General features: G+C 72.5%; 45 protein-coding genes, 8 tRNA genes and 1 riboswitch (1 of these 54 running past the window's edge). Of the genes, 23 read left to right on the top strand and 30 right to left on the bottom strand.

Annotation, left to right across the window (positions count from 1 at the left end):
- Positions 1-21, bottom strand: partial view of a peptidoglycan DD-metalloendopeptidase family protein gene (locus ACFVT2_RS29270; RefSeq protein ID WP_390022633.1) — the 5' portion only. Its footprint begins 1,287 nt before the window's first position; 21 of the gene's 1,308 nt are visible here — the first part of the coding sequence; it begins with the start codon at positions 19-21; its stop codon lies beyond the left edge, outside the window.
- 230 nt (positions 22-251) lie between these two features.
- A riboswitch (cyclic di-AMP (ydaO/yuaA leader) is annotated at positions 252-408 on the bottom strand.
- Positions 409-834: 426 nt separating this feature from the next.
- Here ACFVT2_RS29270 and ACFVT2_RS29265 point away from each other — a divergent pair.
- Complete coding sequence (locus ACFVT2_RS29265; protein WP_390022632.1) at positions 835-2,028, top strand: DUF2332 domain-containing protein; 1,194 nt, start codon at positions 835-837, stop codon at positions 2,026-2,028.
- Positions 2,029-2,220: 192 nt separating this feature from the next.
- Here ACFVT2_RS29265 and ACFVT2_RS29260 read toward each other — a convergent pair whose 3' ends face one another.
- From ACFVT2_RS29260 to ACFVT2_RS29250, 3 genes are all read right to left on the bottom strand, one after another.
- On the bottom strand, positions 2,221-3,360 hold the full coding sequence (locus ACFVT2_RS29260) for a PP2C family protein-serine/threonine phosphatase (RefSeq protein ID WP_390022656.1): 1,140 nt from the start codon (positions 3,358-3,360) through the stop codon (positions 2,221-2,223).
- A 301-nt stretch (positions 3,361-3,661) separates the two neighbouring features.
- Positions 3,662-4,570 (bottom strand): LysR family transcriptional regulator, encoded by a 909-nt coding sequence (locus tag ACFVT2_RS29255; protein ID WP_390022631.1) that lies wholly within the window; start codon positions 4,568-4,570, stop codon positions 3,662-3,664.
- A 106-nt stretch (positions 4,571-4,676) separates the two neighbouring features.
- On the bottom strand, positions 4,677-6,239 hold the full coding sequence (locus ACFVT2_RS29250; RefSeq protein WP_390022629.1) for a DHA2 family efflux MFS transporter permease subunit: 1,563 nt from the start codon (positions 6,237-6,239) through the stop codon (positions 4,677-4,679).
- A gap of 426 nt (positions 6,240-6,665) precedes the next feature.
- On the opposite strand from ACFVT2_RS29250, the gene ACFVT2_RS29245 reads away from it, so the two are divergent.
- Positions 6,666-6,986 carry a hypothetical protein gene (locus ACFVT2_RS29245; RefSeq protein ID WP_390022627.1) on the top strand — a complete coding sequence of 107 codons (321 nt, stop codon included), beginning with the start codon at positions 6,666-6,668 and terminating at the stop codon, positions 6,984-6,986.
- A 396-nt stretch (positions 6,987-7,382) separates the two neighbouring features.
- On the opposite strand, the gene ACFVT2_RS29240 is transcribed toward ACFVT2_RS29245, so the two are convergent.
- From ACFVT2_RS29240 to ACFVT2_RS29225, 4 genes are all read right to left on the bottom strand, one after another.
- Positions 7,383-7,455: transfer RNA gene (locus ACFVT2_RS29240), tRNA-Lys, on the bottom strand.
- A gap of 328 nt (positions 7,456-7,783) precedes the next feature.
- A complete protein-coding gene (locus tag ACFVT2_RS29235) occupies positions 7,784-10,144 on the bottom strand; it encodes a DEAD/DEAH box helicase (protein WP_390022625.1) in 2,361 nt (786 codons plus the stop codon).
- Positions 10,145-10,377: 233 nt separating this feature from the next.
- Complete coding sequence (locus tag ACFVT2_RS29230) at positions 10,378-11,115, bottom strand: hypothetical protein (protein ID WP_390022623.1); 738 nt, start codon at positions 11,113-11,115, stop codon at positions 10,378-10,380.
- 146 nt (positions 11,116-11,261) lie between these two features.
- Complete coding sequence (locus ACFVT2_RS29225) at positions 11,262-11,612, bottom strand: metallopeptidase family protein (RefSeq protein WP_390022621.1); 351 nt, start codon at positions 11,610-11,612, stop codon at positions 11,262-11,264.
- Positions 11,613-11,707: 95 nt separating this feature from the next.
- On the opposite strand from ACFVT2_RS29225, the gene ACFVT2_RS29220 reads away from it, so the two are divergent.
- The 4 genes from ACFVT2_RS29220 (at position 11,708) to ACFVT2_RS29205 (ending at position 13,687) form a co-directional block, all read left to right on the top strand.
- Positions 11,708-13,393 (top strand): metallophosphoesterase, encoded by a 1,686-nt coding sequence (locus ACFVT2_RS29220; RefSeq protein WP_390022619.1) that lies wholly within the window; start codon positions 11,708-11,710, stop codon positions 13,391-13,393.
- 21 nt (positions 13,394-13,414) lie between these two features.
- Positions 13,415-13,487: transfer RNA gene (locus ACFVT2_RS29215), tRNA-Glu, on the top strand.
- Positions 13,488-13,534: 47 nt separating this feature from the next.
- Positions 13,535-13,609: transfer RNA gene (locus ACFVT2_RS29210), tRNA-Asp, on the top strand.
- A gap of 4 nt (positions 13,610-13,613) precedes the next feature.
- A tRNA-Phe gene (locus ACFVT2_RS29205) sits at positions 13,614-13,687 on the top strand.
- A 167-nt stretch (positions 13,688-13,854) separates the two neighbouring features.
- On the opposite strand, the gene ACFVT2_RS29200 is transcribed toward ACFVT2_RS29205, so the two are convergent.
- Positions 13,855-14,928, bottom strand: coding sequence for an ABC transporter permease (locus ACFVT2_RS29200; RefSeq protein ID WP_390022617.1), 1,074 nt, complete (start codon positions 14,926-14,928; stop codon positions 13,855-13,857).
- 235 nt (positions 14,929-15,163) lie between these two features.
- Between ACFVT2_RS29200 and hrpA the strand changes: the two genes are divergently transcribed.
- The 3 genes from hrpA to ACFVT2_RS29185 all read left to right on the top strand — a co-directional run bounded on the left by hrpA (position 15,164) and on the right by ACFVT2_RS29185 (position 19,836).
- Entirely contained in the window at positions 15,164-19,174 is a 4,011-nt protein-coding gene (gene hrpA, locus ACFVT2_RS29195) for an ATP-dependent RNA helicase HrpA (protein ID WP_390022615.1), read from the top strand.
- 107 nt (positions 19,175-19,281) lie between these two features.
- Positions 19,282-19,356: transfer RNA gene (locus ACFVT2_RS29190), tRNA-Asp, on the top strand.
- Positions 19,357-19,599: 243 nt separating this feature from the next.
- Positions 19,600-19,836, top strand: a complete 237-nt coding sequence (locus tag ACFVT2_RS29185; RefSeq protein ID WP_390022614.1) for a DUF6274 family protein — start codon at positions 19,600-19,602, stop codon at positions 19,834-19,836.
- Between the two features lie 536 nt (positions 19,837-20,372).
- On the opposite strand, the gene bldC is transcribed toward ACFVT2_RS29185, so the two are convergent.
- Both bldC and ACFVT2_RS29175 read right to left on the bottom strand, forming a co-directional pair.
- Positions 20,373-20,579, bottom strand: coding sequence for a developmental transcriptional regulator BldC (bldC, locus tag ACFVT2_RS29180; protein WP_003980577.1), 207 nt, complete (start codon positions 20,577-20,579; stop codon positions 20,373-20,375).
- A gap of 502 nt (positions 20,580-21,081) precedes the next feature.
- On the bottom strand, positions 21,082-21,918 hold the full coding sequence (locus ACFVT2_RS29175) for a hypothetical protein (protein WP_390022612.1): 837 nt from the start codon (positions 21,916-21,918) through the stop codon (positions 21,082-21,084).
- Positions 21,919-22,108: 190 nt separating this feature from the next.
- Between ACFVT2_RS29175 and ACFVT2_RS29170 the strand changes: the two genes are divergently transcribed.
- Both ACFVT2_RS29170 and ACFVT2_RS29165 read left to right on the top strand, forming a co-directional pair.
- Complete coding sequence (locus tag ACFVT2_RS29170) at positions 22,109-23,227, top strand: Leu/Phe/Val dehydrogenase (protein ID WP_390022611.1); 1,119 nt, start codon at positions 22,109-22,111, stop codon at positions 23,225-23,227.
- 310 nt (positions 23,228-23,537) lie between these two features.
- The gene (locus tag ACFVT2_RS29165; protein WP_016575266.1) at positions 23,538-23,786 is read left to right on the top strand and encodes a DUF3073 domain-containing protein; all 249 of its coding nucleotides are present in this window, start codon (positions 23,538-23,540) and stop codon (positions 23,784-23,786) included.
- A 120-nt stretch (positions 23,787-23,906) separates the two neighbouring features.
- On the opposite strand, the gene purM is transcribed toward ACFVT2_RS29165, so the two are convergent.
- Both purM and purF read right to left on the bottom strand, forming a co-directional pair.
- The gene (gene purM / locus ACFVT2_RS29160) at positions 23,907-24,977 is read right to left on the bottom strand and encodes a phosphoribosylformylglycinamidine cyclo-ligase (protein WP_390022610.1); all 1,071 of its coding nucleotides are present in this window, start codon (positions 24,975-24,977) and stop codon (positions 23,907-23,909) included.
- A gap of 33 nt (positions 24,978-25,010) precedes the next feature.
- Positions 25,011-26,570, bottom strand: coding sequence for an amidophosphoribosyltransferase (purF, locus tag ACFVT2_RS29155; protein ID WP_390022608.1), 1,560 nt, complete (start codon positions 26,568-26,570; stop codon positions 25,011-25,013).
- A 43-nt stretch (positions 26,571-26,613) separates the two neighbouring features.
- Between purF and ACFVT2_RS29150 the strand changes: the two genes are divergently transcribed.
- Positions 26,614-26,823, top strand: coding sequence for a putative leader peptide (locus ACFVT2_RS29150; protein ID WP_390022607.1), 210 nt, complete (start codon positions 26,614-26,616; stop codon positions 26,821-26,823).
- 238 nt (positions 26,824-27,061) lie between these two features.
- Positions 27,062-28,561, top strand: coding sequence for a sulfatase (locus tag ACFVT2_RS29145; protein WP_390022606.1), 1,500 nt, complete (start codon positions 27,062-27,064; stop codon positions 28,559-28,561).
- A gap of 65 nt (positions 28,562-28,626) precedes the next feature.
- Here the strand turns inward: ACFVT2_RS29145 and ACFVT2_RS29140 are convergent, their stop codons facing one another.
- The 6 genes from ACFVT2_RS29140 to purS all read right to left on the bottom strand — a co-directional run bounded on the left by ACFVT2_RS29140 (position 28,627) and on the right by purS (position 33,662).
- Positions 28,627-29,424 (bottom strand): sterol carrier family protein, encoded by a 798-nt coding sequence (locus ACFVT2_RS29140; protein ID WP_390022604.1) that lies wholly within the window; start codon positions 29,422-29,424, stop codon positions 28,627-28,629.
- A 96-nt stretch (positions 29,425-29,520) separates the two neighbouring features.
- Positions 29,521-29,724 (bottom strand): hypothetical protein, encoded by a 204-nt coding sequence (locus tag ACFVT2_RS29135; protein ID WP_390022603.1) that lies wholly within the window; start codon positions 29,722-29,724, stop codon positions 29,521-29,523.
- 27 nt (positions 29,725-29,751) lie between these two features.
- Positions 29,752-30,291 (bottom strand): ArsR family transcriptional regulator, encoded by a 540-nt coding sequence (locus ACFVT2_RS29130; protein ID WP_390022602.1) that lies wholly within the window; start codon positions 30,289-30,291, stop codon positions 29,752-29,754.
- A gap of 160 nt (positions 30,292-30,451) precedes the next feature.
- Positions 30,452-32,701 carry a phosphoribosylformylglycinamidine synthase subunit PurL gene (gene purL, locus ACFVT2_RS29125; RefSeq protein WP_390022600.1) on the bottom strand — a complete coding sequence of 750 codons (2,250 nt, stop codon included), beginning with the start codon at positions 32,699-32,701 and terminating at the stop codon, positions 30,452-30,454.
- Positions 32,698-33,402 carry a phosphoribosylformylglycinamidine synthase subunit PurQ gene (gene purQ, locus ACFVT2_RS29120; RefSeq protein ID WP_390022598.1) on the bottom strand — a complete coding sequence of 235 codons (705 nt, stop codon included), beginning with the start codon at positions 33,400-33,402 and terminating at the stop codon, positions 32,698-32,700. The genes purL and purQ overlap by 4 nt, the downstream gene beginning before the upstream one ends.
- Positions 33,399-33,662 carry a phosphoribosylformylglycinamidine synthase subunit PurS gene (gene purS / locus ACFVT2_RS29115; RefSeq protein ID WP_018539413.1) on the bottom strand — a complete coding sequence of 88 codons (264 nt, stop codon included), beginning with the start codon at positions 33,660-33,662 and terminating at the stop codon, positions 33,399-33,401. Before purS ends, purQ begins: the two co-directional genes overlap by 4 nt.
- A gap of 300 nt (positions 33,663-33,962) precedes the next feature.
- Between purS and ACFVT2_RS29110 the strand changes: the two genes are divergently transcribed.
- The 4 genes from ACFVT2_RS29110 (at position 33,963) to ACFVT2_RS29095 (ending at position 35,185) form a co-directional block, all read left to right on the top strand.
- Positions 33,963-34,283, top strand: a complete 321-nt coding sequence (locus tag ACFVT2_RS29110) for an Lsr2 family protein (protein ID WP_390022596.1) — start codon at positions 33,963-33,965, stop codon at positions 34,281-34,283.
- Positions 34,284-34,402: 119 nt separating this feature from the next.
- Positions 34,403-34,474, top strand: a tRNA-Gly gene (locus tag ACFVT2_RS29105).
- A gap of 74 nt (positions 34,475-34,548) precedes the next feature.
- Positions 34,549-34,621 (top strand) — tRNA-Gly (locus ACFVT2_RS29100).
- Between the two features lie 491 nt (positions 34,622-35,112).
- A tRNA-Gly gene (locus ACFVT2_RS29095) sits at positions 35,113-35,185 on the top strand.
- Positions 35,186-35,262: 77 nt separating this feature from the next.
- Here the strand turns inward: ACFVT2_RS29095 and ACFVT2_RS29090 are convergent.
- Both ACFVT2_RS29090 and ACFVT2_RS29085 read right to left on the bottom strand, forming a co-directional pair.
- Positions 35,263-36,162: a phosphoribosylaminoimidazolesuccinocarboxamide synthase gene (locus ACFVT2_RS29090; protein ID WP_390022595.1), complete on the bottom strand. Its 900-nt coding sequence runs from the start codon at positions 36,160-36,162 to the stop codon at positions 35,263-35,265.
- A 110-nt stretch (positions 36,163-36,272) separates the two neighbouring features.
- Positions 36,273-37,541: an MFS transporter gene (locus ACFVT2_RS29085; RefSeq protein ID WP_390022594.1), complete on the bottom strand. Its 1,269-nt coding sequence runs from the start codon at positions 37,539-37,541 to the stop codon at positions 36,273-36,275.
- Positions 37,542-37,642: 101 nt separating this feature from the next.
- Between ACFVT2_RS29085 and ACFVT2_RS29080 the strand changes: the two genes are divergently transcribed.
- Positions 37,643-38,551, top strand: coding sequence for a LysR substrate-binding domain-containing protein (locus tag ACFVT2_RS29080; protein WP_390022592.1), 909 nt, complete (start codon positions 37,643-37,645; stop codon positions 38,549-38,551).
- 105 nt (positions 38,552-38,656) lie between these two features.
- Here the strand turns inward: ACFVT2_RS29080 and ACFVT2_RS29075 are convergent, their stop codons facing one another.
- The 3 genes from ACFVT2_RS29075 to purD all read right to left on the bottom strand — a co-directional run bounded on the left by ACFVT2_RS29075 (position 38,657) and on the right by purD (position 43,975).
- A complete protein-coding gene (locus tag ACFVT2_RS29075) occupies positions 38,657-40,138 on the bottom strand; it encodes a N,N-dimethylformamidase beta subunit family domain-containing protein (protein ID WP_390022591.1) in 1,482 nt (493 codons plus the stop codon).
- A gap of 179 nt (positions 40,139-40,317) precedes the next feature.
- Positions 40,318-42,273, bottom strand: coding sequence for a hypothetical protein (locus ACFVT2_RS29070; RefSeq protein WP_390022590.1), 1,956 nt, complete (start codon positions 42,271-42,273; stop codon positions 40,318-40,320).
- 445 nt (positions 42,274-42,718) lie between these two features.
- Positions 42,719-43,975, bottom strand: coding sequence for a phosphoribosylamine--glycine ligase (purD, locus tag ACFVT2_RS29065; protein ID WP_390022588.1), 1,257 nt, complete (start codon positions 43,973-43,975; stop codon positions 42,719-42,721).
- 298 nt (positions 43,976-44,273) lie between these two features.
- Here purD and ACFVT2_RS29060 point away from each other — a divergent pair, with 298 nt between their 5' ends.
- Positions 44,274-45,086: an SLATT domain-containing protein gene (locus ACFVT2_RS29060; RefSeq protein WP_390022587.1), complete on the top strand. Its 813-nt coding sequence runs from the start codon at positions 44,274-44,276 to the stop codon at positions 45,084-45,086.
- Between the two features lie 60 nt (positions 45,087-45,146).
- On the opposite strand, the gene ACFVT2_RS29055 is transcribed toward ACFVT2_RS29060, so the two are convergent.
- The 4 genes from ACFVT2_RS29055 to ACFVT2_RS29040 all read right to left on the bottom strand — a co-directional run bounded on the left by ACFVT2_RS29055 (position 45,147) and on the right by ACFVT2_RS29040 (position 49,126).
- Positions 45,147-45,797: a hypothetical protein gene (locus ACFVT2_RS29055; RefSeq protein WP_390022586.1), complete on the bottom strand. Its 651-nt coding sequence runs from the start codon at positions 45,795-45,797 to the stop codon at positions 45,147-45,149.
- Positions 45,798-45,893: 96 nt separating this feature from the next.
- Entirely contained in the window at positions 45,894-46,571 is a 678-nt protein-coding gene (locus ACFVT2_RS29050) for a GntR family transcriptional regulator (RefSeq protein WP_390022584.1), read from the bottom strand.
- A gap of 157 nt (positions 46,572-46,728) precedes the next feature.
- On the bottom strand, positions 46,729-48,087 hold the full coding sequence (locus tag ACFVT2_RS29045) for an aspartate aminotransferase family protein (protein ID WP_390022583.1): 1,359 nt from the start codon (positions 48,085-48,087) through the stop codon (positions 46,729-46,731).
- A 238-nt stretch (positions 48,088-48,325) separates the two neighbouring features.
- A complete protein-coding gene (locus tag ACFVT2_RS29040) occupies positions 48,326-49,126 on the bottom strand; it encodes a polyphosphate polymerase domain-containing protein (protein WP_390022582.1) in 801 nt (266 codons plus the stop codon).
- Positions 49,127-49,490: 364 nt separating this feature from the next.
- Between ACFVT2_RS29040 and ACFVT2_RS29035 the strand changes: the two genes are divergently transcribed.
- Positions 49,491-51,077, top strand: coding sequence for a serine/threonine-protein kinase (locus ACFVT2_RS29035; protein ID WP_390022581.1), 1,587 nt, complete (start codon positions 49,491-49,493; stop codon positions 51,075-51,077).
- A gap of 84 nt (positions 51,078-51,161) precedes the next feature.
- Here the strand turns inward: ACFVT2_RS29035 and ACFVT2_RS29030 are convergent, their stop codons facing one another.
- Positions 51,162-52,448 (bottom strand): adenylosuccinate synthase, encoded by a 1,287-nt coding sequence (locus ACFVT2_RS29030; RefSeq protein ID WP_390022580.1) that lies wholly within the window; start codon positions 52,446-52,448, stop codon positions 51,162-51,164.
- A 237-nt stretch (positions 52,449-52,685) separates the two neighbouring features.
- Between ACFVT2_RS29030 and ACFVT2_RS29025 the strand changes: the two genes are divergently transcribed.
- Positions 52,686-53,714, top strand: a complete 1,029-nt coding sequence (locus tag ACFVT2_RS29025) for a hypothetical protein (RefSeq protein WP_390022579.1) — start codon at positions 52,686-52,688, stop codon at positions 53,712-53,714.
- A gap of 58 nt (positions 53,715-53,772) precedes the next feature.
- Here the strand turns inward: ACFVT2_RS29025 and ACFVT2_RS29020 are convergent, their stop codons facing one another.
- Complete coding sequence (locus tag ACFVT2_RS29020) at positions 53,773-54,348, bottom strand: GbsR/MarR family transcriptional regulator (RefSeq protein ID WP_390022578.1); 576 nt, start codon at positions 54,346-54,348, stop codon at positions 53,773-53,775.
- Between the two features lie 92 nt (positions 54,349-54,440).
- On the opposite strand from ACFVT2_RS29020, the gene ACFVT2_RS29015 reads away from it, so the two are divergent.
- The gene (locus ACFVT2_RS29015; RefSeq protein WP_390022576.1) at positions 54,441-55,412 is read left to right on the top strand and encodes an ABC transporter ATP-binding protein; all 972 of its coding nucleotides are present in this window, start codon (positions 54,441-54,443) and stop codon (positions 55,410-55,412) included.
- Positions 55,409-57,067: an ABC transporter permease gene (locus tag ACFVT2_RS29010; protein ID WP_390022575.1), complete on the top strand. Its 1,659-nt coding sequence runs from the start codon at positions 55,409-55,411 to the stop codon at positions 57,065-57,067. The genes ACFVT2_RS29015 and ACFVT2_RS29010 overlap by 4 nt, the downstream gene beginning before the upstream one ends.
- Positions 57,068-57,171: the final 104 nt, after the last annotated feature.

Genomic DNA, 57,171 nt, shown 5'->3' with positions numbered 1-57,171 from the left:
GTGCGGACGCCGATCGGTCAACTCCCCGTAGGGCGGCTGGACATGGGCCGAGCCAACGGGAGCACCGACACCAGCGGGATGACTGGCAGCGGTGGGATCACCGGCAGCGGTGGGAACAGCGAGGCCGGTGGGACCACCGGGCCCGGCGGGGCCGCCGAAGCCGACCGAGCCGCCGAAGTCGGCGGGGCCACCAAGGCCGTACGCGGACGGAGCATGAGGGGCGGGCCTATTGGACGCCACGGGGGCGCACTCCTTTCCTTCCTTCTCGCCTACCGGGTTAGCTGACGGGTTCGGAGCAGGAAGGTCTCCTACGAGCGCCCCCTGGCGAGAGGCGCCCGATTCACCCCAAGAGGGTGGTTCCCCGGTTCCCTCGACTCAATTCCCAGCAATTCCAGGCGGATCCGACAGGCCCCTCGGAACCGGTCGATCCGGGCGACTCGACTCGGGTCGAGGACACGGATCGGGGACACCGGTCGCGCCGTGCGAACAGCCGGCTCGGGCGGGTGGCTTTAAAGGTCGTTCTGGACGTGCGGGAACAGCGCGTACGGGATTCGGCGTCGGCGCACGGTGCCGCCACTGGCGACGGCTGGGACGACCGCGCTCCGTTATCGGACAGTAATAGAGACGGTGCGGGAAATCCAAGCGTTCCCACGAATCCACGGGGGTTCCGCAAGCCCCCCGAGGAAGCTCTGGCATGGACTTTTACCCCCAGCCCGGCCGCAAACAGGGCGAGTTGGTACCGCCCCGCCAAACGATCTCGTGATGATTGTGCGTGAGTCGTTATGCGGAGGGACGCCCCGCAGTTACGGAACGTGAGGAGGATAACGTCGCCTCATGGTCGTCAACGTCGCGAACACCGGAAACGCCGGGACCGCCGGGAACACCGTCAACAACCCACGGGAAGTGGCGGATCGGTACCGGCAGTTCTCCTGGCAACAGGCGCGGGGACAGTCCGACGCGCACGAGGAACTGTCCGCCCGGATCGGCCAGGACGACGAGTTCTGCGAACTGCTGGCGGGTTCGCTGCCGGCCGGCAACAAGCAGCAGCCGAACCTGCTGCTCGCCGCGGTGCGCTACCTCGACGGTCCGCACGCGGAGCTGGGCCCGCGCGGTGAGGCGGCGTACGGGCGTTGGCGCGAGTGGACGGTCCGGCACTGGGACGAGGTCCGCGCGGTGATCATGCGACGCTCCACCCAGACCAATGAACCGGCCCGCTGCGCCACATTGCTGCCGTTGCTGGCCCGTCTGCCGCAGCCGCTGGCCCTCCTGGAGGTCGGGGCGTCGGCGGGGCTGTGCCTGCACCCGGACCGGTACCGCTACCGGTACGTCCAGGAGGGACCCCACGGGGACCACGGGGACCACGGGAGCCACGGGAGCCACGGGAGCCACGGCGACTACGGGAGCCATGGCGCGCCCGTCGAGGGCGGTGCCCCGGACACCCCGGTCACCTTCACCTGCCGCACCAGCGGGGCCGCACCCGGAGGCGACGACGGCACCACGGTGCTGCCCGGTGAGCTGCCCGAGATCGTATGGCGCGGCGGCATCGACCTGGACCCGCTCGACCCGGTCGGGGAACCGGACGACCTCCGCTGGCTGCGCGCCCTCGTATGGCCCGGTGACGAGGCCCGTACGGCGCGGCTCTCGGCGGCCGTCGAAGCGGTGCGGACGTCGCCCCGCCCCACTCTGGTGCGCGGTGACCTGATCGACGAGCTGCCGGCGCTGGCCGCCCAGGCGCCGCCCGAGGCGACGCTCGTCATCTTCCACAGCGCGGTGCTGACCTACCTTCCGCCGGCCCGGCGCGAGGAGTTCGCCCGGCTCGTCCGGTCGCTGCTGGCCGAGCGGGACGGCGGGGGGCACTGGATCTCCCAGGAGCACCACAGCGTGCTGCCGTGGATCACCGCGCCGGAGCACCGTTCCCTCGGGCCGGCGGACGCGATGCTGCTGACCCTCGCCGTGGACGAGCGTCCGGTCGCCCTGACGGGCCCGCACGGCCAGAGCGTGCACTGGCTGCGGCCGCCGCTGCCGTAGCGCGGGCCGATCGCGCCCCGACCGGCCCTGGGACCGGGCCGGGGGGCGCGTCCCCGTTGCCGCCCCGTCCGTGAGGACTGCGGACTGCGAGCTGCGGACTGCCGGGCCCTTGAAAGCCGCCTGAAAACCGCCCACAGGCACCGCCCACCCCGTCCCGTCCGTCCCGTCCCGTCCCGAAGGCCAGCCCGCCGGCTACGCCTCCAAGGGCCGCTGGACCGCCATCAACGCCATATCGTCCGCGGGTCCCCCACCGGTATGCCGGGCGACGTCCTCGACCACCACGTCCAACAGGTCGCCGGGCCCGCTGTACTGGCTGCCACGCAACCGGGCGCACGGGTCGTAGAACCGGCCGGCCCGGTCGCGGGCCTCGGTCACCCCGTCGGTGAACAGGAGCAGCAGCGCCCCGGCCGGGAAGAACGTCTCGTCGGCGCGGTCCGGCCAGCCCGCCATGTCGCTCAGACCCAGCGGCAGCGCGGCGGTGGACGGGGTCAGCTCCCGTAGGCCGCCGTCCGGGGTGAGCAGCAGAGGGGGCGGGTGGCCGCGGTTCAGGAGGCGGAGCACGGACTCGTTCCCGGCGGGGACCTCCGCCAGGACGGCCGTGGTGAAGCCCTCGTGCTGGTCGAGGCCCGCGCGGCGCCCGCCCTCCCGTTTGATCGCCCGTTCCAGCCGGCCCGCCACCGCTTCCAGGGTGGCCTCCTGTTCCGCCGCCTCCCGAAAGGCGCCGATCACGACGACCGCGGCCTCCACGGCCTCCAGCCCCTTGCCCCGTACATCGCCGACGATCATCCGCACGCCGTGCGGGGTGTCCTGGATGGCGTGCAGGTCGCCGCCGATGCGGGCGCCGGCCCGGGCGCCCACGTAGCGCGCGGCGACCGCGAGACCGGCCAAGGTGTCGGGCGGCGCCGGCAGCACGGCCCGTTGGGCGGCCTCCGAGACGTCCCGTACGGAGGCGAGCCGGGCGTCGCTGCGCCGGACGACCCGGTTGATACCGAGCGCCAGGAGGGCCACCACGATGACCGTGATCGCCTCAGTGGCGGACTGGAAGTAGTCCTCGACGCCGTGGTACGTGGCGAGCAGGATTTCGCTGAGGGTGGCGGCCACGGCGGTGGCGGCGGTGGCCCGTAGGGAGTACAGCGGGGCCGCGACCAAAGGGGCGGCGGAGAGGAACGGGGCCGCGGTGTACTGGGGCGGCGTGGCGAGGTCGAAGAGCACGCCGATGACGATCAGGACGGCGGGGAGCCAGCGCACCAGCCGGCGACCGAGCGAGGGCAACGCGTCGCGGCGCGCCCGCCGTTCCTCCTCGCCCGTGCGGTTCCCGCCGCCTCGCACCATCCGCACCGGCCTCTTCCCACTCCGCCCGCCCGGGTGACACCCGGTACGGGTCCGGCACCGCCGCGCTCCGCCCGCACTGCCCGTTCCGACCCCAGCCGCCGGACCGTCCTCGCTGGCGAACCGATCCCGTTGCGTCGGTCATGCCACATCCGACCGTCGTGCCGCATCCGGCCGTCATGCCACATCCGACCGTCGTGCCGCATCCGGCCGTCATGCCGCTTCAAGGCTTGCCGCCACGGCGCCGGCCGGCGAGTCCTCCTGCGCCGAACGGGGTAGGAGCAGGCTGGGGCCGCCCCACCCCCTACGGGTTCCCCCCACCGGGCTCCGGCGCCGTCCCCCGCCCCCCGCCCTCGCACTGATGGACCGTGGCCTGCGCGTGGGCGAGGAAGCGCCGGGTCAGCGGATGCCCGTGGTGCCGCGGAAAGACGAGCTGCAACGGCATCAGGGGCGCGTCGGGGATCGCCACGAAGGAGATGAACGGGTGCACCCGTTGCCGGCCGATGGACTCCGGTACGACCCCGACGCCCCGGTTCCCGGCCACCGCCTCCAGCCACTCGTCGAAGTTCCCGCACCGGGCGGCGATTTCCGGCTGTTCCTCCGGCGGCCAGTCCGACCCGTCCGTCGTCCCGCCGACCTCGTTCAGCACCAACGGCATACGGGCCAGCTCCCGCCAGCCGACCTCGTCCCGCGCGGCGAGCGGGGACCGCACCGATACGGCGGCGACCCGCCGCTCGTGCAGCAGCGTCACCGCCGTCAGGCCCGGCACGGTGATGTTCCCGCGCAGGATCGCGATATCGACCTCGCCGCTGTCCACCCCCGCCAGGGCCGCGTCCCGCCGGAAGACCCGCGCCCCGACCCCGGTCTCCGCCTCGAACCGCTCGATGGCGGCCTGCGGCCAGGTGGCCGGAAATCCCCAGGCGAAGCCGATGCGGAAGAGGGGCACGTCCGGCGCCGGGAGGAGGGCCGTCTCCAAACGGGGCAGCAGCCCGCGGAGTTCGTCGTACAGCCGCTCGCCGGCCGGGGTGAGCGTGACCTGCCGGGTGGTGCGCTCCAGGAGGCGGTAGCCGAGCAGTTCCTCCAGGCGGCGGATGGTGCGGCTGACCGTGGGCTGGGAGAGGCCGAGGCGGTCGGCCGCCCGGGTGAAGTGACGCTCCTCGGCGAGGGCCAGGTAGCAGCGGAGGTGGTGCAGCTCGATGCCCGGTATCGCCATGATCGACATCCTAGGCGGCCCCGCCCGGGCCCCACCGGGATCGGTGGGCACCGCCCGCCCCACCGCTCTCCCGCACCTCAGCGGGCCCTCACCGCTCTCCCGCACCTCACGCGGCCACCGCGCCCGCGCCCTCCTCCCTCCGCACCCCGCCCGACGTCCCGCGCCGCATCCGCATCCCGACCCAGATCACCAGGAACGCGGCCCCGGCCACCCCGCACAGCAGCCACATCGCCGCCTGGTTGCCCCGCAGGAACAGTTCCCCGGAGAGCGCCTCGACGCCGCGCCCGTCCAGCCCGGTGTGCGCACGCAGCAGCCCGGCCCCGGCCCCGGGATCGGCCACGGCCCGCGACACCCACTCCCCACCCGGCAGGCCGCGCGCGGCGAGCGCCGCGTCCAGCGCGCCCCGCGCCGACCAGCGGTAGACCGCCATCCCCACCGCCAACCCGATCGCCCCGCCCAGGTTGTGGAAGGTCCACGACGAGCCGACCGCCGTCCCGGCCAGCCGCTCCGGTACGGCCGACAGCGCGGCCACGGTGGCCGGTCCGAGGACGAACGCCCAGCCGATCCCCATCAGCGCGAACGCCGCCACCACGAAGGCGACCGGGCGGTCCCGGGTGAACTGCGCCTGCAACGCCGCCGACAGGGCGAACGCCACGAACCCCACACAGAGCAGCAGCCGCGGCGGGAACCGGTCCACCAGCCGCCCCACCACGGGCGACAGCACCGCCATCACCGCCGTGCACGGCAGCAGCATCAGTCCGCTCGCGGTGCCCCCGTAATGCCGTACGGACACCAGGTACAGCGGCATCAGGAAGAACGCCAGGCAGTAGAAGAACGCCAGCGAGAAATCGGCGGTGAGCGCGCCCAGGAAGGTGCGGTTCCCGAACAGCCGGAAATCGACGAGAGGCACCGCCACCTTCCGCTCCACGACACAGAAAGCCGCGACACCGACCATTCCCGCGCCCAGCAGACCCAGAATGCGACCGGACGTCCACCCCCACGAATCCCCCAACGTGAGAGCGAGAATGAGCGCGGGCAGGGAGAGGCCGATCAACGTCAACCCCAACCAGTCCGGCTTTCCGGCATCCGCGGCCCGGCCCCGCGATTCCCGTACCGCGGAAAAGCACACCGCCAACCCGATAACGGTCAGCGGCACATTCAGCCAGAACACCCAGCGCCAGTTCAGCCCGCCGACGATGAATCCACCCAGCATCGGCCCGAGCGCCAGCCCGACTCCGTTGACGCCGTAGAGGGCCCCGATGGCCTTGCCGCGGTGCGCCGGCGGGAAGGTGTCCGAGACCAGGGCGCCGGTACTGGTGTAGAGCACGGCGCAGGCGGCCCCCTGGACGAAGCGGCAGAGGACCAGCATCCGTACGTCCGGCGCGCACCCGGCCGCCAGCGAGGCGACGCCGAAGACCGCGGTCCCGATATACAGCACCCGCCGTCGGCCGTGCTGATCGGCGAGCCGCCCCATGGTCACCATGAACATCGACAGCGCAACGATGAAGACATTGACGATCAGCTGGAGTTCGGTGACCGTGGCCCCCATATCCCGCTGAATGGCCGGCGCCGCGGTATTGACGATGGTGAGGTCGATACAGCCGAGGAAACTGATGAGGCTCAGCCCGGCGAATGCCCGCCACCGGCGGCCCGCCCCGTCCCCGCGCACACTCCCTTTACCGGCGGGCCGTGCACTCCGCACTTCCCCACCACTTGCACACGCAGCAGAATTCACGCACTCGGTCGTCAAGATTCCCCTCCTCGGGCCGACGGACAACGTCCACGCCACTCCCCCGTCATTCACCCATGACGCTAGGTACGGCATCCGGCCCGAACAAATAGCCGCCCCGCCCTCCTCATACGCACCGCGCATGAATCAGCGGCCGGCCCCGCCCCGGCACCCACTCGTGCCACACCACCCACCGCGGGCGGCCCTCCCCCAAGACCTGCCTCACCCACCCGACGACTCGACGACTCGACGGTCCACCGCGGACGTTAGTGGGGCGTTAGCCGTACGACGAGAGAGCATCAGCAGTGGCCGACAGTCTTGTTCTCACCCACCCGGAACACCACTTCGAGACAACGGGGGAAGAACATGTCGCACCGCACCGCACTCCACCACGCCCGCAAGGCCGCCGCCGCCGCGGTGATCGCCGTCGCCGCGTTCGGACTCACCGCCTGCCAGGGCGGCGGCACCAACGGCTCGTCCTCCTCCCCCTCGGCGAGCGCCCAGCAGTCCACCACCTCCACCGCCAAGACCACCCACGGCTCCACCCACGGCAAGCCGTCGAACGCCCCCAAGAAGTCCGGGATGCGCTGCACGGACCAGATCAACTACGCCGGAGACCCCAGGTCCAACGCCGACATCAACACCATCGGCGACAAGACCGGCCACTGCCCCGCAGTCCAGCACTAGTGAGTTCGTGCGGTATCCGCCCGCTCCAACGGAAGGCCGGCGGCGGGGTGCCCTTCACCGCCCAGCCGATCAGGTGGCGTTCCCCGCGCCGAAGGCCGGCGCCCGGCACCTGAGGGCAAGGCGGGACACCATCAGGGTCTTCACCCAGCAGGACAGCCCACGGCTCTCCCTGTCTCTCCCCCGCCGATCACCTTCGTGATCCACACCACGTCGCCGCCCGGGGACCGCCGCGCGGCTGATTCCCCGCCCCCGCCCGGGATCTGACACGGCGCCTGCCACGCCGTCCCCTCACGCATCGCGCACGCAGACGGCCGGAAAAGCGAAGCGCCCCGGCCGGTGCATTCCGGTCGAGGCGCTGAACCGCAGGTCAGACGGCCTGTCCTGCGAGGGATTCGGTGGGCCATCAGGGGCTCGAACCCTGAACCAATGGATTAAAAGTCCACTGCTCTGCCAATTGAGCTAATGGCCCGCTCCGAGCAGCATAGCCGGAGGACGCGCCGCAGCCCGAAGGCATTAGGGATCTGGCCGATCCACGGCGTGCCGCAGCCATGCTCCGCCGGCCACGATTCCCCAGCCACGGCCGTACGCCGCGCCCCTACGAGACGCCCACGGTCACCGCGCGCCCGACCGGGCACGCGCCCCGCAACGCACCGGCACGCACGCCGACGCCCCCACCCGCGACGCGCCCGTGCCGCCTCAACGCACAGGGCCCGTACGGCACTTCAGTGCGGTACGGGCCCTGTGCAGGTCGTGCGGCCTATCGGCGGGTATCAGCCACGCCGTCGGCCACAGTCGACTCAGCCGTTGCGCTTCCAGCGCGGCTTGTCCTCACGACGGCCGAAGCTGGGCGCGCTGCCGGAGCCGCGGTGGTCGTCCCGACGGCCGTAGGGGCGGTCGCCAGCGGGGCGGTCACCGGAGGGGCGGTCGCCAGCGGGGCGGTAGCCGGAGGACGGCCGACCGCCGGAGCGGTCGTCACGGTTGAACGGGCGGTCGCCGCCGCCGGAACGGTAGCCACCGGAGGGGCGCCCGCCGCGGTCGTCACGGTTGAACGGACGGGCCGGGCGGTCACCGCGGTCACGGTGGAAGCCGCCACGGTCGTCACGACGCTCGTCACGACGCTCGAAGGAACGGCCACCACGGTCGTCACGACGCTCGTCACGACGCTCGAAGGAACGGCCACCACGGTCGTCACGACGCTCGTCACGACGCTCGAAAGTACGGCCACCGCGGTCGTCACGACGCTCGAAAGTACGGCCGCCACGGTCGTCACGCCGGTCGTCACGACGGTCCCGGCCGAAGCCGCCACGGTCATCGCGACGGTCGCGGTCCCGACCGAAGCCGCCCCGGTCGTCGCGACGGTCGTCACGACGCTCGAAGGAACGGCCACCGCGGTCCTCGCGACGGTCCCGCCGCTCGAAGTTCCCACGCTCGTCACGGCGCTCACCGCGCCGCTCGTCACGACGCTCGGAGGACCGACGGTCGCTCGGCCCGGCCTGCGCCGGCACCACGGCCTCGGCCGACTGGGCCGCCTCGACCGCCGCCTCAGCGGCCGCCTGGGCGGACGCCGCCAGCGCCTCCGCCGGGTCCTCGCCACGCTCACGGGCGGCCCGCGCGGTCAGCCGGTCGGCGTCCTCGCGCAGCTCGGTGGCACGGCGCTGGAGCCGCTCCAGCTCCTTGGTGAGGTCGCTGACCTCGCGCTCCGCCTGCTTGGCGGTGTTGTTCGCCGACTCGGCCTGGACCTCGGTGAGCGAACGCGCACCGGTGATCTTGGCCAGGTCCTCGTCGAAGGCACCGGCGCCGCCGACGATGTGCCGCGAGGCGTCCACGCCCGCGTCCTCCATCAGGCGGAAGATCTGCCGACGCTGGTGCGGCAGCGACAGCGACACGACGGTGCCGGACTGGCCGGCACGGGCGGTACGGCCCGAGCGGTGCAGGTAGTCCTTGTGGTCACCGGCCGGGTCGACGTTGAGGACCAGGTCGATGCCGTCGACGTGGATGCCGCGGGCGGCGACGTCGGTGGCTACCAGCGCGTTGAGGTAACCGTCCTTGAAGTCCGCGAGCACCCGGGTACGGGCGCCCTGCGTCATTCCGCCGTGCAGCGCGTCCGCCGTCACGCCCGCCTCGATCAGCTGCTCGGCGACCCGCTCGGCGCCCAGCTGGGTGCGGACGAAGATGATGGTGCGGCCCTTGCGGGCGGCGATCGCGGCGGTGACCGGCGCCTTGTCCTTCGGCTTCACGACGAGGACGTGGTGGGTCATGGTCGTGACGTTGCCCTGGGCGCTGTCGACCTCGTGGCTGACCGGGTTGGTCAGGTAGCGCTTGACCAGCGTGGAGATCTCGTTCTCCATCGTGGCCGAGAACAGCATCCGCTGACCGCCGTCGGGCACCTGGTCCAGCAGCTCGGTGACCTCGGGCAGGAAGCCCAGGTCGGACATCTGGTCGGCCTCGTCGAGGACGGCGACCTGGACGTCCGCCAGGGAGCAGGCACCGCGGTTGATGATGTCGCGCAGTCGGCCCGGGGTGGCGACGAGGATGTCGACGCCACGCTCCAGGGCGTAGATCTGGTTGCCCATGGACGTACCGCCACAGACGACCTTCATCTTCAGGCCGAGGACGTCGCCGTACGGCTGGAGGGCGTCCGCGACCTGCATCGCGAGCTCACGGGTCGGGGTGAGGATGACCGCACGCGGCTTCTTCTTCTCGGTGCGGCCGCCGGCCAGTCGGGCCAGGGTCGGCAGACCGAAGGAGAGGGTCTTGCCGGAGCCGGTGCGGCCGCGGCCCAGGATGTCCTTGCCGGCCAGCGCGTCCGGGATGGTCGCGGCCTGGATCGGGAACGGGGTGGTGACGCCGTTCTGCGCGAGCTTGCGGACGACGCCCTCGGGGAGCCCGAGGTCCGCGAAGGTCACGGTCTGGTCGTCGCCGTCCTCGGCGCCGTCGGTGGCGTCCTCGGCCACGGCCGGCTCGACGGCCTCGGGCTCGGCCGGCTCGACGACCTCGGCCACGGCCGGCTCGACGACCTCGGGCTCGGTGCCGGCGTCCACCGCCGGGGTCACCTCGACGGTCTCGACGGCTTCGACGGCCTCGACCGTCTCGGGAGCCGCCTGCTCGGGCTGCTCGTCGCGTGCGGGCAGGGCGGACTGATCAATGGAAATGGACATGCGAAATGCGAAACCTTCCGGAGTCTCGGCACGCGCCCACAACTCCGTGTGATTTCACAAAGACCGCCTCTATGCGGTCAGCCACGGTAAGGGAGAGAACGCGCCACACGGCGCGCTTTTTTCAGGGCGCCGGGCAAATGGGATCAAACGATCTACCACCATACGCACCCTTCCCCCCACAAGGCAAATGCGCCTCGATCCACCCCGCCCACCCCGGCCCCGGACCACGCCCCTCAGACGTCCCACTCCACCTGGGGCGCCACCTGCGAGGACAGCGAGGAAGACCCGTCCCCCGGCGCGGACGAGGCTGACGAGGACGACAAGGACCCCGCCGACGACTTCGGGGAGAACTTCGGACGCAAGGGCGACGGGCCGGACGCCTGGGCGCCACCGGCCGGCGACGGGGGTCCGCCCGGCGGCCCGCTCGGCTGGGCGCTCGGCGAGCCGGGGGCCGGCGCGCTGGGCGGGGACGACGGATGGGCGGGCCGGGACGGCGAGGGCTGCGCGGGCCCCGACGGGCCGACCGGGCCGGTGGTCCCGCCGTGGGCCGGCCCCGGCTCCGGGCCGGACGGCTTGGCCGGCTGCGGGGGCGTCGACGGCACCGACGACGGCGCGGACGGCGCGGCGCTCGGCGACGCCCCGGCATCGCCCCCGCGGTCCGTCCCGGCGTCCCCGTCCGCCGGCTGCGCGGGGCCGCCGCGGCCCATCCGCCGCGGTCCGTCGCCCCGCCCGTCGGCGGTCAGCCCGCCGGGGCGGGGGGCGTGCCCCTTCCCGTCACCGTGTCGGGTGGCGCTGCTCGACGGCACGGGGTGTCCGGGATCGCTGACGCTCATGCAGCCGGCCAGCGAGGCGGCCAGCGCGGAGACGGTCACCGCGGCGGCCGTGACCCGCGCCATCGAGCGCCCGGCCGGCCCGGACGCGGCGGCCCTGGTGGTGGGCGGGTCGACGGCGGATTGCGGGCGAGGGGGCATCAGGCACACGGGTGGGACCTCCGGATCCGGAGCGCAGGGACGGCGTCGGACGCCCTGCCCAACTCCCGTCCCCCACTGGAGGACACGCGAGGGCCGACACACGCGCCCCCTCCGCCCGCGCGCCCCTCCGACCCGCCCCGCGCCCCTCAGCCGTAGCCGAGCGCGTGCAGCCGCGCGTCATCGATCCCGAAGTGATGCGCGATCTCATGAACCACCGTCACCTCGGCCTCCGCGACCACGTCTTCCTTCGTGTCGCACATCCGCAGCGTCGGCCCGCGGAAGATGGTGATCCGGTCCGGCAGAACGCCCGCGTACCACTCCCCGCGATCGGTCAGCGGCGTCCCCTCGTACAGGCCGAGCAGCTCGGGGTCGTCGGCCGGGGGCTCGTCCTCGACGAAGACCGCCACGTTGTCCATCAGTCGGGTCAGCTCCGGCGGGATCCGGTCCAGCGCCTCGGCGACCAGTTCCTCGAACTCCTCGCGCGTCATTTCCAACACGCCCCCATTGTCCGCCACCGTTCCCCGCCGGCGGGTCCCGCGGGCGGAGCCGCCCCGCCCCGCATAACGGACGGCGCAGCGGGCATAGGGGACCAATGGCCCGCGCCGCGCGCTCCCGGACACCGCACCCCGACCCGCCAGGCCGCCCCCGCCCCCGCCTCCCGGGCCCCCGCCTCCCCGGCCGCCGGAGGCACCCGACCCCACCCGACCGGCCCGCCGCCCGCCGTACGACCCCGGCCAGCACGCTCGCACCGCCCGCGCACCCGTACGTCCGGGCCCTCGGCCTGTTGGCCGTCAGCGCGCTCGGCGCCTGGCTGGGGCTGCTGGTCCTCGGCGGCGTCCGGGCCCCGGTCGGCCCGATGGACACCAGCATGGCGCTGCGCCCCTCCCTGACCGGCGGCACCCGGATCACCGTCCCGCCCCTGGGCGCCCTGGAACTGGACAGCCACACCGCCCCCGTCCGCCTCGACGTCGACGTGGACCGGCTGGACCCGGCCCGCTCCGCCGAGCTGGTCGACCACCCGGAGCGGTTCGCCGGCCTCCAGGAGCAGGTCACCCATGACGTGCTCCGGGGCGCCGCCGGCCTGGCGGTGACCTCCTGCACCGCGGTGGTCTGCGGCGCCACCACGCTGGGCCTGGTCGTCTACCGCCGCCCGCGCCCCGCCCTGGCCGCCGGCGGACTCGCCCTCGCCCTGCTCACCGCCGCCGGGGCCGCCGCGTACGCCACCTGGAACCCCCGGTCCGTCCTGGAGCCGCGGTTCTCCGGACTGCTCTCCTCCGCCCCGTCCGTGGTCGGCACCGCCCGCAACATCGTCAGCGAATTCGACGTCTACCAAAAGGAGTTGGCGCACCTGGTCACCAACGTCAGCAAGCTCTACGACACCGCATCGACGCTGCCCGCCTACCGGCCGGACCCGACCACCCTCCGCGTCCTGCACGTCTCCGACATCCACCTCAACCCGGCCAGCTGGCACCTCATCGCCTCGCTGGTGAAGCAGTACCGGATCAACGTGATCATCGACACCGGCGACACCATGGACCACGGCTCGACCGCCGAGAACCACTTCCTGGACCCGGTCGGCACGCTCGGCGCGCCGTACGTCTGGGTCCGCGGCAATCACGACTCACGCGGCACCCAGCGCTACCTGACCGGCCGCAAGCACGTCACCGTCCTCGACGACGGGCGGGTCACCCAGGTGGCCGGGGTGCGCCTCGCGGGCGTCGGCGACCCGCAGTTCACCCCGGACCGCTCGGTGGTGGCGGCCGGCGACGCGGCCGAGCGCACCGCCGGCGACCGGCTCGCCGACGCGCTGCGCACCCAGCGGCTGGCCGGCACTCCGGTCGACATCGCGCTGGCCCACAACCCGGCCGCGGCGGCGGAGGCGGACGGGCTGGTCCCGCTGGCCCTGGCCGGCCACATCCACCACCGCGAGATCAGCACGCTCCCCCAGGGCACCCGGCTGATGGTCGAGGGCTCCACGGGTGGCGGCGGGCTGCGCGCCGTCCAGAACAAGCAGCCCGCGCCCGTGCAGGCTTCGGTGCTCTATCTGGACCGCACCACCAAACAACTCCAGGCATGGGACGAGATCACCTTGGGCGGACTGGGTCTGACGCGGGCCGAGGTCAGCCGTCATCTGCCCCGCGAGAACCGGCCCGCGACACCGGGCGGCACCCCCGTCGGCCGGCCCGTCGGCGACGGCTTCCGACGGGCCCGGGTAAACCGTTTTGGCGAACGGTCCTCCCATCCCATATGCTTCTCACGTCCCCGACGGAGCCGGTAACGGCGCCAAGGCGGGCCATCAGCCCTCATCGTCTAGTGGCCCAGGACGCCGCCCTTTCAAGGCGGTAGCACGGGTTCGAATCCCGTTGGGGGCACGCACCACCGTGTGCGAGACTGGTGCAAGCCACCTCGCACAATGCAAGGTCCTGTGGAGCAGTTTGGAGTGCTCGCCACCCTGTCAAGGTGGAGGCCGCGGGTTCAAATCCCGTCAGGACCGCTGCGGCTGGGTAGCTCAGTTGGTACGAGCGTCCGCCTGAAAAGCGGAAGGTCGCCGGTTCGACCCCGGCCCCAGCCACACCCATTGGGAGAAGGTCCCGGTTCGTTTTCGAACCGGGACCTTCTTCTTTCTTTTTTGTCCGGTGTCTTCGATCAGCTCCTCGTCGGGGCTTTCCTCGTCAGGAATTCCGTCCCGTTGGTGGGCCCGTGCGGACACTGGGGGCTCCCCGCGCCGGCGCGGGAGGTTCAGGCGTCGGCGGCGTGCGCGGGCGCGGGTTCGCGGCCTCCCGGGTGACGGTGCCGCCAGCCCCAGAAGACCGCGCAGGAGAGCGCCGACCAGCCGGCCAGCACCAGGAACGGGAAGGCGTGCTGGTGGCCGCTGAAGTAGACGGCGGTGTGCTGGGCGTTGACCGAGGCGCCCGGCGGCAGCCAGCGGCCGATCTCGCCGAGGACGGACGGGAGCAGCGGCCAGGAGACCGCGCCGCCGGACGAGGGGTTGCCGAGGAGGACCATCAGCCCCCAGGTGGGGATCATCGCCCAGCGGCCCATCAGGGTGTTGAACATCGTGAAGACCATGCCGGACGTGAACATGGTCAGCGCGAGGATCATCCAGGACTCGACGAACGGCAGCCGGAGCGCGCTCAGCCACCAGTCGGCCACCGCGGCGATGGCGAAGCCTCCGAGCAGGGCGTTGGCCACGGTGAAGGCGACCCGCTCGACCGGGTTGAGGGCGCGGGCGTGCACGCTGAGCTGGATGGCGCCGACGAAGCCGATGATCACGGCCGCCAGGGAGATGTAGAAGAGCGCCAGGCCGCGCGGATCGCCGCGCTGTAGCGGCTTGATGTCCCGGACGGTGACCTGCACGCCGGTGGCCGGGCCAACCTTGGCGGCGGCCTCGGACAGGAGTTGGGCCACCGAGGCGCCGGAGGCGCCGGACACGTCCAGTTCCACCCCGCGGCCGTGGGCGCGCAGCACCGCGAACTCGCGCTGATCGTCGACGGCGTCCCGGGCGGCGGCGTGGGTGGCGTAGTCGGTCAGCCGCAGGGAGGCGTTGAGGGCCTGCTCCATGCCGGCGACGAAGGTCTTCTGCTGCGGGGCGGCGGGGGTGGTGACCACGGCCGTGGGGATGTGGCGCGGGGCCGGGTTGGCCATGGCGTAGGTGTACGAGCCGGCGAAGAGGCCGGCCGCCGCGGCGAGGATGAACATCAGGACGACCGCCGGGAGGAACGGCGATCTCTTGAAGGCAGCCCAGCGCTCCGGCCAGGTCCGGGGCCGGCCGGGTGCGCCATGAGGAACGGCGTCATCTTCATGATCACGCATAGGAAACACGCTAAGGCACCGATGTCGGACATACCGCCCGGGGTCTGCCCTCCCGATCGGCCCGGGGTTTTCTGTCGTGACCGGTCCGGGGGCGGTTTCGGCCCGGGCGCGGGGCGCGATGTCGGGGCGCGCCGGGCCCGACCGGCGACGATCGGCCCTGGTGGGGGTGCCGGTCCGGGCGCCGCTGGCAAATCGTTCGCCAGTCTTTTCCATGAGGTGAGATCCTGGGGAGCGTATGTCCAGTCAGCCTGCCTCCGCCCTGTCCGACGGTGCCGCCTCCACGCTGCCCTCCCTGCTGAAGCGACTTCCCGAGCTGATGCTGCGCGACCAGCAGCGGCTGGGGCGCCGGCTCGACGGCGCGCGCCGGATCCGCAAGCCCGAGGCCCGGGCGGCGGTGCTCACCGAGATCGCCGCCGGCCTCGACGAGGCGGAGCTGCGCGTGGCGCAGCGGCGCGCCGCGATGCCGGCGGTGAGCTATCCGGCGGAGCTCCCCGTCAGCCAGAAGAAAGACGACATCCTGGCGGCCATCCGCGACCACCAGGTGGTGATCGTCGCGGGCGAGACCGGCTCCGGCAAGACCACCCAGATCCCCAAGATCTGTCTGGAGCTCGGGCGCGGCGTCCAGGGGCTGATCGGGCACACCCAGCCGCGCCGGATCGCGGCCCGTACGGTCGCCGAGCGGGTGGCCGAGGAGCTGAAGACCCCGCTGGGCGAGGCGGTCGGCTGGAAGGTCCGCTTCACCGATCAGGTCGGCGACGACACCCTCGTCAAGCTGATGACGGACGGCATCCTGCTCGCCGAGATCCAGACGGACCGGGAGCTGCGCCAGTACGACACGATCATCATCGACGAGGCGCACGAGCGCAGCCTCAACATCGACTTCATCCTGGGCTATCTGGCGCAGCTGCTGCCCAAGCGCCCGGACCTGAAGGTGGTCATCACCTCCGCGACCATCGACCCCGAGCGGTTCTCCCGGCACTTCGGGGACGCGCCGATCGTCGAGGTCTCCGGGCGCACGTATCCGGTGGAGGTGCGGTACCGCCCCCTGCTGGAGGAGGGCGGCCAGGACAGCGACCGCGACCAGATCACCGCGATCTGCGACGCGGTGGACGAGCTCCAGGCCCAGGGGCCCGGCGACGTCCTGGTCTTCCTCTCCGGCGAGCGCGAGATCCGGGACACCGCGGACGCGCTCAACAAGAAGAACCTCCCCGCCACGGAGGTGCTGCCGCTGTACGCCCGGCTCTCGCACGCCGAGCAGCACCGGGTCTTCCAGCGCCACACCGGCCGTCGGATCGTGCTGGCCACCAACGTCGCCGAGACCTCGCTGACGGTCCCCGGCATCAAGTACGTGATCGACCCGGGCATGGCGCGGATCTCCCGCTACAGCTTCCGCACGAAGGTGCAGCGGCTGCCCATCGAGCCGGTGTCGCAGGCCAGCGCCAACCAGCGCAAGGGCCGCTGCGGCCGGACCAGCGACGGCATCTGCATCCGGCTGTACTCCGAGGACGACTTCCTGACCCGCCCGGAGTTCACCGACGCGGAGATCCTCCGGACCAACCTCGCCTCCGTCATCCTCCAGATGACCGCGGCCGGCCTCGGTGACATCGAGAAGTTCCCGTTCATCGACGCGCCGGACCGCCGCAACATCAAGGACGGCGTCGACCTGCTGCGCGAGCTGGGGGCGCTGGACACCACGCAGAAGTCCGCCCGGCAGGAACAGTCGGGGCAGCGGCTGACCCCGCTGGGCCGCCAGCTCTCCCAGCTTCCGGTGGACCCGCGGCTGGCCCGTATGGTGCTGGAGGCGGACCGTAACGGCTGTGTCCGCGAGGTCATGGTGATCGCGGCGGCGCTGTCCATCCAGGACCCGCGGGAGCGGCCCTCGGACAAGCAGCAGCAGGCCGACCAGCAGCACGCCCGCTTCAAGGACGAGACGTCGGACTTCCTGGCGTTCCTCAACCTCTGGAGTTACGTCCGCGAGCAGCAGAAAGCGCTCTCCTCGTCCGCGTTCCGCCGGATGTGCCGCGCGGAGTTCCTGAACTATCTGCGGATACGCGAGTGGCAGGACATCTATTCGCAACTGCGGACGGTCGCCAAGAGCATGGGCGTCCATCTCAACGAGACGGACGCGGCGCCGGAGCACATCCACACCTCCCTGCTTTCTGGTTTGCTTTCGCACATTGGCCTCAAGGACACGGACGCCAAGAACGAGTACCTGGGCGCCCGCAGCGCGAAGTTCGCGGTGTTCCCCGGCTCCGCCCTCTTCAAGAAGCCCCCGCGCTGGGTGATGTCCGCGGAGCTGGTCGAGACCTCCCGGCTCTGGGCGCGGGTGAACGCCCGCATCGAGCCGGAGTGGATCGAGCCGCTGGCCCAGCACCTCGTGAAGCGGACCTACAGCGAGCCGCACTGGGAACAGAAGATGGCCGCGGTGATGGCGTACGAGCGGGTGACGCTCTACGGCGTCCCGGTCGTCGCCCAGCGCAAGGTCAACTACGGGCGGATCGACGCCGAGGTCTCCCGCGACCTGTTCATCCGGAACGCCCTGGTGGAGGGCGACTGGCGCACCCACCACCAGTTCTTCCATGACAACCGCAAACTCCTCGGCGAGGTCGAGGAGTTGGAGCACCGCGCCCGGCGCCGCGACATCCTCGTCGACGACGAGACGCTCTTCGACTTCTACGACCAGCGGATCCCGGCGGACGTGGTCTCCGGGGCGCACTTCGACTCCTGGTGGAAGAAGCAGCACCGGGAAGAGCCGGACCTGCTCAACTTCGAGCACTCGATGCTCATCAACGAGTCGGCCGAGGCGGTCACCAAGGACGACTATCCGGACTCCTGGCGGCAGGGGAAGCTGAAGTTCAAGGTCACCTACCAGTTCGAGCCCGGCGCGGACGCGGACGGCGTCACCGTCCACATCCCGCTCCAAGTCCTGAACCAGGTCTCCTCCGAGGGCTTCGACTGGCAGATCCCGGGCCTGCGCGAGCAGTTGGTGACCGAGCTGATCCGTTCGCTGCCCAAGCCGATCCGCCGCAACTACGTACCGGCGCCGAACTTCGCCGCCCGCTTCCTGGACTCCACCGTCCCCCTCCAGGGCGCCCTGACGGCCTCGCTGGCCGCCGGCCTCCAGCGGATGGTGGGGGTGCCGGTGGACGCCGCGGACTTCGACGTCGCCAAGGTCCCGGACCACCTGAAGATCACCTTCCGGGTGGTCGACGAACGCCGCCGCAAGCTCGCCGAGGCCAAGGACCTGGAGGCGCTGCGGCTCCAGCTGAAGCCGAAGACCCGGGCGGCCATCTCCCGGGCCTTCGAGCAGGCCGCCGAGCGGCCCGGCAAGGACCGCAAGGGCGGCCAGGGCGAGACCCCGCCGGCCGGCCCGGAGCAGCGCACCGGGCTGACGACCTGGACGATCGGCACGCTGCCCCGCACCTTCGAGACCCGCCGCGCCGGCCAGCCGGTGAAGGCGTACCCGGCGCTGGTCGACGAGGGCAGCAGTGTCGCGGTGCACCTGTTCGACACCGAGGCCGAGCAGCTGGCGGCCATGTGGGCCGGCACCCGCCGCCTCATCCTGCTCAACATCCCCGCCAACCCCGCCAAGTTCGCCCAGGACAAGCTGAGCAACCAGCAGAAGCTGGCGCTCTCCCGCAATCCCCACGGCTCCATCGCGGCGCTCTTCGAGGACTGCGTGACCGCCGCCGCGGACCGGCTGATCGCGGCCCGGGGCGGCCCGGCGTGGGACGAGGAGGCGTTCCGCAAGCTGTTCGACGCGGTGCGGGCCGATCTGGTCGACGCGACGCTGAAGACCATCCACCAGGCACAGGAGGTGCTGGCCGCCTGGCAGGCGTGCGAGCGCCGGCTGAAGGCGACCACGTTCCCCTCCCTGCTGCCGTCGCTGGCGGACGTCAAGGAGCAGCTGGCGGAGCTGATCAAGCCGGGCTTCGTGACCACGCACGGCGCCAAGCGGCTGCCGGACCTGATGCGCTACTTGGTCGCCGCCGACCGCCGCCTGACGCAGCTGCCCACCAACGCCGAGCGGGACCGCAGCCGGATGGCGAAGGTCAAGGAGATGCAGGACGAATACGCCTGGCTGCTGGAGCAGTTCCCCCAGGGGCGCCCGGTGCCGGCCGCGGCCCGGGAGATCCGCTGGATGATCGAGGAGCTACGGGTGAGCTACTTCGCGCACGCGCTGGGCACCGCGTACCCGGTCTCCGACAAGCGGATCATGAAGGCGGTGGACGCCGCGGCGCCGTAGGCCGGCCCGAGCGGAGGGGCGGCAGCCGGGACCGAGCTCGACCGCACCCCCTGACCTGCTGTACAGTCTTGCTTCGCAGCCCGCCGCAAGCGGAAAGCGAAAATCAAGGTCCTGTGGAGCAGCTTGGAGTGCTCGCCACCCTGTCAAGGTGGAGGCCGCGGGTTCAAATCCCGTCAGGACCGCATTTCACGGCCCGCACCGTTCTCCGGTGCGGGCCGTTCTGTTGTCCGGCCCGCACCAGGTTTTCCCCGGTGCGGGCCGTCGCCACGTCGGGGACGGATCGCGGGCGCGCGAGGCGGCGGACCCGGCGCGATGTGGCCCGAAGGCCCCGGTGGGCGCGGGCCGGGCGGGCGGCCATCTTGACGGCGACACCGGCCGCCGGTACTCACTCACTGAGAAGGCGTGGGGCCGAGAGGTGGCGTGCGATGACGACCGCGGTACGGCACGAGACCAGGGCGCTGCTGCGCGCCCACCTGTCGGCGGCGCTGCGCTACGGCGGCCGCCATCTGACGCGGCACTGCCCCGTCTGCCATCAGCTGCGGCGGCTCGCCATGGAGCCGCACGGCGCCCGTTCCGGGCCCGCCGCGCCCTCGACCGCCCCGGCCCCCTCCCGGGCCGCCTGTGAGCCGCCGACGGAGGACGAAAGTCCCGGCGCCGGGTGACCAACGACGCCTGCGCCACCGGCCACACGGTGAAAGGCTGTTGCCGGGAGAATGGCGAAGAGGCGCTATACCGCAGCACCCGTTCACCGTTCAAGAAGCCTGGGATGTGACGGGAGTCACCGAACAAGTTTCGCGGGATGGGGAACTTGCCGCCCACCCACAACGAGTCAATTTAATATGTGCAATTGCACCACCCTTCCAATACTTCCAAAGAAGACCGCCAGGTCCGGCCTGACGGGCCCCCTCGGGGCCCTTGAAGAGGGTGTGGCGGCCCTTCCGGAGTCGGCCGGCGCCAGGGCGACCCGAGCGTCACGAGCGGCCCGGGAGCGGCCGCACACAAAAAAGCGATCGCGCCGGACCCGGCGGAGTCCAGCGCGATCAGTGACGTACCCGGATGGAGTGGGTGTGGGGCCTGTTGGGGCAGGCGCCGCGTCGTATAGAGCTCTGTTGGAGCGTGGTGAAGCAGGTGGAGCTGTGGCACAAAAACGGGCGTTTCCGGGTTGGGGGGCCCGAAAACAGCCTGGTTATGCGGTTATTCAGGACTCGCTGCGCTGCTGCGGGATACCCGCGAGCAGTGCGCGGACCTCAGCCTCGCGGTAACGCCGGTGCCCTCCGAGCGTACGGATGGACGTGAGCTTGCCTGCCTTGGCCCAGCGGGTCACCGTCTTCGGGTCCACGCGGAACATCGTGGCGACCTCGGCGGGGGTAAGCAGCGGCTCGGCGTCAGGGGTGCGAGCGGTCATGAGCGGCCTCCTCGGGAGAACCGAACCATCACGGTTCTTTCCTCTAAATTCTGCACCTTGACCCACGTTGCCCGAAATGGCGGACGCGGGCCGAGTCGGTTATAGGACGAACGGCTTGTCCTCGGCACTACAACTACACCATCTGTCCAGCCACGTCGGCCAAACCGATGGAATTGCCCTCTCAGGTGTTCAACCTTGGCGGATGCCGATGGACCGTGCCATAGCGGACAGTCACACCCCCGTGACGATCAGTCACAACGTGACCAGCCGCCATGAGACCCCTCAAGGAGCGCAATACCGATCTATCCGCCCTTAGTTGGACGGAAGGAGCCCAAGTCAGGCCCCTTGTCCTATTTTGGCACGAGGGTGCACCTTGGGAGCAAGACCCGAAGTCAGTGCTTTAGGTCACGCTTGGGGCAATAGCCCGGATCAGGACCTACGTCCCGTACGTCCGATCGGTGGGAACTCCGCGCCCGGCAACTCCGCCCCGGACTCGCGGCGTTTAGCTGGAGAACTGGCGTTCGCGCACCATGCGCCACCGCTGTGCAAGCTTCTCGTACGCGGCATCGGCCCGCTCGCCGTCCCCCTCGCGCAGCGCCTCCAACCCCTCCGCCGCCTCAGCGGCGGAATGGTCCTCGGCGAGCTGCCCCTCGGGCACCGCGTGCACCAGCCCTCCGTAGTCCAGCTCCACGAGCGAACGCGGGTGGAACTCTTCGAGCCAGCGCCCCACATCTACCAGGCCGTCGATCAGCGGCCCCTCTTCCAGGGCATCCCGAAGCGTACGCAGTCCGCGCGCGACCCTCCGGCGCGCCTGCGCCATCCGCGTCCGGTAACGCAACGCGGGCGCAGGGTCACCCTTCGCATATTCCCGCTCGGCGTCGTCGAAGAGGACGAACCAGCGCACCGGGACGTGCCAGGTGGCCGCGCGGATCCAGGGGCGGGCATCCGGGTTGCGCTCGCGCCACCGCTCGTAGTCGGTGGCGGCCTGCCGGCGCACCACCGGGGGCAGCGCGGCGTCCAGCACCGACGCCGGCAGCAGCTCCTCCAGGGACTCCAGCGCCTGCCAGCCGCGCAGCCGGGTCCGCCAGGGGCAGACGCAGGTCACGTCGTCCACTACGGCCACGAACGCGTCACCGCTCTCGTGGACCGGCACCGGCACCGGCGGGGTCGGCAGCAGGTCGGCCAGCGCCCGGCGCTGCTCGTCCTCGGCCGTGGGGGTGTCGTCGCGTGTGGCGTAACGCGCCCAGTAGGAGCGCTCCGGCTCGGGAAACGCTGCCAGTGGCTCGTAGACCCGCAGGTACGCCACATACGGGATCCGCACCGACGACGCCAAGGCCACGCCCGCTCCTTCAAAGGAAAGTCCACCGCCCGGAGTTGCCTACCCCGCCCGGCCTGGATACGGCAGATCGTCCCATGCCCGTCCCCCGGGAGAGGGTGATCCTCCCGACCTGACCGATCAACCCGCCCTCCAGGTCTTACGCTCGTCTCAACCGGCCCTCCCCACCCCCAGGAGGGCGTCCTCCGCGACTATGGGAGTCACCACAGTGACCGACGTACGTCCTGCCTCTGCAGACGCCACCGGCAGCGTGCTGCAGACCCTGTTCCGCACGGAGCAGGGCGGCCACGAGCAAGTCGTTCTCTGCCAGGACCGGGCCAGCGGCCTCAAGGCCGTGATCGCCATCCACAACACCGCCCTGGGCCCCGCCCTCGGTGGCACCCGCTTCCATGCGTACGCCTCCGAGGAGGAGGCCGTCCTGGACGCCCTGAACCTGTCGCGCGGCATGTCGTACAAGAACGCGCTCGCCGGACTGGACCACGGTGGCGGCAAAGCCGTGATCATCGGCGACCCCGAGCTGATCAAGACCGACGAACTGCTGCTCGCCTACGGCCGGTTCGTGGCCTCCCTCGGGGGCCGCTATGTCACCGCGTGCGACGTCGGCACCTACGTCGCCGACATGGACGTGATCGCCCGGACGAACACGTGGACGACCGGCCGTTCGCCCGAGAACGGCGGTGCCGGCGACTCCTCGGTCCTGACCGCCTACGGCGTCTTCCAGGGCATGCGTGCCTCGGCCCAACACCTGTGGGGCGACCCCTCCCTGCGTGACCGCAAGGTCGGCATCGCGGGCGTCGGCAAGGTGGGCCACCACCTGGTCGAGCACCTGCTCAAGGACGGTGCCGAGGTCGTGATCACCGACGTCCGCGCCGAGTCGGTGGACCGGATCCTCGCCCGGCACCCCCAGGTGACCGCCGTCGCCGACACCGACGCGCTGATCCGCACCGCGGGCCTGGACGTGTACGCGCCGTGTGCGCTGGGCGGCGCGCTGGACGACACGACGGTGCCGGTGCTGACCGCGAGGGTGGTGTGCGGCGCGGCCAACAACCAGCTCGCGCACCCGGGGGTGGAGAAGGACCTGTCGGACCGCGGCATCCTCTACGCCCCGGACTACGTCGTGAACGCCGGCGGCGTCATCCAGGTGGCCGACGAACTGCACGGCTTCGACTTCGACCGGTGCAAGGCCAAGGCCGCGAAGATCTTCGACACCACGCTGGCGATATTCGCTCATGCGAAGGCCGACGGCATTCCGCCGGCGGCGGCCGCCGACCGGCTCGCCGAGGCTCGGATGGCGGAGGCCCGTCGGCCCTGACCAAGCCCGGCCCAAGTGGCCGGAAACACACCCTTGTGCGGCCCGCTACGGGTGGTTGGGGAGACATCCCTCACCACCCGTCGGCGGGTCGCCGTACAGGACAGGTTAAAATCGCAGTTGACCAGCATGGACGGGGCGCCGTGCCGGTCGTGCCGAGCGGTGGGTGATGCGGGCGACGTACCGTATGGCCGCGGAAGCAGGTACCGTTAAAGCCCTACGAGCCGGTCTCTCTATCGAGAGCCCGCTCTGAATCATGAACGCGTGTCAAGACTCTGGGGCCACCGAGCCCCGTCACTGAGGGGGTCGACCCATGGGGCGCGGCCGGGCCAAGGCCAAGCAGACAAAGGTCGCCCGCCAGCTGAAGTACAGCAGCGGTGGGACGGATCTCTCGCGACTGGCCGACGAGCTTTCAACGCAGTCGAACCAGCAGCCTCCGAATCGAGAGCCGTTCGAGGGCGAGGACGAGGACGACGACCCGTACGCGCAGTACGCAGAACGGTACAACGCCGACGACGACGAGGAAGAGGGCCACTCCTCGAACCAGCGTCGTCGCGCCTGACATTCTGCGCGCTCGCGGGATTCATAACATCATTACGGACCCGGTCCAGGGAATGCCCCGGACCGGGTTCTGTGCTGCGCGCGGGACCACCGGGCCGGCGGCCCCGCGCAGCGGCTGGTGTCAGCTCGCGTAGTCACCGGTGAGGGTCACTGCCTCGGCGTGATCGCCGCGCTCGCCGATCTCGCCGCTGACCCAGGCGTCCACGCCGCGGTCAGCGAGGGTCGTCAGGGCGACGTCCACCGACTCCTGGGGGACGACGGCGATCATGCCGACACCCATGTTCAGGGTCTTCTCCAGCTCCAGGCGCTCCACCGAGCCGGCGGTGCCGACCAGGTCGAAGATGGCGCCCGGCGCCCAGGTGGCGCGGTCCACCGTGGCGTGCAGGCCGTCCGGGATCACCCGGGCCAGGTTGTTGGCCAGGCCGCCGCCGGTGATGTGCGAGAAGGCGTGTACCTCGCAGGTGCGGGTCAGGGCCAGGCAGTCCAGCGAGTAGATCTTGGTGGGCTCCAGCAGCTCCTCACCGAGCGTGCGGCCGAGCTCCGGGACCTCCTGGTCCAGGGACAGGCCGGCCCGGTCGAAGAGGACGTGGCGGACCAGGGAGTACCCGTTCGAGTGAAGTCCGGAGGACGCCATCGAAATCACCGCGTCGCCCGTACGGATGCGATCCGCGCCCAGTACCCGGTCGGCCTCGACCACACCGGTGCCGGCGCCGGCGACGTCGAACTCGTCCGGACCCAGCAGGCCCGGGTGTTCGGCGGTCTCGCCGCCCACCAGTGCGCAGCCGGCCAGCACACAGCCCTCGGCGATGCCCTTGACGATCGCCGCGACCCGCTCCGGGTAGACCTTGCCCACGCAGATGTAGTCGGTCATGAACAGCGGCTCGGCGCCGCAGACGACCAGGTCGTCGACGACCATGGCGACCAGGTCGTGGCCGATCGTGTCGTAGACGCCCATCTTGCGGGCGATGTCGACCTTGGTGCCGACGCCGTCGGTCGCCGAGGCCAGCAGCGGACGCTCGTAGCGCTTGAGCGCGGAGGCGTCGAAGAGGCCGGCGAAACCGCCGAGCCCGCCGACGACCTCCGGGCGGGTGGCCTTCGCCACCCACTTCTTCATGAGGTCCACGGCGCGGTCGCCGGCTTCGATGTCGACACCCGCACTCGCGTAGCTGGCACCGGTGGATTCAGCGGACATGGCTGAGAACTTTCGTTTGGGTGGGTACGAGCTCTACGGGCGACGCAGTGCGTCGGCGCCGCCGACCCCGGCGGTGAGCGTCCGGACACCGTCCACGTCGGACGCGGCCGGGGCCTTGGTCTCGGACTCCAGGAGGTGCTTGCCGAGCAGCTCCGGGTCCGGCAGCTCCATCGGGTACTCGCCGTCGAAGCAGGCGCGGCACAGGTTCGGCTTGGCGATGGTGGTCGCCTCGATCATGCCGTCGGTGGAGATGTACGCCAGCGAATCGGCGCCCAGCGACTTGCCGATCTCCTCGACGCTCAGCCCGTTGGCGATCAGCTCCGCGCGGGTGGCGAAGTCGATGCCGAAGAAGCACGGCCACTTGATCGGCGGGGACGAGATCCGGATGTGGATCTCGGCGGCGCCGGCCTCGCGCAACATCCGGACCAGGGCGCGCTGGGTGTTGCCGCGGACGATCGAGTCGTCGACGACCACCAGGCGCTTGCCGCGGATGACTTCCTTGAGCGGGTTGAGCTTGAGGCGGATGCCGAGCTGGCGGATGGTCTGCGAGGGCTGGATGAAGGTCCGGCCCACGTAGGAGTTCTTCACCAGGCCGGAGCCGTAGGGGATCCCGCTGGCCTCGGCGTACCCGACGGCGGCCGGGGTGCCGGACTCCGGAGTCGCTATCACCAGGTCCGCGTCGGCGGGCGCCTCGGCGGCCAGCTTGCGGCCCATCTCCACCCGGGAGAGGTAGACGTTGCGGCCGGCGATGTCGGTGTCCGGCCGGGCGAGGTAGACGTACTCGAAGACGCAGCCCTTGGGGCGGGCCTCGGCGAAGCGCGAGCTGCGCAGGCCGTTCTCGTCGACGGCGATCATCTCGCCGGGCTCGATCTCGCGGATGAAGCTGGCACCGACGATGTCCAGGGCGGCGGTCTCGGAGGCCACCACCCAGCCACGCTCCAGGCGGCCGAGGACCAGCGGGCGGATGCCCTGCGGGTCGCGAGCGGCGTAGAGGGTGTGCTCGTCCATGAAGCACAGCGAGAAGGCGCCCATGACCTTCGGGAGGACGCGGGGCGCGGCCTCCTCGACGGTCAGCGGTTTGCCGTCCTCGTCGACCTGGCCGGCCAGCAGCGCCGTCACCAGGTCGGTGTCGTTGGTGGCCGCGACCTGGGTGGCCCGGCCGCCCTCGCGGGGCAGCGCGGCGACCATCTCGGCCAGCTCGGCGGTGTTGACCAGATTGCCGTTGTGGCCGAGCGCGATCGAACCGTGCGCGGTGGCGCGGAACGTCGGCTGGGCGTTCTCCCACACCGAGGCACCGGTGGTGGAGTAGCGGGCATGGCCCACGGCGATATGGCCCTGGAGGGAACTGAGGGAAGTCTCGTCGAAGACCTGGGAAACCAGGCCCATGTCCTTGAAGACGAGGATCTGGGAGCCGTTGCTCACCGCGATGCCCGCGGACTCCTGTCCACGGTGCTGCAGCGCGTACAGCCCGAAGTAGGTGAGTTTGGCGACCTCTTCCCCCGGGGCCCAGACTCCGAAGACGCCGCAAGCGTCCTGGGGGCCCTTCTCACCGGGGAGCAGGTCGTGGTTGAGTCGTCCGTCACCACGTGGCACGTTCCAGAGTCTAGGGCAGGTCGCGGATTCATCCGAACCGGGGATGGCCGTCGAGCTGGAGGACTGCATGAACGGGGCGTTAAGCATGCTTGACGTGCCCACGGCCGCGCGACCAGGATTTCTGCCCATGCAGACCGCACAGCCCTTGGCGCGCCTGGCGTGTCACCGGGCGCCCCGCCTCGCGCCGCGCCTCGTGCGGCGCCGCCACGTCGACCTTGGTCGCGTGGCCAGCGCGATCTGTCGTCGCGGGTGACAACGGCGGCCGCGCGCCGCGTCTGATGCCGCGCCGCCGCCCCTGAGCTGCACCTTTCGCGTTTCTCCTCGGTCCCCCGCCAGGGCCCTGTCACGTACCGAGCGGCATATGTCCGCGATGTCGCACGTGTGACCGGTGTGAGATGCGCGACGTCTCGCCTGCCCGCCCGTCTCCCGCCGTCCCCGGGGGCCGACGCGCGGCATCACGGCCATCACGACTTCCCTGGAGAGCCGCACCGATGTCTTCCGTCGACCCTGCCCACGAGACCCCTGACCGCGAGCCCCTCGCCCACCGACCTCCCGGCCTCTCCCGGCGCACCTTCGGCGGGCTCGCCGGCGTCGGTGCCGCGGCCGCCGTGGGCAGCCTGGGTGCCCTGGCGGGCGCGCCGGCCGCCGCTGCCGCCGCGCCGACGCAGCCCGGGGAGCGGCCGTTCCGGGCCGCTCCGGGACGGCGCTCGCGGCGCCCCAACATCCTGTTCATCCTCGGCGACGACCTGGGCTGGGCCGACCTCTCCTCGTACGGCGCGTCCGGCATCAGGACGCCGCACCTGGACCGGCTGGCCCGTCAGGGCGTCCGCTTCACCCAGGGGTATTCCGGGTCGGCGACCTGCTCGCCCACCCGCTTCTCGCTCTACACCGGCCGCTATCCGGGCCGAACCGAGGGCGGGCTCGCCGAGCCGATCGCCGACCGCAGCGTGGGACTGGAGCCCGGGCACCCCACGCTCGCCTCGCTGCTGCGGGACGCCGGCTACGCCACGGCGCTGATCGGCAAGTGGCACTGCGGCTACCTGCCGGACTACAGCCCCACCAAGTCCGGCTGGGACACCTTCTTCGGGAACTTCGGCGGGGCGCTGGAGTACTACTCGAAGCTGGGACTCGCCGGGGAGTACGACCTCTACGAGGGCGATGCCGAGTACCGGGACCTGCGCTACTACACCCGGATCGTCACCGAGCGGGCGGTGGACCACATCACCGAGGCCGGGAAGCGCTCCGGTGGGCGGGACGCGGACCGGCCCTGGCTGCTGAACCTCAACTACACGACGCCGCACTGGCCGTGGATCGCGGACGGCGACACCGAGGAGAGCGCCGAGATCGTCCGCCGGATCAAGGCGGGTGACCGGAGCGCGCTGTTCCACGAGGACGGCGGTTCGCTGGAGAAGTACCGCGAGATGGTCGAGGACCTGGACCGGTCGGTCGGCGAGGTGCTGGCCGCGCTCCGGCGCTCCGGCCAGGAGGAGGACACCCTCGTCTTCTTCGCCAGCGACAACGGCGGGGAGCGCTGGTCGTACAACTGGCCGCTCTCCGGCAACAAGGCGTCGCTCCAGGAGGGCGGGATCCGGGTGCCGACGATCGTGCGCTGGCCGGCCCGGATCGACGCCGGGCAGGTCAGCCACGAGCCGGTGTTCACCCCGGACTGGACGGCCACCCTGCTGGAGATCGCGGGCGCCCGCCCGGACCGCGCGCACCCCCTGGACGGGACGAGCCTGGCCGGCTACCTGCTGCGCGGGGAGCGCCTGGCCGAGCGGGACCTGTTCTGGCGGGTGCGCGGTGAACGGGCGCTGCGCCGCGGCGACTGGAAGTACTACCGGGGCAAGAGCGGCCAGGACCAGCTCTTCCACGTCACCGCCGACCCTCGGGAGCAGGCCGACAGGGCGGGGCACGAGCCGGAGCTGCTGGCCCGGCTGCGGACGGCCTGGGAGGCGGTGGACCGCACGCTGCTGCCCTACCCGAAGCGGTGACCCAAGGACGCCGGCCCGGCGGGTGCGGAGCGGGCGCCGCCGCACGGCCCCGCCCCGCACCCGGCTCAGCTCATGACGGGCAGCAGGCCGCCGAGGTCGGCCCGTTCGCCGCTGGCGCTGACCGCCGCCGCGTCCACCGCCTCGGCCCAGCCCAGCCGGCCGGTGGCCAGGCGTATCCAGGTCAACGGGTCGGTCTCGACGACGTTGGGCGGGGTGCCGCGGGTGTGCCGGGGGCCCTCGACGCACTGCACCACGGCGAACGGCGGCACCCGGACCTCGACCGATCCGCCGGGCGCCTTGGCGGCCAGCCCGTCGGCCAGCAGCCGGGCGGTGGTGGCCAGGGCGTGCCGGTCGAAGGGGATCTCCTGGCCGAGGGCGGCGGCCAGGTCGTCGGAGTGCACGATGAGTTCGACGCAGCGGGTGACCAGATAGTCGCCGAGCAGCATCGCGCCGGGCCGGCACGGGATGACCCGGTCGTCCGGCTCGGGCGGCAGCACCTCGGCGAGCTCCTCGGCGGTCCGCTCCAGCAGCTCCACCGGGTCGTGCTGGGCCGCCAGTTCGTGGACGAACTCGTCTATACCGGCGGCGTACTGCGCGGTGGCGGACGGCCAGTCGAGCAAGGTGACCTCCGGCCCGGCCGGGGCCGGCAGCCGCAGGGCGCGCGCCACACTGCCGACCGCCATGGACAGGTGCGCCGCCAGCTCCCGCACCGTCCAGTCGCCGAGCCGGGTCGGCAGCGCGAACTGCTCCGGCGTCAGCTCGCCCACGACCCGGCGGACGTGGGCGTACTGGGACGTCACGGCGGCACGGGTCTTGGCCGGGTCGTACCGGCGGGCGCGCGGTGCACGGGTCGCAGGAGACATGGAGCCAGCCTAGGCGGCACCACTGACAGCCGGCCCGGGAATGCCGGGCCGGCTGTCAGCGGCGCCGCCCGGCTCCCGGCCCGGCACCGTCGGCCGTCAGCTGCTGCTGAGGCGGCGGCCCTGCCACGCGAAGGCCCCCACGGCCAGCGCCAGGCCCCACGCCGTGCCGGCGAAGTAGGAGAGCCCGTCTATGTACGTCTCCTCGTCGGCCACGTAGAGCTGCATCGCGAAGACGAAAAGCGCGGTGCCCAGTGCGGCGAGGGCTATGGCGGCGGGCCAGAGCGAACGGTTCTCGGACAAGTGGACCTCCCCTAGGTCGACCGGGCGTCAGCGCCCGGCGGCAGTCAGCATCACCAGCAGCGGGACGACCCGCTCAGCCGGCACTTCGTAACGGCCACGTGCGGCCGTGTGCAACCAGCCGGCAGCGGTCAACTGCCGCAGGTGGTGGTAGATCTGGCCGGTCGTGCCCATGCCGTCGAGCTCGGTGAGTTCGGCGGCGGTGCAGCGACCGCCGAGGATCTCGCGCAGCAGCCGCAGCCGTACGGGCTGGCCGAGCGCCGCGAAGAACTCGGCGGCCGCCGCCCAGTCACCGTCCATGACGGTGTCCGTGGGCAGCCCGTACTGCCACTCGTAGCGCAGCCCGGCCGGGGTCCGTACGGCACCGGTGAAGAGCACTCCCCCGTTGACCGCACCCAGAGCGGCGAACTGTTCCTTCAGCCCGTTGAGGGCCCACAGCGCGTCACCGGGGTCCCGCTGGGACGGGCGGACCGACGACGACGCCGCGCGGGCGGCATCGGCCTCTCCGACCGCCCGTTCCAGCTCGGCCAGGCGGCGTTCCAGCTCGGCCACCCGCTGCTCCAGATCCACACCACGAGATTACGCAATTACGTAATTACGAGCAAGCCGATACCGGCGGACGGCCGCAGCGAGCGCCCCGGAAACGACGGAACGGCCCGCCAGGCACTCCTGGCGGGCCGTTCCGGCCGGAAGGACAACGGGGCGCGCGACCGGCCCCGTTGGCGCGGCGCTAGGCGATCAGCCCCGGGATGGTGGCCTCGTGGGCCGTCCGCAGCTCGTCCAGCGGGATGCCGAACTGCCCCTGGACCGCGAGCTCGTCGCCGTCCACGACGCCGATCCGGGTGGCCGGCAGCCCCCGCGCACCGCACATGTCGGTGAAGCGGAGCTCCTCGCTGCGCGGCACCGCGACGACCGCCCGGCCCGCCGACTCGGAGAAGAGGAAGACGAACGGGTCGAGGTCGTCCGGGACGACCAGGCGGGCGCCCTTGCCACCGCGCAGGCACGACTCCACCAGCGCCTGGACCAGGCCGCCGTCGGAGAGGTCGTGCGCGGCGTCGACCATGCCGTCCCGCGAGGCGGAGATCAGGATCTCCGCCAGCAGCCGCTCCCGCTCCAGGTCGACCTGCGGCGGCAGTCCGCCGAGGTGGTCGTGGATCACCTGCGACCAGGCCGAACCGCCCAGCTCCTCGCGGGTGTCGCCGAGGAGGTAGATCAGCTGCCCCTCCTCCGCGAAGGCGACCGGGGTGCGGCGGGTGACGTCGTCGATGACACCGAGCACCGCGACCACCGGCGTCGGGTGGATCGCGACGTCCCCGGTCTGGTTGTACAGCGAGACGTTGCCGCCGGTGACCGGCGTGCCCAGCGTGAGGCAGCCGTCCGCGAGACCGCGGGTGGCCTCGGCGAACTGCCACATCACCGCCGGGTCCTCGGGCGAGCCGAAGTTCAGGCAGTCGGAGATGGCCAGCGGCCGGGCGCCGGTGGCGGCGACGTTGCGGTACGCCTCGGCCAGCGCCAGCTGCGCGCCCGCGTACGGGTCGAGCTTGGCGTACCGGCCGTTGCCGTCGGTGGCGACCGCGACCCCGAGGTTGGTGTCCTCGTCGATCCGGACCATGCCGGAGTCCTCGGGCTGCGCCAGCACGGTGTTGCCCTGGACGAAGCGGTCGTACTGGTCGGTGATCCACGCCTTGGACGCCTGGTTGGGCGAGCCGACCAACCGGAGCACCTGGGCGCGGAGTTCCGCGGCGTCCGCCGGGCGGGGCAGCTTGGCCGCGTCGTCGGCCTGGAGGGCGTCCTGCCAGTCCGGGCGGGCGTACGGCCGGTGGTAGGTCGGGCCCTCGTGGGCGACCGAGCGCGGCGGGACGTCCACGATCTGCTCGCCGTGCCAGAAGATCTCCAGGCGCGAGCCGTCCGTCACCTCACCGATGACGGTGGCGATGACGTCCCACTTCTCGCAGATCTCCAGGAAGCGGTCGACCTTGTCCGGCTCGACGATCGCGCACATCCGCTCCTGCGACTCGCTCATGAGGATCTCCTCGGGCGAGAGCGAGGAGTCGCGCAGCGGAACGGTGTCCAGCTCGACCCGCATACCGCCGGAACCGGCGCTGGCCAGCTCGCTGGTGGCGCAGGACAGCCCGGCGCCGCCGAGGTCCTGGATACCGGCGACCAGCTTCTCCCGGAAGATCTCCAGGGTGCACTCGATGAGCAGCTTCTCCTGGAACGGGTCGCCGACCTGGACGGCGGGCCGCTTGGTCGGCTTGCTGTCGTCGAACGTCTCCGAGGCCAGCACGGACACGCCGCCGATGCCGTCACCACCGGTCCGGGCCCCGTACAGGATCACCTTGTTGCCCGCGCCCGACGCCTTCGCCAGGTGGATGTCCTCGTGCTTCATCACGCCGACGCACAGCGCGTTGACCAGCGGGTTGCCCTGGTAGCAGGGGTCGAAGACGACCTCGCCGCCGATGTTGGGCAGGCCCAGGCAGTTGCCGTAGCCGCCGATGCCGGCGACGACGCCGGGCAGCACCCGCTTGGTGTCGGGGTGGTCGGCGGCGCCGAACCGCAGCGGATCCATCACCGCGACCGGGCGGGCGCCCATGGCGAGGATGTCGCGGACGATGCCGCCGACGCCGGTGGCCGCGCCCTGGTAGGGCTCGATGTAGGAGGGGTGGTTGTGCGACTCGACCTTGAAGGTGACCGCGTAGCCCTGGCCGACGTCCACGACGCCGGCGTTCTCCCCGATGCCGACGAGCAGCGCGTCGTTCTCGGGGGCCTTCTCACCGAACTGCTTCAGGTGGACCTTGCTGCTCTTGTAGGAGCAGTGCTCGGACCACATCACCGAGTACATGGCGAGTTCGGCGCCGGTCGGGCGCCGGTCGAGGATCTCCCGGATCCGCGCGTACTCGTCCTCCTTGAGGCCGAGTTCGGCCCAGGGCTGGTCGGTGTCCGGCGTCTCGGCTGCGTGCTTGACGGTGTCGAGGCTCATGCGGTGACCAGCTTCTTCAAGATCGAGGTGAAGAACCCGAGGCCGTCGGTGCGGCCGGTGCCGATCAACGGCTCGACGGCGTGCTCGGGGTGCGGCATCAGGCCGACGACATTGCCCGCCTCATTGGTGATGCCGGCGATGTCGCGGAGCGAACCGTTGGGGTTTCCGTATCCGTCGGCGGTCGGGCCGCCGGTGACGTAGCGGAAGGCCACCCGGCCCTCGGCCTCCAGCATGTCCAGCGTCCGCTCGTCGGCGACATAGCGGCCGTCGATGTTCTTCAGCGGAATGCTGATCTCCTGGCCCGGCGCGTAGTCGGCGGTCCAGGAGGTGGTGGCGTTCTCCACCCGCAGCTTCTGGTCGCGGCAGATGAAATGCAGGTGGTTGTTGCGCAGCATCGCGCCGGGCAGCAGGTGGGTCTCGGTGAGCACCTGGAAGCCGTTGCAGATGCCCAGGACCGGCATGCCGGCCCGGGCCTGTTCGATCACGGTCTCCATCACCGGCGAGAACCGGGAGATCGCTCCGGCCCGCAGGTAGTCCCCGTACGAGAAGCCGCCGGGCAGGACCACGGCGTCGACCTGGTGGAGGTCCTTGTCGCGGTGCCACAGCGGCACCGCCTCGGCCCCGGCCGCCCGGACCGCGCGCTGGGTGTCGCGGTCGTCGAGCGTGCCGGGAAAGGTGACGACTCCGACGCGAGCTGTCATGACTCGGCTCGCACGGCTTCGTCGACCCGCACGGTGAAGTCTTCGATGACGGTGTTGGCGAGGAAGGTCTCGGCCATCTCATGGATGCGGGCGAGGGCGGCCTCGTCGACCGGACCCTCCACCTCAAGTTCGAAACGCTTGCCCTGACGGACGTCGGCGATCCCCTCGAAGCCCAGGCGTGGCAGTGCGCGCTGCACCGCCTGCCCCTGCGGGTCGAGGATCTCCGGCTTGAGCATGACGTCGACTACGACGCGTGCCACTGGCACTCCCGGTGGTGTGGTGCGTAAGGCGGTGCCCTCACAGTACCGTGTTCGAAAATCTACGCGCATAGATATCCAGAGCGCCCGATCACGAGCCGGTATCGACGGGAGTGCACTCCAGGAAAAATCTCCGAAAAGAACGGGGGGCCACATTGCGGCAAGACACGCTGACGAAATTAAATGGGCTTCACAATGCAATGCCCATCGCTGTACAAATGAAAAAGCATTGATCCCAATCAGCCGGATCCGGAGCATCACCCCACGTCAACAAGGGGTCGCTCCACGAAAGGACCGATATCCGTGGCGCAGCGCGTAGTAGTAACGCTCTCCGATGACATCGACGGAGGAGAAGCCGCAGAGACGGTCATCTTCGGTTTGGACGGGAAGTCGTACGAGATCGACCTCAATCCCGCCAATGCGAAGAAACTGCGCGGCGCCCTCGCCCCGTTCGTGGAGGCCGGCCGCAAGCGGGCCAAGTCCGGCAAGGCCTTCCACCGGACCGCCGTGACCCCCGACCCGGCGGCGGTACGCGCCTGGGCCCGCTCCCACCAGATGGACGTCCCACCGCGCGGCCGGATCCCCAAGAAGGTCTACGAAGCCTTCAACGCGGCCAATCACTAACCGACTTGTCGGCGTCCGCGGGTCCGCACCCCACCGACTTGCACAGCACCCCTACTGATCAGCTAGAGTCTGGAGCACGCCGAGGGGCAAGGCCGAAAGGCCGGATCCCGAGGAGTCATGCGGGTGTAGCTCAGTAGTAGAGCGCCCCCTTTCCAAGGGGGAGGCGCAGTGTGCAATCCCTGTCACCCGCTCTGACAGTTCTTCCGGTCCAAAGGATCAGGTAGAGTAGCTGTCGCGCCACTGGGTGAAAGCCGAGTGGATGCCTGCGGACGTAGCTCAGTTGGTAGAGCGCAACCTTGCCAAGGTTGAGGTCGCGAGTTCGAGCCTCGTCGTCCGCTCAGAGAAAAGGCCCCGGTCACCAAGACCGGGGCCTTTGTCGTTTTCCCGATCGAAAACCCACCGGGATCCGGGGATCTTGCCCGGCCGCGCCCTGGACGGTTCGCGTTCACGCTGCGGGGCTTTCCCCGGAGGAAATCGCCGAGCCGGCTGCCGGTGGGCGAACGGGCCGGGGAGTACATGTGGCGGTGGACACACCGCCGGGGCCCGAGCGGCGGGGCCCGCGGGCGGTGGACGGGGTGGGCTCAGGGGGTCGGCCGACGGGTCGGGGCAGCGGGGCGGTCGAAGGTCCTGGTGCGGGGAGGGAGTTGGACCGGTGGGGGTCGGGGCCGGCGTGCGGGGCGCGGTGGAGTCGGGGCGGCCGACGGCTGCGGGTTCGGCGCGCGGCGGCGGGGCCGGTGGGCACGGGCATGCATCGGGGGCCGGGAAGTTGGCTATAGTGGGGCTCGCACCGCGCAGCGGCGACCGAAAGGGATGCCATCGCACGGAGCATGCGGACGTAGCTCAGTTGGTAGAGCGCAACCTTGCCAAGGTTGAGGTCGCGAGTTCGAGCCTCGTCGTCCGCTCAGAGAAAAGGCCCCGGTCACCAAGACCGGGGCCTTTGTCGTGGCCCGGTGCCGGTGGTCGGCACCGGGCCGGAACATCAGGCCCAGGGGTGGCCGGTGAGGCGCTCGTACGCCTCCAGGTACTTGGCGCGGGTGCGGTCGACGATCTCCTGCGGGAGGGCCGGCGGGGGCTGCTCGCCGGTGCGGTCCCAGGCCGTGGCGGGCGCGGTCAGCCAGTCGCGGACGAACTGCTTGTCGAAGGACGGCTGGGGGTGGCCCGGCTGCCACTGATCGGCGGGCCAGAAGCGCGAGGAGTCGGGGGTGAGGACCTCGTCGGCCAGGGTGAGCCGCTCCTCGTGGAAGCCGAACTCGAACTTGGTGTCGGCGAGGAGCAGGCCGCGCTCGCGGGCGATGTCGCGGGCCCGGCCGTAGACCGCGAGGGTCAGCTGGCGGAGCTGGGCGGCGGTTTCGGCGCCGACCTGGCGGGCGACCTCTTCGTAGGAGACGTTCTCGTCGTGGTCGCCGACGGCGGCCTTGGTGGCCGGGGTGAAGATCGGCGCGGGGAGCTCGGAGCCGTCGGTCAGGCCCTCGGGGAGCGCCACCCCGCAGACCGTGCGGGACTCCCGGTACTCGACGAGGCCGGAGCCGGCGAGGTAGCCGCGGGCTACGCACTCCACCGGGACCATGGCGAGCGAGTGGCAGACGAGGGTGCGGCCGGCCCAGTCGGCGGGGGCGCCCTCGGGGACCTCGGTGGACAGGACGTGGTGCGGGACCAGGTCCGCGAGCTGGTCGAACCACCAGAGGGACAGCCGGGTCAGGACCCGGCCCTTGTCGGGGATCTCGGTGGGGAGCACCCAGTCGTAGGCGGACATGCGGTCGCTGGCGACCATGACCAGGTTGCCGTCGGCGTTCTGGTAGAGGTCCCGCACCTTGCCGGTGTGCAGGTGGGTGAGACCCGGGACCTGCACGGGCTCGGGCTTTTCTACGAATCCGGACACGCTGCCTCCGCGTAGGTTGATCCAGGAGTCCTGGCGATTCTCTCGTATGCGCGGTGGGGGCTCCGCCGCAGGGTCGCCGGCGGGGGACGGTGGCCGGTTCCTCGGGAGGGTCAAACGGAGGACCGGACTCCGGGGCGGAGGAGGGCGGCGAGGGTGAGCAGGGCCACCACGGCGAGGCCGATGAGGATCGTCGACGGGGCGAAGGCGCCACCGAGCACGGTGACCACGTACGGGGTGCAGAAGCCCAGGTAGCACACGGCCCAGAAGCGCGCGGTGAGGCGGGCCAGGTGGTGCGGGGGTGCCAGGGCGGCCACCTCGGTCAGGCCGTAGGCGACGCACAGTCCGTAGCCGACGCCGAGCAGGGCGGCGGCGAGCAGGGCCACCGCGGGCTGCGCATGGGCCACCGCGAGGGCTCCGACCAGCAGGCCGACAGCGGCGACGAGGAGGCCGGTGGCGGCGGTGGCGAGGCGGTGGCGGGCACTCAGCCGGCGGGCGAGCGGGGCGACGAGGAGGCCGGCGCCGGGGGTGACGGCGGTGATGATCCCCGCGTAGACGGTCTGCCAGCCGTGCAGGCGGGTGTCGACGAGGCCCGGGAGGACGGCGAAGGCGATCGCGGGGGCGGCGAACACCCAGGGGGCCACGGGGACGACGAGGCGGCGGAACTGGGTGCGGTGGGTGGGAAGGGCCGGGGTGCGGTGGGTGGGAAGGGCCGGGGTGTGGTGGGCGGGGACGGTGGGGTCCGGGGTCCGGGGCGGGGCGGTTTCGGGGGCGCGGCCCGCGCTCAGCGCGGCGGCCGCGACCAGGACCAGGTGCGGAACGTAGGCCAGGACCATGGGGTGCGGGGCCCACTGGGCTATCAGGGAGGCGGCCAGGCCGCCGGTGGCGAAGCCCGCGGAGAGGAAGAGGCCGGAGCGGCGGGCGGCGGCGCCGGGTGAGGGCGCGGTGCCGTACGGCGGGGTGGAGAGTTCCTTGATCCAGACGCTGCCGGCGGTGAGCAGGGTGCCGGCGCCGACGCCGGTGAGGAAGCGGCCGGGCCACAGCAGTGCCGGGGCGGCCGGGCCGGCCATCAGCAGGCAGGTCGCCAGGGCCGAGATGCCCAGGGCGGTGAGGGCGACCCGTCGGCGGCCGTGGCGGTCGGCGAGCGGGCCGCCCACGAGGAGGCCGGGGATCAGGCCGACGACGTAGATGGCGAAGAGGGCGGTGGTGGTGGCGGCGGTCAGACCGAGGTGGGCGCGGTAGGCGCCGAGGAGGGAGGAGTACTGGTTGGCGCTCCACCCTGAGGCGGTCATGAGCCAGCCGGCGCGGAGCCAGTGGCGGGGCGCCCGGGCCGCGGTGGCGGCTGCGCTGACCTGGACCGTCGGGGTGTGTGACAGGGGCATGAGAGACGTTGTACGGCGCGGGCGGGCGGGCGCGCCGCCTCCGTTCAGGAAATGTGAACGGCCCGGGGCGGAGGGCTTGGCCCCCGCTTATCGTGGCGCGTATGGATCTGCGGCGGCTGTCTTCGTTCCTGGCGGTGGTCGAGGAGCAGCACTTCGGGCGGGCGGCGGCCCGGCTGTTCCTGTCGCCGGCCGCGGTCACCCAGCACGTGCAGCAGTTGGAGCGGGAGTTCGGGACGCGGCTGTTGGACCGCGGTCGGGGCCCGGTGGTGCCGACCGTCGCCGGGCAGCGGCTGGTGTCGCACGCCCGGACGCTGCTGGCCGCCGCGAACGCCGCGGTGGAGGACGTGACCGAGGCGGTCCGGGGCCGGGCGTCGCCGGGGCGCGGGCTGCGGGTCGGGGTGATGAGCCACGGGTCGGCGGAGGTGACCCCGGCCGCGGTGAACGCCTTCCGGCGGGCCCGGCCGGACGTGCCGGTGTCGCTGGTGCAGTTGGACTTCACCGAGCACTGCAGCGCGCTGCGCGAGGACCGGGTGGACGCGGCGTTCGTCCGGCCCCTGGTGCAGGCCGAGGGCATCGACGTCGACGTTCTGACGACCGAGCAGCGGATCGTGGCGGTCTCCGCGCGGTCGCCGCTGGCGGACGCGGCGCGGGAGGGGGTGCGGGTCGCGGACGTCCTCGACCTGCCGTTCCTGCGGCTGCCGGCGCGGACCCCGCGGCCGTTCGTCGACTACCTCTACTTCCAGGACGGCGAGCGGCGGGCGCCGGACTGCGCGCTGAACCCGCACGACGTGCTGACGAGCGTGGCGGCGGGGCGCGGGGCGGGGTCGGGGCTGAAGTCCTTCGCGCGGTACTACCCGTGGCCGGGGACGGTGTTCGTACCGGTGCTGGACGCGCCGAGTGCGCAGAGCGTGTTGGCGACGCGGTCCGGGGACCCGAATCCGGAGGTGCGGATCTTCCGGGCGCTGACGGTGGCGCTGGCGCGGGAGTTGGGGGAGTACGCGGCGCGGTAGCGGGTGCGCGGCACGGTAGCGGGTGCGCGGCACGGTAGCGGGTGCGCTGCACGGGGGTGCGGTCGGACGGTGCGGCCGGGGCCGGGCGGGCGGCGCGGCACGGGTTCAGTCGCGTTTGCAGATGCGGTCGAGGAGGTTGGCGGTGGCCCGTTGGACGCGCTGGTCGATGTGGCCGGGGCGGTCGAGGGCGGGCGACCAGGCGAAGGTGCCGGAGGCGAAGACCAGGGCGCCGCTGGGTGCGCGGTACAGGGAGGTCTCCTGGTGGCGGCGGACGCCCTCGCCGTCGCGGTACGGGGAGTGGGAGAGCAGGATGCGGCGGGTGTGCGCGGGGAGGCTGGTGCGCGGGAAGTAGCGGTCGGCCTCGCCGGCGACCAGGCCGGGGAGTTCGTCGCCTTCGTGGGCGCCGGTGGCCTCCCACAGCCAGTGGTCGGCGTTGCGGACGACCAGGGGGGCGGGCTCGGGGACCCGGCCGGCGTACTGGATGCCCATCAGCCGCTGCTCGGGGTTGCCCAGCTCCCGCCAGAGGGCGGGGCGGCCGGGGCCCTGGCGTTTGCGGCAGTTGAGCAGGGAGTCGGGGCCGGCCGGTGACGGGGAGAGCTCCACCTGCCAGTACATGGTGTTGGCAGAGAGGAAGACCAGGGAGGTGCCGCTGTCCCGGGCGGCCTCGACCGTGCGGCGCATGGGCACCGACCAGTACTCGTCGTGGCCGGGGAAGACCAGGCCGCGGTAGCGGGTGGCGTCCACCCGGCCGGCGTGCAGGTCGCGGGCGTCGGCGTAGGCGAGGTCGTAGCCGTAGCGCTCGGCCCAGCGGATGAAGTCGTAGGCGTGGCCGACGTGGAGGGGGAGGCCGGCGCCGGCGTAGGGGCGGTCGAAGGAGACGGTGGTGGCGGCGTCCCGTTCGCCGAGGAGGGCGCCCTTCTCGTCCCAGGCGTGGTACAGGCTGGCGCCGGTGCGGCCGTCCTCGGGGTAGAGGTTGTACGCCTGCCAGGTGATGTCGGGGAGCAGCAGCAGGAGGTCGGCGGGCTGGTCGTCGCGGACCGTGAAGGGGATGTGGGAGCGGTAGCGGCCGTCGGCGGTGGTCAGGACGGCGACGTAGGCGCCGAGCCGCCAGTACGTGGGGACTTGGAGGCGCCAGGACAGCCACCAGTGGTGGCAGGAGACGGTGCGGTCGACGAGCAGCGGGGCCGGCTGGACGATGCCGGCGAGGCGCGGGCTGGTGGTGATCTTGGCGGCGCCGGTGCCGGCGTAGTGGCCGATGCGGTAGACGTCGATGCTGAAGGGCTGCGGCGGGTCGACCGAGACCCGGAAGTCGATGGCTTCGCCGGGGGCCACCGCGCCGGGGACCGTGAAGCCCTTGATCTGGCGGTGGACGTCGTCGGCGGTGCGGGGGCCGTTGTGTTTTCGGGGCACGGGCAGCCGTAGGCCCTCGTGGGCGACCGCCGGATCGACGTACCAAGGGATGATCCGGCCGGAGTCGAAGTAGGTCTCGCTGCCGCGCAGCCAGGGCAGCGGGCCCTGCCCGAACGGATCCGTGACCGCATGGGCGAGGGCACCCGATTCCCAGCGCCTGATCTGTTCCGTCGCCACCTTCCACTCCCCTCCCGCGTCCCCCATGGCCGCGGCCGACCGGGCCTTACCCATCCCCCAGCACATCACATTACGCACTCACTTCGTCACCCTTCGTCGTGAATTTAGGTGCCCTTGCCCCGAAGCACGAACTGGAAGGGAACATTCAGCCGGTCCGGCGGGCGCCCGCACGCCGGGGCTCACCCCAGCCGGACCGGCTTCTCCGGGCGCACGCCGACCCGGTGCAGCCAGCCGCGGAGCGGTTCGGCGTCGCCGTCGTCGACCAGGCTGAGCACCGGGCGGCCCAGGTCGGCACGGCGGGCGCCGTCGACGAGGAGGGCCGGGCCGTCGAGCCAGTCCAGGCCCGGGGCGGCACCGGCGGTGTCCACTGCGGCGCAGCAGACCATGGCGGTGACGTGGTCGGCGAGCAACTCGCGGGCCGTCCGGGGCGGTTGCAGCGGGAAGAGCGGGAGGCCGCCGTCGGCCGGGCCGTCGCCCCAGGTGATGCCGGTGGTGTCGGCTTGCGCGGAGCGGGCGGCCTGGCGGGCGGCCTCCTCGCGCTCCTCGCGGGCGACCTCGGCGCCGAGCCGGGCGGCGACCAGATCGCCGGCGCGGGTGTCGCGGGCCAGCCGGTCGATGACCCGGGCCAGGGTCGGGCCGCAGGGCGGGGGCGCGCAGGCGGCGGGCTCCTCGGTGCGGGGGGTCTCCGCCGCGGAGGCGGATCCCCCGGGCGCACGGGGGTCCCCCCGGCGCGAACGGAGCTGAGGGCTCGGGGCGGCAACCGACAGCTCGGGTGACTCGGGGGAGGAGTCGAGGGCTTGCGGAAGGCTCGCGGGGTGGGGGGCGGCGGGCGTACGGGCGCGGGCACCGGCGTACGTCAGGGGCGGCGCGGGGGCGGCGCTGGGGGCGTCCGCGGGGGTGGTGGAGCGGTCCGGTGCGCGGGACGGGTCCGGTGCTTCCCGGTCGGGGTCGGCCTGGCCGGCCACCGGCAGCTCGTCGAGGACGCGGTGCAGCCGGGCGGCCTCCAGCCGCCACTTCCGGTCCACGATCTCCTGTGGGTACTGCTGCCACGCGACCGGCGACCAGTCCGGGCCGGGCTCGGCCGGGCCGCCGTGGAACAGCCGGGCGGCCAGCAGGGAGGCCGCCCGGTCGATGGTGCCGGGCTCCTCCAGGAGGTCGCAGGCGGGCCGCTCGCCGAGACGGGAGGCGAACCCCTCGGCCAGGCGGTCGCGGCGGGAGAGCTCGGTGAGCGCGGAGACCACGCCGGCGTCCAGCCGGGAGGGCCAGCGGCCCATCCGCCAGGCGGGCAGCGCGACCCTGGTCAGCAGCCGGTCCCAGCCGGCGTACGCCAGGCCGACCTGTTCCTGGGCGACGATCCGCAGGCCGTAGTCGACGCCCTGGGCGCGCTCGGAGGCGGCGGCCGCGACCCCGCGCTCCATCAGCACGACGTGCTCGCCGGCGGCGCGCAGCAGCAGCCGGGCGACCCGGCCGACGAAGCGGAGCGGGAGGGCGCGCAACGGGCCCCGGGCGCGGGCGGCGACCCCGGCGGCCGCGTCCAGTCCACGGATGAAGCGGCGGGCGGCGGCTATGTCCGGGTGTGCGGACGGGCCGGTGCCGGCGACGACGGGGGCCAGCAGGGCGCGCAGCTCGGCGACCCGCATCCACCACAGGAACGGCGAACCGATGACCAGGACCGGGGCCTCGGGCGCCCGGCGGCCGGCCCGTCGGGCGGGGCGCGGCGGACCGTGGGCGCGGTGTGTGCGGTCCTCCAGCCAGCTGTCGCAGTCCGGGGTGAGGGCTATCGCCGAGGGGGCGGGGACGTCGAGGCGGTCGGCGAGGTCGCGGACCAGGCGGTAGAGGTCCGGGGCGGCCTCCTCGGCGATCGGCACGGAAGGGCTGAGCGCGGGCCGGGCGCGGGCGACGACCACGGAGACCAGCGTCGCCAGGAGGAGGCTCAGCACGGTGAGGCCGCCGACCGCCCAGCGGGCCACCGCCCAGCCGCCTTCGGTGCCGAGCCGACCGGTGGCACCGCCCACGAGGAGGACCACGGCGACCGCGGCCGGCAGCAGGGCCACCGCCAGCGCCGCACCGCGGACGCGGAGCACCGCGAGGGCGCGGCCACGCGCCGCCAGGACGCCTGTTTCCGGACTTGCCACGAGCCTGTACACCCCCTGCGGTCCTGCTGGAGCGGGACGGAGAGAAGACGGGACGGACGAACGGACGGACGGTCGTGCGGTGTGCGGGCGAGAGAGCGAGCTCACTCCCCACCACTGTGGCACCGGCCACTGACATCGCAATGTCGGTGGGCCAGTTGCCGGACGCCGCCGGGGCGACGGTGCCGGGATTCCGGCACCGCGACCGCAGGACGCTTGCGCCGCACCCTAGTTGGGGGTGCGGGGTTCGTCAGCCGGATACTCGCGTGGTCACTCGATGGAATGGCTTTGGGTAAAGCCGCGGGCCGGAGACGCACGGGTCTGGGCCGCTTCCCGACGGGTGGTACGCCCCACAACGCAACTGAGGCATATGCCAAGGAAATGACATCTGCCTCAGTTGTTCCTCGGCTCCGCGCAGACCGCGGACGCGGTGCGGAGCCGCCGTGCGCTACTCCCCCGCCGCCGCCTTCGCGGCGATGTCGGTGCGGTGGTGCGAGCCGTCCAGCGAGATCCGGTCGACGGCGCGGTAGGCGCGCTCGCGGGCGGCGGCCAGGTCGGCGCCGGTGGCGGTGACGGACAGCACCCGGCCGCCCGCGCTGAGCACCGCACCGGACGCGTCGCGCCGGGTACCGGCGTGCAGCACGTAGGCGTCGGGGGCGTCCCGCTCCGCGACCTCGGCCAGGCCGTCGATCGGGTCGCCGGTGCGCGGGGTGCCCGGGTAGTTGTGGGAGGCGATGACGACGGTGACCGCGGCGCCGTCGCTCCAGCGCAGCGGCGGGAAGGTCGCGAGGGCACCGGTCGCGGCGGCGTACAGCAGGCCGGCCAGCGGGGTCTGCAGGCGGGCCAGCACGACCTGGGTCTCCGGGTCGCCGAAGCGCGCGTTGAACTCGATCACGCGGACCCCGCGGGAGGTGATCGCCAGGCCCGCGTAGAGCAGCCCGGAGAACGGGGTGCCGCGGCGCCGCAGTTCGTCGACGGTGGGTTGCAGGACGGTCTGGAGCACCTCGTCGACCAGCTTGGGGTCGGCCCAGGGCAGCGGGCTGTAGGCGCCCATACCGCCGGTGTTGGGACCCTGGTCGCCGTCGTGGGCGCGCTTGAAGTCCTGGGCGGGCTGGAGCGGGACGACGGTCTCGCCGTCGGTGACGGCGAAGAGGGAGACCTCCGGGCCATCGAGGAACTCCTCGATGACCACCCGGTCGCAGGCGTTGGCGTGCGCGCGGGCCGCCTCGACGTCCTCGGTGACCACGACGCCCTTGCCGGCCGCCAGACCGTCGTCCTTGACGACGTACGGCGCGCCGAAGGCGTCCAGGGCGGCGTCGATCTCCTCCGGGGTGGTGCAGACGTAGCTGCGGGCGGTGGGCACGCCCGCGGCGGCCATCACGTCCTTGGCGAACGCCTTGGAGCCCTCCAGTTCGGCGGCCTGCCCCGAGGGGCCGAAGACCGGGATGTCGCGCTCGCGGACCGCGTCCGCGACGCCGGCCACCAGCGGGGCTTCGGGGCCGACGATGACGAAGTCGGCCGCCAGGCCCGCGGCGAGGTCTGCCACCGCCCGGCCGTCGAGGGCATCGACCGCGTGGAGTTCGGCCACCTCGGCGATGCCGGCGTTGCCGGGGGCGCAGTGCAGCGCACTGACGTCGGGGTCGAGGGACAGAGAGCGGCACAGGGCGTGTTCGCGGGCGCCGCCGCCGATGACAAGGACCTTCACGGGGTGCAGCCTAGACGAATGCACCAACCGGCCGGTCGCCGGGCGTGCCCTGATCACACAAGGCCCGGGCCCCGGCCGGAAACCACCGACGGCGCCGCCGCCACCGTCCGCCCCCGCGGCGGCAACTCTTTCGGGTGAGATACGCGAGCGTCCTATACCGGATCCCGCACCACTTCCGGGCGGAAAACGGGCGATCTTGGGACAGAGGCCAGCCGTTCGGCGGTAGGAAAGAGGGCGGTGCGCGGCCCTTCCGTAGGCCATGCGCGCACCCCACGGATCCGCGTACGAGGGAGCACGGGTGAGTCAGCCGGAGATGCAACCCGAGGGGCCCCCTCGGGGCGAGGGCGGGCCCGACCGGGGCCGCGGGCGGTCGCCGGACCGCCACCGGGAACGAGGCCGGCCGGAGCGCCGCCCCGCCGGACCGCTCCGGGGCCGCGGCGACCTCGTGGGGCGGGCCTTCCCGCACGGCGACTGGGGCGAGCCGGACAACCGGCTGGACGCGCTGTACCTGTGGAGCGAGGAGGGCGCGCTGCGCACCGCCGACTGGTACCTGCGCGACCGGCTGGCCAAGCGCCGGGGGGCGCGGGCGCTGCGACTGGGGGCCGCGGCCGGGGTGACCGCGGGCGGGACGCTGCCGCTGCTCGACCTCGCCGGGGTCTGGGAGCACGGGGCGCCCTGGGGCGCGCTGACGCTGCTGCTGGCCGCGGTGTGCGTGGGCTGCGACCGGTACTTCGGGATGACCGCGGGCTGGATGCGGGACCTGGCCACCGCACAGGCGATCCACCGGCGGCTGGAGGCGTTGCAGTTCGACTGGGCGGCGGAGAGCGTGCGGGAGGTGCTCGGGCCGACGGAGGGCACCGCCAGCGAGGCGGCGGAGCGCTGCCTGGGCGTGCTGCGGCGGTTCAACGAGGACATCGGGGAGCTGATCCGCACGGAGACGACGGACTGGATGGTGGAGTTCCGGTCCGCTCCGGTGCCGCAGGCCACCCATGCGGTGCTGCCGTGGACGGCGCCGCGGTCGGAGGGCCCGGGAAACCCGGGGCGGTTCCCGAGGCCGCCCGGCTCGCGGCCGAACATGCCGCGGCAGCGGCCGCCGGAGGCCCCGCGCTGAGCGGGGACCGGCCGGGAGCCCGGCGGGGCCGGGGGCGGACCTCCCGCCGGTCCGGACCGCTCAGCTGAAGACGATCATGGAGCCCTGGCCCAGGCTCCGGGTGGCGGCCGCGTGCAGCCCGAGCCAGACGTGCCGTTCCCGGGCGAACGGACCGTCGTCCAGGGGGACCGCGGTGGCCCGCTCCTCCAGGGAGGTGGGACCGGCCGGCGGCGCGGGCGCGGCCGGCGGGTTCGCCGGGTCGATGCCCAGGGCCGGGGCGACCAGTTCGAGGTCCCGCAACAGCCCGTGGGAGGAGCCCAACGGGCCGCCGCCGGCCAGCAGTTCCTCGGTGGCGAGCGGGTGCGGGAAGTCGACCGGGACGTAGGCGCCCGCGTGGTCGTAGTGCCAGACCAGGTGGGACTGCTGCGCGGTGGACTCGAACATCTCCAGCAACTGCTCGTAGTCGCCGCCGAGTTCGTCGACCGGAGTCACCTCCAGGCCGCACAACTTGAGCAGGTAGGCGCGGCGCAGGAAGTGCAGCGCGTCGTAGTCGAAGCCGGCGACCGGCGCCACGTCGCCGGAGAGGCCCGGCATGTAGGTGAAGACCGGGATCTCCGGCAGGCTCGCGCCCACCAGGGCGTCGTTGTAGGTGGCGATCTCTTCGGAGAACGGGTTGTCGGGGCTGTGGCACAGCACATCGACGAGGGGTACCAGCCACAGGTCACATGCCACGGGTGGGGGCTCGCTTCCGGTCGGGGACGTAGGGCACCGGCGCACGTACAGCCACGGGTACGGCCCATTACGGCCGATGGTCGGGACAGCGTAGTGCTACCCGGCCGTTCCGACGAGAGCGAGGGAGTGCTCGTTGTACTCGGCGATCAGCCGCTGGGCGTCCGGCAGGTCGTGCCGCAGCAGGGCGTCGGCCAGTTCGCTGTGACCGTGCCAGAGCTGGCCCGCCAGGCGCGGCTCGCGGCGCAGCAGCGGCACCGCGAACATCCAGGTCTGGACGCGGATCCGGTCCAGGAAGTCGCTGATGTAGGGGTTCTGGACGATGCCGCTCAGTTCGCGCCAGAACCGCAGGTCGTAGCCGATGAGGACGTCCAGGTCGCCGGCCCGGGCGGCGCGTTCGGCCTCCTCGGCGCGGCGGCGGATGGAGATCAGCACCTCGGCGGGGGTGGCCAGCAGCGCCCGTTCGGCGTTGCTGCGGAAGATGCCCTCGATGATCAGGGTGCGGGCCTCGACCATGGCGCGGAAGTCGTCGGTGGTGAAGGCGTGCACCTTGAAGCCGCGGTGCTGCTCGATGTCGAGCAGGCCCTGGGCGCACAGGTCGAGCAGCGCCTCGCGCACCGGTGTCGCGGAGACGCCGTACTGGTCGGCGATCTCCTTGACGGTGAACGGGTGGCCGGACGGCAGCCGGCCCGCCAGGATCTCGTCGCGCAGCGCGTCGGCGATCTGCTCGCGCAGGGTGCTGCGGCGTATCACGGAGCTGTCCGAGCCCGGGGCCATTCGGTGCGTCTCCTTCGACGTCCATGACCGCAGGTGGGAGCGGCCCGCCCTCCACCATAGGCGAGGGGGTTGCCGCGGTTTCACGTGAAACGACGCGCCGCGCGGCCCCCGCCCACGATAGGCGAGGGCCGCGCGGAGGGCTGCCCGGCGGGTGCGCTCAGACGGTGTGCGCGTCCGCGGCCGTCAGGGCCTCGTCGAGGGCGGCGAGGCCCTCCTTGGCCTCGGCCTCGGTGATGGTGCAGGCCGGGACGACGTGAGTGCGGTTCATGTTCACGAACGGCCACAGGCCGCGGCGCTTGCAGGCCGCGGCGAACTCGGCCATCGGGGCGTTGTCGGCACCGCCCGCGTTGTAGGGCACCAGCGGCTCGCGGGTCTCCTTGTTGCGGACCAGTTCGAGGGCCCAGAAGACGCCCAGGCCGCGGACCTCGCCGACCGAGGGGTGCCGCTCGGCGATCTCGCGCAGCGCCGGGCCGATCACCTTCTCGCCGATCTCCGCGGCGTTCTCCACGATCCGCTCCTCGGCCATCGCGTTGAGGGTGGCGACGGCGGAGGCGCAGGCCAGCGGGTGACCGGAGTAGGTCAGGCCGCCGGGGTAGGGCCGCCGGTCGAAGGTGGCGGCGATCTCGGCGCTGATCGCCACACCGCCGAGCGGAACGTAGCCGGAGTTGACGCCCTTGGCGAAGGTCAGCAGGTCGGGGGTGACGTCGAAGTGGTCGGCGGCGAACCAGTGGCCGGTGCGGCCGAAGCCCGCCATCACCTCGTCGAGGATGAAGACGATGCCGTGGCGGTCGCAGATCTCGCGGACGCCGGCGAGGTAGCCGGGCGGCGGGACCATGATGCCGGCGGTGCCCGGGACGGTCTCCAGGATGATCGCGGCGATCGACTGCGGGCCCTCGAAGGCGATGGTCTCTTCCAGGTGGGCCAGGGCGCGCTCGCACTCCTGGGCCTCGTTCTCGGCGTGGAACGGGGAGCGGTACAGGAACGGGCCCCAGAAGTGGACGACGCCGGCCGAGGCGGTGTCGGAGGGCCAGCGGCGCGGGTCGCCGGTGAGGTTGATCGCGGCGGCGGTGGCGCCGTGGTACGAGCGGTACGTGGACAGCACCTTGGCGCGGCCGGTGTGCAGCCGGGCCATCCGGACGGCGTTCTCCACCGCCTCGGCGCCGCCGTTGGTGAAGAAGATCTTGTCGAGGTCGCCGGGGGTGCGCTCGGCGATCAGCCGGGCGGCCTCGGAGCGGACGTCCACCGCGAAGCCCGGGGCGAGCGTGCACAGCTTGCCGGCCTGCTCCTGGATGGCCGCGACGACCTTGGGGTGCTGGTGGCCGATGTTGGTGTTGACCAGCTGGGAGGAGAAGTCGAGGTAGCGGTTGCCGTCGTAGTCCCAGAAGTACGAGCCCTCGGCACCGGCGACCGGCAGCGGGTCGATCAGGCCCTGCGCGGACCAGGAGTGGAAGACGTGCGCGCGGTCGGCGGCCTTGACTGCGGCGCCGGCAGCGGGGTCGGGGGGCAACGTGCTCACGGTCAGTACCTCGGATCGGTCGCGGGGGTCCGCCGCTGGACAGGAACGGCGAACGGCTCCCAGCCTAGGGATCACGGTCCGCTGACCGGTACCGACACTGTGTATGGCGCTCACCACGCGCGCGGACAGAATGTCTACGCTCCTGGAGGAAACTCCAGGGATGCCCGGGGGTGGGGGTACCTGCCCCCGGGCATCGTCAGGATCCGCGGCGCTCAGGGCTGGCCGCCCCGCGCACCGGTCAGGCCGCCGCGGCGGTGGGGAAGGCGGTCCGGACCGGCCCGCTCCAGTGGTTGGCGTACAGGTGCGGGCGGAGCGCCGACAGCCCGCCGCAGTACTTGGTGAAGTCGGCGGCCGGGACGCCGTATGCGGTCAGCAGGCGGTCGGCCTCGGTGAGCCGGCCGGCGGTCTTGGTCTCGACGACGACCAGTCCGCCGTCGGCCCGTACGGTGCGGCCGGTCTCCAGGTCGCGGCAGACCAGCGCGGCGTCGCAGGTGACGCGCTGGCCGTCGGCGACGAAGGTGGCCCGCTGGTAGTCGGTCTCGATGGAGCGGCCCAGTTCGGTGGGGGCCTGGATGCCGTAGGAGCGGTCGAGCACGGTGGCGAGGAAGTCCCGCGGGGCCTCGCCCAGGGCCGGGTCGCCGGGCATCAGCGGCTGCCGGTGCTTGACCGTCCGGCCGTGCTCCCCTTTGAGCTTGACCTCGAACTGCCGCTCGCCGGTGTCCGCGTAGAGCCGCTCGCGGATCTTGAAGCGGAGCAGGCTGCGCTGCCGGTGGTCGTGGAAGGAACGCAGGTCGGGGGTGTCGTAGTAGACGGACTGGTAGCGGAACCAGCGGCGGCCGTTGATGCACAGCGCCGCGAACGGGCCGCCGGGGCGGCGGCGGTCGGTGAGTTCGGCCGCGAAGGCGGCGAAGACGTCGACCGGGACGAGGTAGGTGGTACTGAAGCGGGCCAGAAGCTCGGCGCGGGCCTGAACCTCGGCCAACGGGACGGGGCGGGCGGCCATGGCCGCCCGCGCAAGGGCTCGTACGGCGGGTATCACACGGTCTCCTTGGAGAATGGGGGACGGGGGATCGTGCGGGTCCTGTCGTCGCTCTCTGCGGTTTTTCTCCTTTCTTTACGATCGATAACCATGGAAAGTTCCGGGACGCGGAATCAGCCATCCATTGCGTCAGTTCCCGGACAGGGGCGCCATGCTGACGGTGCATCAGCCCGCTCGCATACCTCGCCGCTCGGAACCCGGCCCCTCGTGGACGGTCGTGACCCGACTCGCTCCCACGGGCGCACGCCTTGGCCGAATACCACCCCACCGGCCGGAGGTACGACATCGATATCCTCACCGCGGACGAGTGGCCGCTCCCACAGGGCGGAGGCGGGGAAACCCGGGGCAAAGGGGCGGCGGGATCATGGCACAGCCAGGACGAACGGGGCAGCAGGGACAGGCCGGACGGCCCGGCGGGCTGGCACCGCTCAGCGGGCACGACCCCCAGCAGATCGGCGAGTACCGCCTGCTGGGGCGGCTCGGCGAGGGCGGTATGGGGCGGGTGTTCCTGGCCCGTTCGGACCGCGGCCGGACCGTCGCGGTCAAACTGGTCCGCGCAGAACTGGCCCACCAGGAGGAGTTCCGGGCCCGCTTCCGCCATGAGGTGCGGGCCGCCCGCAAGGTGGGCGGGGAGTGGACCGCACCCGTCCTGGACGCGGACACCGAGGCCGAGACCCCGTGGCTGGCCACCGGCTACATCGCCGGCCCCGCCCTCCAACAGGCCGTCGGCGGCAGCGGACCACTGCCGGAGCGCACGGTGCGGATCCTGGCCGCCGGACTGGCCCGCGCACTGCGCTCCATCCACGCCGCCGGCATCATCCACCGCGACCTCAAACCGTCCAACGTCCTGCTGACCCTCGACGGCCCGCGGGTCATCGACTTCGGCATCGCACGGGCCCTGGAGGGGGTCACCACGAGCGCGGTGACGCACACCGGCTCCGCGGTCGGCTCCCCCGGCTTCATGGCGCCCGAACAGGTCCGCGGCGAGCCGCTCACGCCGGCCTGCGACGTCTTCTGCCTCGGCTCGGTGCTGGTGTACGCGGCCACCGGCCGGCAGCCGTTCGGCTCCGCGACGACCCTGCCGCACGCGATGATGTACCGCATCGCCGAAGAGGAGCCGGACCTGACCGGGCTCCCCCAGGGGCTGTACGACCTGGTCACCGCCTGTCTGGCGAAGGACCCGGCCCGGCGCCCCGCGCCCGAGGAACTGGTCGCGTGGGCCGAGGACGGCCCGGACGCCTCCGGAGCGGCGGACGACGAACCGTGGCTCCCGGGGGCGCTGATCGCCCGCCTGGGGCGGCACGCCGTGGAACTGCTGGAGGCGGAGAACCCGCAGGACGGCGCGGACCGGACGCCCTCCGACGCGACCGCCGTCCGCCCGCACGGGACGCCCGCCACGGGCCCGGCCTCGGACCCGGCCGCGGCACCGCCCGCCACCATGGCGCCGCCGGCCGCCCCGGCCCCGGCGCGCCGCCGCCGCACCCGCCGGACGCTGCTGGCCGTGGCCGCGCTGGTGCTGGTCGGAGCGGGTGCCGCCACCGGATACGCGCTGTTGAGCGAACCGGGCGGCAGCGCCGCCGCCTCCGAGGGCAAGCCGGACCCGGCCCCCGCGGCCGACGGCGACATACCCGCCGGCTACCTGGGCATCTGGTCGACGACGGTCGGCGACTCCAAGCTGGACGTGCGCCGCTTCACCCTCGTCCAGGGCAAGCCCGGCGAGACCGTGCTCCGGATGCAGGCCACCGGGCCCACGTACGACTGCCGGTTCGCGGCCACCCTCAAGAGCGCCGGCCCACCGGTGCGCCTCGGCCCGTCCACCGTGGTCTCCGGCCCGCCCGACACCTGCCGTCCCGGTTCCCCCAGCACCCTGGAGCTGATGGCCGGCCAACTGCGGCGCACCTTCGACGACGCGGGCGGCCTGGCGCCGCTGCTGTACACGAAGACGGGGTGACGGCGGGGGCGGCAGGCCCCCACCGTCACCCCGGACGGCAGCCGGCCCCGGCGGAAGCGAACCGCCGGGGCCGTACCGAGTTCCTTAGGACAGGAACGAGTTGATCTCGATCGTCTCGGTCCGGCCGGGGCCGACGCCGATCGCGGAGATCGGGGCGCCCGACATCTCCTCCAGTGCCTTGACGTACGCCTGGGCGTTCTTCGGCAGGTCGGAGAAGGTCTTGGCCTTGCTGATGTCCTCGGACCAGCCCGGCAGCATCTCGTAGACCGGCTTCGCGTGGTGGAAGTCGGTCTGGCTGTAGGGCAGCTCCTCGACGCGCTTGCCGTCGATCTCGTAGGCCACGCAGACCGGGATCTGCTCCCAGCCGGTGAGGACGTCGAGCTTGGTGAGGAAGAAGTCCGTCAGACCGTTGACCCGGGTCGCGTAGCGCGCGATGACCGCGTCGAACCAGCCGCAGCGGCGGTCCCGGCCGGTGGTCACACCGCGCTCGCCGCCGATCCGGCGCAGCGCCTCGCCGTCCTCGTCGAACAGCTCGGTCGGGAACGGACCGGCGCCCACGCGGGTGGTGTACGCCTTGAGGATGCCGATGACCCGGCTGATCTTCGTGGGGCCGACGCCCGCACCCGTGCAGGCACCGCCCGCGGTCGGGTTCGAGGACGTGACGAAGGGGTACGTGCCGTGGTCGATGTCGAGCAGGGTGCCCTGCCCGCCCTCGAAGAGCACGACCTTGTCGTCGTCCAGCGCCTTGTTGAGGAGCAGGGTGGTGTCGGCGACGTAGCCCTTGATCTGGTCGGCGTAGCCCAGCAGCTCCTCGACGACCTGGCCGGCCTCGATGGCGCGGCGGTTGTAGAGCTTGGTCAGCAGCTGGTTCTTGACGTCGAGCGCCGCCTCGACCTTCTGGGTCAGGATCGACTCGTCGTAGAGGTCCTGGACCCGGATGCCGGTGCGGTTGATCTTGTCCGCGTAGGTGGGGCCGATGCCGCGGCCCGTGGTGCCGATCTTCCGCTTTCCGAGGAAGCGTTCCGTCACCTTGTCGACGGTGATGTTGTACGGCGTGATCAGATGCGCGTTACCGCTGATCAGCAGCTTGGACGTGTCGACGCCGCGCTCGTTGAGTCCGCTCAGCTCGGAGAGCAGGACCGCCGGGTCGACGACGACTCCGTTGCCGATGACCGGGGTGCACCCCGGCGAGAGGATTCCGGAAGGGAGGAGGTGCAGTGCGTACTTCTGGTCACCCACGACAACCGTGTGGCCGGCGTTGTTGCCGCCCTGGTAACGCACTACGTAGTCCACGGACCCACCGAGCAAATCGGTGGCCTTTCCCTTGCCTTCATCACCCCACTGAGCACCGAGCAGCACAAGTGCGGGCACAGGCGTACACCCCTTCCGGGCGGGGCATGTCCAACGTGCGTGGATGGCGCGGCGCCCGCGTGTTCACGCGTACGTCGTCGCCGGAGCCGTCGGACCGGTGCCCCGGAATAGACGAAGCCCCTGGCGCAATAGCGCAAGGGGCTCTTGCACCGAGATGCTACCTGAGGAAGGACCGAGGTGTCGGCGCAGTCTTCTGGGCACTCTCCCGCGGAGTCCGTTCGGGGGTGCCCCCTGCTTGTGGTCATCGATCCGATCGCCCGCAGGACGGACGGCGAGTCCGTGCGGATCGCGAAGGACGTCCTGTCTGCCGGCGCAGGGGCGAAGATCTGCCTCCCGGAGGGGCCGGAGGAGTTCGCCCAGGCACTGGCCCGGCGCGGCCGGCGCCGCCCGGTGGTGATCGGCGACGACCGGGCGCTGCTGCGCGCGGTGGGCCTGCTCCACAAGGAGCGCGAGCTGGCCGGGGTGCCGCTTTCGATGATCCCGGTGGGCACGCCGGAGACGGTCGCGCTGAGCCGGACGCTGGGCGTGCCCACGGACGCGGTGGCCGCCGCGCGGGCCGTCCTGGACGGCGGGGAGCGGCCGATGGACCTGCTCACGGACGACAGCGACGGCATCGTGCTGGGCGGGCTGCGGATCCCGTGCGGTGACGTGGCCGGAGCGCTGCCGGAATACGGGGCGTACGGCGGTTACGAGGAGCACGGCGAGCGGGCCGTCCATGGGGCGTCGGGGGCCGCCGGGCACCCGGAGCGGGCCTTGGCCCCCGGGGACGCGGGGCCCGGCACGGCGGATCCGACGACCGGGCACCAGCCCTGGTGGAAGCCGGCGGCGCGCACCGCCCGTACGGCGCTGTCGCTGCTGGCCACGCCCGCGGCCGGGCGGTGGGGCGCTCCGCGGCCGGGCGCGGCCGAGGTCGGCGGGGGCCGGCGCGGGCGGGTGCCCGCGCAGCGGCTGCGACTGCGGGTCGAGGCCGACGGGGCGCTGCTGGCGGACCTGGACCGGCCGGTGCGCGGGGTGTCGGTGGTGCCGTACGCCGGGGACGACGACGCCGGGGCCGGTGGCCTGGTGGGGCGGCCCGGCGGGCTGGCCGAGGTGGTCGTGCACTGGCCGGGCGGGGAGCGGCCGGTGCGGGTCCGGGCGCGGGCGGTGACGGTGTCCGGGGCAGACTTCCACTACCGGGCGGACGTGCTGGTCGGCGGGCCGGTGCGGACCCGGACCTGGACGGTGCAGCCGGGGGCCTGGCGGCTGCAACTGCCCCGGCAGGGGTGAGACGGGGACCGGGGTGCCGGCCCTCGCGGGCGGGGTGCCGGTCGGCGGGGTCTGTGGGTCAGCGCCGCGGGGCCGGGTCGTTCTCCTGCGCGCCCTCCCGGGACGCCACCGGGCCGGCCTCCTCGTCCGTGCGGAGCTTTTCGAGGTGGTCGCGCCAGCGGTCCATCATGCCCATGAGCTCCTGCTGCATGAACTCCGTGAAGGCCAACGTCTCGCCGAGCCGGCGGCCGGCGGCGCTGCCCCGGCCGAGGCTCTCCACGCCCTCGCGCAGCACGTCCTCCCAGCGGGTCAGGACGCTGTCCCGGCGGGTCAGGGCCTCGTACCACTGGTCGCTGTGGACGCGGTAGCGGTCGCGGCGGGAGCCGGGCTCGCGCTCGCGGCTGACCATGCCGACCTGTGAGAGGTAGCGGATCGCGCCGGAGACGGCCGCCGGGCTGACCTGGAGCCGCTCGCCCAGTTCGGCGGAGGTCAGGACGCCGGAGTCGGACGCCAGCAGGCAGGAGAAGATCCGGGCCGGCATCCGCTGCATCCCCGCATCGACCATCTGCGCCGCGAACCGCTCGACGAACGTCAGGACCGCCTCGTCGTCGCGGGCCGCCGCCGGACCCGTGTCCTGCTGTCGCTGCTCGCTCATCTCCGCATCATCTCCCCTGTTCAGAGCCGTCCCTCAACTTTATACGCTTTCTTAACTTCACAAATTTATGAAACCAGCGTATCTTCGAAAACATGACGAAGGCGTTCTCCCCCGCAATCCGGGTGGCCGGCCTCCACAAGTCCTTCGGCCGGACCCACGCACTGGACGGCCTCGACCTCCGCGTCGAGGCCGGTGAGGTGCACGGCTTCCTCGGGCCCAACGGCGCCGGGAAGTCCACCACCCTCCGGGTCCTGCTCGGCCTGCTGCGCGCCGACCGCGGCGCCACCCAGGTCCTCGGCAAGGACCCCTGGCAGGCCGCCGTCGAGATCCACCGCCGCGTCGCCTATGTCCCCGGCGACGTCACCCTGTGGCGCAACCTCTCCGGCGGCGAGGTCATCGACCTCTACGGACGGCTCCGCGGCGGACTGGACGCCGCCCGACGGGACGAGCTGCTGGAGCGCTTCGAACTCGACCCCACCAAGAAGGGCCGCACCTACTCCAAGGGCAACCGCCAGAAGGTCGCGCTGGTCGCCGCCTTCGCCTCCGACATCGACCTGCTGATCCTCGACGAGCCGACCTCCGGACTGGACCCGCTGATGGAGGAGGTCTTCCAGAGCTGCGTCGCCGAGGAGCGCGACCGGGGCCGCACGGTCCTGCTCTCCAGCCACGTGCTGTCCGAGGTCGAGGCGCTCTGCGACCGCGTCAGCATCATCCGCAAGGGCCGCACCGTCGAATCCGGCTCCCTGGGAGAGCTGCGCCACCTGACCCGGACGACCGTGGTCGCCGAGCTGGCCGGCCCGCCGGCCGGACTCGACGGGCTGCCCGGCATCCACGGCCTCACCGTCCAGCCGCTCCAGGGCGGCCCGGGCTGCCGCGTCCGGCTCCAGGTCGACACCGACCGGCTCGGCGCGGTGCTCGGCCCGCTCGGCGCGGCCGGTCTGCGCAGCCTCACCAGCACCCCGCCCACCTTGGAGGAGCTCTTCCTCCGGCACTACCAGGACGACCTCCGCCCCGACGCCCGCCGCCGGGACGGGGCCCGGACCGAAGGGGCGGTGTCCCGATGAGCGCCCTGGCCGCACCGGCCGCCGTCCGCCCCGCCGGTCCGCGCCACCTGACCGGCACCGGCACCCTGCTGCGCCTGGCGCTGCGCCGCGACCGGCTGATGATCCCGGTCTGGGTGCTGGTCCTCGGGCTGTCCGTGGTCGCCATGGGCCCGTCCTTCGCCTCGCTCTACGACACCGCCGCCCAACGCGCCCAGCTGGCCGCGTCGATGAACGCCAACGGCTCGCTGCGCGCCCTGTACGGACCGGTCTTCGACGACTCCCTGGGCGGACTGGTCGCCTGGCGGATGGCCGGGTTCGGGGCGGTGCTGGCGGCCGTGATGAGCCTGCTGATCGTCGTCCGGCACACCCGCGAGGAGGAGGAGACCGGCCGTCAGGAGCTGCTCTCCGCCGCCATGGTGGGCCGGCGGGCGCCGCTGACCGCGGCCCTGCTGGCGGCGCTGATCGCCGACGCGGCGGTCGCCGTGCTGACCGCCGCCGGGCTCACCGCCTCCGGCCGGCCGGTGGGCGGATCGCTCGCACTGGGCCTCGCGATCGGCGGCACCGGCCTGCTCTTCGCCGCCCTGGCCGCGATCGCCGCCCAGCTCACCGAGAGCGCCCGGCTGGCCAAGGGGCTGACCGGCGCGGCCCTGGGCGCCGCCTTCGCACTGCGCGCCGCCGGTGATGCGTCCGACGGGAGCGGCGCGCCCGGGAGCGGCGCCGGTTCCGCGCTGACCTGGCTCTCCCCCGTCGGCTGGGCGCAGAACCTCCGCGCCTACGCCGGCGAGCGCTGGTGGGTGGTCCTGCTCTTCGCCGCCGCGACCGCGCTGGCGACCACGGCGGCCTATGCCCTGACCGCCCGCCGCGACCTGGGGATGAGTTTCCTGCCGGCCCGCCCCGGCCCGGCCCGCGCACCCCGCTCGCTCGGCGGCCCCGCCGGCCTGGCCTGGCGGCTCCAGCGGACCACCCTGGCGGGCTGGACGGCCGGGTTCGCGCTCGCCGGGGCGGTGTTCGGCGGGATCGCCAAGGGCGCCGCGAGCATGGTCGGCGGCAATCAGCAGACCCGGGAGATCTTCGAACGGCTCGGCGGGCAGCAGTCCCTGACGGACGCCTTCCTGGCCTCGATGACCGGCATGCTCGGCGTGGTCGCCGCGCTCTACGCCGTGGGGGCGGTGCTCAGGATGCGCGCCGAGGAGACCGCCGGTCGTGCGGAACCGATCCTGGCGGGCGCGGTGGGCCGGCTGCGCTGGGCGGGCGGCCATCTGGTCATCGCGCTGGTGGGCACGGCCGCGGTGCTGGCCGCCGGCGGTCTGACGCTGGGAATCACCTACGGCGCCTCGGTCGGCGACGTCTCGGGCGGCACCGGCCGGGTGCTGGCCGCCGCGCTCGCCCAGGTCCCGGCGGTGTGGACGCTCGCCGCGGTGGCGATGGCCGTCCTCGGCGTGCTGCCCGGGGCGAACGGTGCGGTCTGGGCGCTGACCGGCACCTGCCTGGCCCTCGGCTGGCTCGGCCCGGTGCTGCGGCTCCCCCAGTGGGCCATGGACCTCTCGCCGTACGGGCACCTGCCCAAGCTGCCCGGCGGGGCGGCGACGGCCGCGCCCTTCCTCTGGCTGACGGCCCTCTCGGTGGTGCTGATATCCGCCGGTCTCGCCGGGCTCCGCCGGCGCGACATCGGCTGATCCCGTAGTCGTGGGCCGGCCGGGGCGGGGGGGGGGGGCGGGGGGGCGGGCGGGCGGCGGCCCGCCGGGTGGCACGGGGGGGGGGAGGGGGGGGATTAAAAACA

It is taken from the genome of Streptomyces sp. NPDC058000, assembly GCF_042886435.1.
Classification (GTDB): domain Bacteria; phylum Actinomycetota; class Actinomycetes; order Streptomycetales; family Streptomycetaceae; genus Streptomyces.
Note: the sequence above shows the minus strand (reverse complement) of the source record. Positions and strands in the feature narration are given on the sequence as shown.

Excerpts from the sequence above, each read along its gene's own strand:
- ACFVT2_RS29265 (WP_390022632.1), top strand. The coding sequence starts at position 835 with ATGGTCGTCAACGTCGCGAACACCGGAAACGCCGGGACCGCCGGGAAC.
- ACFVT2_RS29260 (WP_390022656.1), bottom strand. The coding sequence starts at position 3,360 with ATGGTGCGAGGCGGCGGGAACCGCACGGGCGAGGAGGAACGGCGGGCG.
- ACFVT2_RS29255 (WP_390022631.1), bottom strand. The coding sequence starts at position 4,570 with ATGGCGATACCGGGCATCGAGCTGCACCACCTCCGCTGCTACCTGGCC.
- ACFVT2_RS29245 (WP_390022627.1), top strand. The coding sequence starts at position 6,666 with ATGTCGCACCGCACCGCACTCCACCACGCCCGCAAGGCCGCCGCCGCC.
- ACFVT2_RS29235 (WP_390022625.1), bottom strand. The coding sequence starts at position 10,144 with ATGTCCATTTCCATTGATCAGTCCGCCCTGCCCGCACGCGACGAGCAG.
- ACFVT2_RS29230 (WP_390022623.1), bottom strand. The coding sequence starts at position 11,115 with ATGCCCCCTCGCCCGCAATCCGCCGTCGACCCGCCCACCACCAGGGCC.
- ACFVT2_RS29220 (WP_390022619.1), top strand. The coding sequence starts at position 11,708 with ATGGCCCGCGCCGCGCGCTCCCGGACACCGCACCCCGACCCGCCAGGC.
- ACFVT2_RS29200 (WP_390022617.1), bottom strand. The coding sequence starts at position 14,928 with ATGCGTGATCATGAAGATGACGCCGTTCCTCATGGCGCACCCGGCCGG.
- hrpA (WP_390022615.1), top strand. The coding sequence starts at position 15,164 with ATGTCCAGTCAGCCTGCCTCCGCCCTGTCCGACGGTGCCGCCTCCACG.
- ACFVT2_RS29185 (WP_390022614.1), top strand. The coding sequence starts at position 19,600 with ATGACGACCGCGGTACGGCACGAGACCAGGGCGCTGCTGCGCGCCCAC.
- bldC (WP_003980577.1), bottom strand. The coding sequence starts at position 20,579 with ATGACCGCTCGCACCCCTGACGCCGAGCCGCTGCTTACCCCCGCCGAG.
- ACFVT2_RS29170 (WP_390022611.1), top strand. The coding sequence starts at position 22,109 with ATGGGAGTCACCACAGTGACCGACGTACGTCCTGCCTCTGCAGACGCC.
- ACFVT2_RS29165 (WP_016575266.1), top strand. The coding sequence starts at position 23,538 with ATGGGGCGCGGCCGGGCCAAGGCCAAGCAGACAAAGGTCGCCCGCCAG.
- purM (WP_390022610.1), bottom strand. The coding sequence starts at position 24,977 with ATGTCCGCTGAATCCACCGGTGCCAGCTACGCGAGTGCGGGTGTCGAC.
- ACFVT2_RS29150 (WP_390022607.1), top strand. The coding sequence starts at position 26,614 with ATGGCCGTCGAGCTGGAGGACTGCATGAACGGGGCGTTAAGCATGCTT.
- ACFVT2_RS29145 (WP_390022606.1), top strand. The coding sequence starts at position 27,062 with ATGTCTTCCGTCGACCCTGCCCACGAGACCCCTGACCGCGAGCCCCTC.
- ACFVT2_RS29140 (WP_390022604.1), bottom strand. The coding sequence starts at position 29,424 with ATGTCTCCTGCGACCCGTGCACCGCGCGCCCGCCGGTACGACCCGGCC.
- purL (WP_390022600.1), bottom strand. The coding sequence starts at position 32,701 with ATGAGCCTCGACACCGTCAAGCACGCAGCCGAGACGCCGGACACCGAC.
- purQ (WP_390022598.1), bottom strand. The coding sequence starts at position 33,402 with ATGACAGCTCGCGTCGGAGTCGTCACCTTTCCCGGCACGCTCGACGAC.
- ACFVT2_RS29085 (WP_390022594.1), bottom strand. The coding sequence starts at position 37,541 with ATGCCCCTGTCACACACCCCGACGGTCCAGGTCAGCGCAGCCGCCACC.
- ACFVT2_RS29080 (WP_390022592.1), top strand. The coding sequence starts at position 37,643 with ATGGATCTGCGGCGGCTGTCTTCGTTCCTGGCGGTGGTCGAGGAGCAG.
- ACFVT2_RS29050 (WP_390022584.1), bottom strand. The coding sequence starts at position 46,571 with ATGGCCCCGGGCTCGGACAGCTCCGTGATACGCCGCAGCACCCTGCGC.
- ACFVT2_RS29035 (WP_390022581.1), top strand. The coding sequence starts at position 49,491 with ATGGCACAGCCAGGACGAACGGGGCAGCAGGGACAGGCCGGACGGCCC.
- ACFVT2_RS29020 (WP_390022578.1), bottom strand. The coding sequence starts at position 54,348 with ATGAGCGAGCAGCGACAGCAGGACACGGGTCCGGCGGCGGCCCGCGAC.
- ACFVT2_RS29015 (WP_390022576.1), top strand. The coding sequence starts at position 54,441 with ATGACGAAGGCGTTCTCCCCCGCAATCCGGGTGGCCGGCCTCCACAAG.
- ACFVT2_RS29010 (WP_390022575.1), top strand. The coding sequence starts at position 55,409 with ATGAGCGCCCTGGCCGCACCGGCCGCCGTCCGCCCCGCCGGTCCGCGC.